We start from the raw sequence: 57,671 nt of genomic DNA on the forward strand, positions 1-57,671 counted from the left end.
CGGGAATGATCTGTTCCGCGACCGAACTGGGACTGCCGAAAGTGAACGACGGGATCCTTGTGCTTGATGAGAGTATCGGCGCACTCGAGCTCGGGAAGCCGCTCGCCGACTACCCGCTGATCAATGACGACCTGATCGAGATCGAACTGACGGCGAACCGCGGGGACTGTCTGAGTATCCGCGGGGTGGCCCGCGACCTCTGTGCGGCCCTGGACAAGAGCCTGAAACCCCGGGCCGCCGGCCGTGAGGACGAGAACCGCCTGGGCATTGGGCGTCTGCTGAAACTCGATGTTGAAGGCGATGTTACCGGAAGCGTCCGCTACCATGCGGTATCGGTCGAGTTCTTCGACGACTCACTGCTGATGACGTTGCGCCTGGCGATGATCGACGAGAGCCGCGCCAACGCCGTCGAAGGGTGTCTCGAGTACGCCATGCATACGACCGGCGTGATCCTGCGTGCCTACCCCGTGGACTTCTTCCGCGGCAATGACGAGAAGCTCGCCGAGATCGTCATCAAGCGCGAAGGCCACGGCCTCACCGCCGTCTACGGGCAGGAGTGCGCTTCGATCATCGGTATCCGCCAGGAAGATGCTTCCCGCCTGCAGGATGTCCGCGGCGTCATCGTCATCGAGGCGAGCTATATCGCCCCGGAGGTCATTTCGCAGAAGATGGCGGAGACGAAACTGCAAAGCGGGCCGCTTTACTACCGCACATCCCGGGGCAGCGAGCCGGAACTTTCCATCGGCAGCGACTTCCTTTTCAGCTGCATCGAGGCAAAGGGTGAAGGCAAGATCTACGGCGGCACCCTGGAGCATGCCGAAGTCTTCGAACCGAAGAATATCAGCATCGATATGGCCTACGTCAGCAGCATCGTCGGTACGGAAATAGACAAGAGCCGTGTGGCGAACATTCTCAAAAATCTCGGCTTTGATATTTCCAAATCGAGCGAGGAGCAGATCGTCGTCAGCGTACCGCGTTTCCGTCACGACATCGTCAACCGCCAGGATCTGATCGAAGAGATCGTCCGTATCGTCGGAATCGACAATATCCCGGCGAAACCGTTTGTCCTGACGGAAGCGGACCGGATCGACGATGACTACTTTACGTTCCGGAAAAAGCAGACCTACCGTCAGCGCGCGGCGCAGAGCGGCTTTTACGAGAGCGTTCACTTCGTCTTTAACGAGCGCGAGCAGCTTGACGCTCTTGGAATGGCGAGCGTCGCGAAGGAGCTCTCTCTGCTCAACCCGATCGCCGGGACACTCGATACCTTGCGTCCGACCCTGCTGGCAGGACTGCTCAATGCGGCCAGCAGCAATGCCAAGAACGGCCGCAAGCGCATTCCGCTCTTCGAGATCGGTTCGGTCTTCGATGTCCAGCGCCGCGAGTCGGTCAAAATCGCGCTTCTCTTTGCGGGAACCCTGAACGAGGACAGCCTCGATAACAGCGGAAAGCCGGAGAGTGTCAGTTTTGAGTCCTTCTCCAAACTGGCGGCGGACGTTCTGGGCGATTTCACCCTAAAGCCGGTTACGCCGACACACAAGATGGCCCACCCCTACCAGGCGGCAGCCGTCTACCAGAAGGGCCTCAAGATCGGGGAGATGTTCACCCTGCACCCGACGCTGCAGGCGGAGATGGACCTTCCGCGTACCGTAATGTTTGAAGGATCTTTTGATGCGCTCGCCTTTGAAAGGGTCGAAGCGAAGCCGTACTCCAAGTACCAGGCGTCACACCGCGACCTCAGCATCCTGATGCCGCAGGCCATGGCCTACGCGAAGGTGGCCGACGTCATCGAGGGAAGCCGCAGCGGCGAGATTATCCGCTTCTACCCCGTCGACCGCTATACGGACGAGACCCTGGGCGATCAGATGAGCCTGACGCTGCGTTTCGTGCTGCAGTCGCAGGAGAAGACCCTGGAAGAAGAGGAGATCACGGCGGCGATGGCAGGGATCCTTACCGCCCTCCAGAACGATCTCGGGGTAGCACTGCGATGAGCCGGGTCCGTATCGCGCCGGCGGGGACGTTTGCATTCCGCAGCGACAAGGTCGCGGCGGACAAATCGATCTCACACCGCAGCGCGATGTTCGCGACCCTCGCCGAGGGCACAAGCGTTATCAGGAACTTCCTGCGCGGGGAGGATACGATGAATACCCTGCGCATCGTGGAAGCGTTGGGGGCCGAGGTGGCGGATGACGGCGAGGTGATCACGATCGCCTCCCGCGGCATCAAAGAACCCGACGACATCCTCGACTGCGGCAATTCCGGCACGGGGATGCGGCTTTTCTGCGGGCTGCTCGCGTCGGCGGAGGGGCACTTCGTGTTGAGCGGGGACGAGTATCTCCGCCGCCGCCCGATGAAACGGGTAACGGCGCCGCTGCGCAGCATCGGCGCACAGCTCGACGGCCGCAACAACGGTGACCTGGCGCCGCTGAGCGTGCGCGGCGGTTCGCTGAAGGCTTTCGACTACAAAAGCCCTGTTGCCTCGGCGCAGGTCAAAAGCGCCATGATTCTCGCGGCGCTTCGGGCCGACGGTCCCTGCTATTTCGAAGAACCCGAACTCAGCCGAGACCATACCGAGCGGATGCTCAGCGGGATGGGAGCTTCGATCAAAACGGAGAATCTGCGAACGGAAGTGCAGCCGCTCGGCGGACTGCTGCAGCCCCTCGACATCCGGGTGCCTGCCGACCCGTCCAGCGCCTTCTTTTTTGCCGTCGCCGCGGCGATCACGCCCGGCAGCAGCGCCGTCATCGAGGGTGTCACCCTCAATCCGACCCGTATCGAGGCCTTCAAGGCGCTCGAACGCATGGGGGCGGATATACGCTACGAGGTGACCGACGAGCGGTATGAGCCCATCGGGAACATCGAGGTGCGCTACCGGCCGCTCAAGGCGGTCGTCGTCGAGGAGAACATCGCCTGGCTGATCGACGAACTGCCGGCACTGGCCGTCGCGATGGCGACGGCGGAGGGGACCAGCGAGGTCAAAAATGCCGAAGAGCTCCGGGTTAAGGAGAGCGACCGCATCAGTACGGTGATGACGAACCTGAAAAAATGCGGTATAGTCTGTGAAGAGTTTAACGACGGATACCGTATTACGGGCGGGGCGTTGCAGGCGGCCGCCGTCGACAGTTTCGGGGACCACCGCATCGCGATGAGTTTTATCGTTGCTGGTCTGCGCTGCGGGATGGAAGTCACGGATACCGACTGCATCCGGACCTCCTTCCCGAATTTTTTCGAACTGATCGGTACGATCGGGGAAGTGCAACATGAAGATTGAACTGGCAGAGAACTATGGCTTCTGTTTCGGCGTCAAACGGGCGATCAAGATCGCCGAGGAGAACCGCCAGTCGGCCACCTACGGTCCGCTGATCCATAACGCGAAGGAGATCGAGCGTCTCCAGAAGGATTTCCAGGTCGCACTGACGGAGAACCTGGACGATTTCAAAGCGGGCGACACGGCGGTCATCCGGACCCACGGCATTCCGAAGCAGGAGCTGGAGACGCTCTATGCGCGAGATGTCCATGTCGTCGACGCCACCTGCCCCTATGTGACCAAACCGCAGCAGATCTGCGAGGAGATGAGCGAGCAGGGGTACGACATCGTCATCTTCGGCGACGAGGCGCATCCGGAGATCCGCGGGGTCAAGAGCTACGCCACGGAAGGCGCTTATGTCGTCATGAGCGTCAAGGAGCTCGAACAGATCCGCTTCAAAGAGAAGATCGCCGTCGTGGCGCAGACGACGCGGAAAGTCGACGAGTTCCTCAAAATCGTCAATTACCTGATACCGCACTATAAAGAGGTAAGGGTCTTCAACACGATCTGCAACGCGACCTTCGAAAACCAGGACGCGGTGCGGGACCTCTCGAAACGGGCCGACGTGATGATCATCATCGGCGGGAAGAACTCCTCGAACACGAAGCAGCTGCACAGTATCGCCCAGGCGTACTGCCCCGACAGCTATCACATCGAAGGGCCCGACGACATCGACGACGCCTGGTTTGAAGGCAAAGCGTACTGCGGCATCAGCGCCGGCGCTTCGACACCGGATTGGATCATTGAACAGGTGATTGCGCGGATCAAAACGGGGTCGAAGAGCGCTTAACAGTTCCGGCGCGTTTCCGGAAGATGCTGCTTAGCGTAAAAAATCCGTCCTGCTGTAATCTTTCTGCTTCATAAAAGCTTTCTTTCGCTATACTCACGAGATTTTATTACGTAATAAGGGTACAGGTATGGCTTTCGATAACGAAGCATTTGAAGAGGAAAATTTCGCCGAGATGCTTGAGGCTTCTTTCCAGGAGCAAGAATCAAACCGCATCACCGAAGGTGAAATTGTCGCAATCCAGGAAGACGATAATCGCGCGCTCGTCGGAGTTGGAGAGAAACTGGAAGGTATCATCAGTCTTGATGAGATCAGGGATGAAGCAGGCGACCTGCTTTTCAACGTCGGTGACAAGATCACGGTTATGGTCACAGGACACTACAACGAGCGTCCGAAGATCTCCTACCGCAAGGTCCTCGAGCAGCAGAAGACGATGGAATTCGTCGAAGCGCACAAAGAGGATTTCGAAGATGTGATCATCGAAGGCATCGTGACCAAGAAGAACCGCGGCGGCTACGTGATCGAAGCGGACGGCGTCAGCTTCTTCATGCCGCGTTCACTCGCGGCGTTCAAAGAGAGCGACAATGTCATCGGTCGCAAAGTCAAGGCGCAGGTCATCAAGCTTGATCCGGAAGACAACTCCATCGTCGTCTCCCGCCGCAAACTCTTCAACGAAGAGCGCAAGCGCAAGAAAGAGATCATCGACCAGCTGATGGAAGAGGGTACGATTGTCGAAGGTGTCATCAAGAAGATCACCAGCTACGGTATGTTTGTAGACGTCGGCGGTGTCGACGGTCTGGTCCACTACAACGAGATCAGCTACAAAGGCCCGGTCAACCCGTCCAAGCTCTACAACGAAGGCGACAAAGTCAACGTCAAAGCGATCGCTTACGACAAAGACAAACGCCACCTCTCCCTCTCCATCAAAGCGGTCCAGCCGGATCCGTGGAAAGAGATCGAGGACGAACTCGAAGCGGGCGATACCATCACTGTCACCGTCAGCAACATCGAGCCGTACGGTGCGTTCGTTGACCTCGGAAACGATATCGAAGGTTTCCTCCATATCTCAGAGATCACCTGGGACAAAAACATTAAGAACCCGAAAGACTACCTGACCGTCGGCGACGACATTGACGTCGAGGTGATCGACGTTGATCCGGAGAAGCACAAGCTGCGCGTCTCCCTCAAGCGTCTCCTGCCGAAACCTTTCGACGAATTCGCGAAGAAATTCAAAGAGGGCGATATTGTGACCGGTACCGTCACATCCCTGACGGACTTCGGTGCGTTCGTCAAGATCGCCGGCGTCGAAGGCCTCCTGCACAACCAGGATACGACTTGGGAAAAAGGTGTCAAAGCCAAAGACCTCTTCAAGTCCGGTGACGAAGTCGAAGTCAAGATCGCGAAGATCAACCGCGACGACCAGAAGATCTCCCTCAACCGCAAGATGCTCGAAGAGAGCCCGGTTGAGAAGTTTGCCGCTTCCCACCGCGTCAACGACATCGTCAAAGGCAGCGTCCGTGACGTAAAAGACTTCGGTGTCTTCGTCTCCCTCAGCGACGGCGTCGATGCGCTGATCCGCAACGAAGACCTCGAACCGCTCAAAGCGGAAGAGCTCGAAAAAGGGCAGGAGATCGAAGCGGCAATCGTTGCGATCGATGCCAAGCGCGACCGTATCCGCCTCTCTGTCCGCAAACTCGACAGACTGCACGATCAGAAAATCCTCGACAAACTCAACGAAGAGGACGGTTCCAACAGCCTCGGCGACCTGATCAAAGACCAACTCAAAAAATAACCCCTTTCCGCACCGGCGGAGGGGCTTCCCAAATTTATCAGCAATGCCCTGCAGGGCAGGTACTTGTTGATAACATTTTCAATTTCACTTTAGGATTTTAAGATGGAAAAATACAAAGTAGTCGTGTGTGACCATATCCACGAAGCCGGGCTCGAGATGCTTCAGAACGATCCGCAGATCGATTACGTCTTTGCTGCCGATGTCGACAAAACGGCGCTGCTCGATGTCATCGCCGACGCCGACGTCGCGATCACACGCTCCTCTACCGACGTGGATGACAAGTTCATCGGTGCCGCCAAGCAGATGAAGGCGATCGTCCGCGCCGGTGTCGGTGTCGACAATGTCGATATCGACGGCTGTTCCAAAGAGGGGATCATCGTCATGAACGTCCCGACGGCCAATACGATCGCTGCCGTCGAGCTGACCATGGCCCATATGCTCTCCTGTATGCGTATGTTCCCCTACTCCCACGACCATCTTAAAAACCAGCGCATCTGGAAGCGCGAGAAATGGTACGGCTACGAGCTCAAAGGCAAGAAGCTCGGCATCATCGGTTTCGGTAACATCGGGAGCCGCGTCGGGGTACGCTGCAAGGCGTTCGAGATGGACGTCGTGGCTTACGACCCGTACATCCCGGCCTCCAAGGCGACAGACCTCGGCGTGAAATACACGGACAGCTTCGATGAGATCCTGGGCTGCGACATTATTACGATCCATACACCGAAGAACTCAGAGACAATCGACATCATCGGTGCCGATGAGATCGCGAAGATGAAAGACGGCGTCGTGCTCGTCAACTGTGCCCGCGGCGGCCTTTACAACGAGGAAGCGCTCTATGACGGTCTGAAATCCGGCAAGATCCGCTTCGCCGGTATCGACGTCTTCAAGAAAGAGCCGGCAACGGACCACCCGCTGCTCGACCTGGACAACATCGTCGTTTCCCCGCACCTCGGTGCGAACACCTTCGAATCCCAGTACAACATCGGTACGCAGGCGGCGCAGCAGGCGATTGAGGCAGCCAAGGGCATTGCCTTCCCGAATGCCTTCAACCTGCCGATCGACGAGACGAAGATCCCGGCATTCGTCAAACCGTTCCTGGAGCTCGGACAGAAGATCGGCTTTATGGCGAGCGAGCTCAACCGTGCACCGATCGTCTCCATCAAGGTCAGCGCACAGGGCGATATCGCCGAGTACCTCGATTCGCTGAGCACCTTCGTCACCGTCGGTACGCTGGCGGACAAGACGGGAGACACCATCAACTACGTCAACGCCTCTTTCATCGCCGAGCAGAAGGGGATCAAGATCGAGACCTCTGCCGAGCTCGACAGCAGCGCCTATAAAAACCTCATTTCCGTCAAACTGACGACGGACAAGCGTGTCGTCGATATCGACGCGACGATCTTCGAAGAGGGCGTCCAGCGTATCGTCGAGGTCAACGGTTTCGACCTCGATGTCGAGCCGAAGGGGAACTTTACCCTCTTCAAAAACACCGACGTCCCGGGCGTGATCGGCAAAGTGGGATCACTGCTGGCGCGTAACGGCGTCAACATCGGCGACTTCCGCCTGGGCCGCAACAGCAACGGCGAGGCCCTTGCAGTCATTATCACCGACACGCCGGTCAAAGACGCAGCACTTTCAGAGCTCTCCGCCCTTGAAGAGTGCATCAGCGTCGACACCGTCCGCCTCTAAAGAGACCATCGGAGCTTTCCGGTGTTCTCGCACTTCCCCGCAGGAACCCTCCCTTTTCTAGCCGAACTACAGGGCAATAACAGCAAGGCGTGGTTTGACGCCAACAAGATGCTCTACCATGAACTTGTGCTCGAACCCAGCCGTGCATTTGTCGAGGAGATGGGCGAACACCTCATGGCCCTCGTGCCGACGATCAATGCCGTACCGAAAGTCAACGGTTCGCTCTTCCGCATCTACCGCGACCAGCGTTTCCATTTCGACGAGCCGCCGCTGAAGGACCATATCGGCATCGTCTTCTGGCAGGGCGGCGGCAAGCGGATGCAGAGCAGCGCCTTTTACCTTCATTTCGATCCGCAAATGCTCCTGGTCGCAACGGGCCTGCGCCGCTTCAAGCCGGCCATGCTCTCCGCGTATCGTTCCTATCTGAAATCCGAGGAGCGTCGCAGGGAGCTGCAGGCAATCCTCGAACGTCTGACACAGAAGGGGTACAGGCTGCCGGAGAAACGTTACAAGCGTTTGCCGGCCGGTTTTGACGCATCAATGCCGCTGGCGGAGCTGGCCCTGTATAACTGCATGTATGCTTCTACGGAGACCAAGGCGGCGCTGATCACGTCCGAGATGCTCATTGACACGCTTTATGCCCATTACGAAGCGATGCTGCCGCTGCAGCAGTGGGTGTACGAGATGACGCTCTATGCGGAGCAGCAGGCGTGACGCTACCGATGCTTTCCGGGGACAAGCGACGGGTAGTCTATCCGGTTGCGCAGACGGTACTCCTTCGGACAGATGCCTTCATGGTTTTTGAAAAAACGCCCCAGTTGTGAGGGGCTTTCGAAGTTGAGGGCGTAGGCGATCTGTTTGATCGACATATTGCCGAAGCAGAGCAGGTACTGTATCTCCTTGATGATACGCAGGTGGATATAGGAGAGCGCGCTGCGGTGCAGGGTCGCTTTGACCGTTTCGCTGAGATGTTTCGGGGTGACGGCCATCATCTCGGCATAGGCTTTGACGCTCTTTTTGTTCCAGAAATGCTCTTCGATCAGGACGAGGAACTCCGCGCTGAGCTGTTCGGCCCTGGTGAGGTTCTGCGGAAGGCCGGCATTCTGCTTTTCGCGTTTAAGAATGAAGAGCAGCTGGGTGATCAGCATCTTGGCCATACTCCTGAAATCCTCTTTTTTCTGACGCAGTTCATAGCTAAGCTGTTCGTAAAGGGAGAGGACCTGGGCATAGCTCGCCGTATCGAGGACGACATCGTTCTGGTGAAGCCGGTGAAAGGCGAAGAGCGGATTGAGGGCTTCGGAGGAGAGGTTCTCCTCTTCAATGAACGCCTTGTCGAAAAGCAGCACATAGGTTTTCGACTCTTCCGAGATATCCCTGAACGCATAGATGGAGCCCGGACAGACCAGTTGCAGTGCCTGCGGTTGTATCGTGTAGTCAAAATGGTTGACACTGCGGATGGTCTCCCCTTTCAGCCGGAGAAAAAGGGCGTAATAGTCGAACCGCAGGGGAATACCGTGACTCGGAGCGATGTCATCGAGCAGTAAGACGACATCCTTCGCTTCGAAACCTTCGGCGTAAAAGTCCATGCCGAAGGAGGGATTGGGTTTGAAAAGGTACTTATAGGTATTGATCGTCTCTTCGATCGTGTATAGCGGAAGCGGCGCCCCCATTGTCTCACCTTTCGTCTTTTGCCTATTATAGTGACGCAATAACTATAGAAAAATCAAATAATCCGACCAATTGCACAGTTAAGCGAACATTGGCTCTTTCCAACGGATGGCGGTGCTGTTAAGATAGTGGGGTAGTACTGCAAAATTCATTTTGAGGCCGCCATGGCCTTTGATAAAAAGGATTCTCAATGTTATTACCGAACCGCAAAATGGCAGTGATGGTGTTGGCGTCCGTCGTGACAGGGCTTTTCTCGGGACTCTCCGCCGACGAGCCGGCACTGGCGTACAAGTACGATGATCAGCGGCTTCAGTGGGGGCCTTGCCCTGCTTTCCTCGGCGAGGCGTGCAAGATCGCCGTTTTGCATGGCGATCCGGCCAAGCCCCACACGGATGTTTTGTTCAAAGTCCCGGGGGATTACAAGATTCCGCACCACTGGCATACCTCGGCGGAGCGCATGATCCTCGTCTCGGGCAATATGACGGTCCAGTACGACAACCAGAAAGCCGAATTGATTGAAACCGGTATGTATGCTTTCGGACCAGAGAAGCATCCGCATGTCGCCTACTGCGAAAAAGGGGACCCCTGTGTGCTCTTTATCGCATTCAACGAACCCATTGACGCTTTCGAGATCATGAAACCCGCTGAATAAGAGGGAAGAGGGCGGTTATTTATTATGCCGCTGCCGCCACAGGCGCATCAGGGCGTTTTCGCCCAGCGGGTGCTTGTGCTTGACCCGAAAACTGTGGACCCACTCCCGGACGAAATCCTTCTGCAGGGTTGCGTTGATGGCGGCGGTGATGACCATGGCAATGAGGGCGCCGATAGTGGCAAAGAGCATATCCTTGTGCGCATCCCAGGCGTCGCCCTGGGTACCGAGATAGGCCATCCCCAGGTCGCCGCCGAAATAGACGGCCGCGCCCCATTCGACCAGTTCATAGAGCATGGAGCTGGCCATGGTGACGAGGAGGGGGAAAAAGTAGCCCCAGAACCCTTTGACGTCGACGACCCGCAGAAAGAACTCCCGCAGCGGGTAGGCAAGCAGCAGGCCGTAGAGAAAATGGACGACACGGTCGAAATTGTTACGCTCCCAGCCGAAGAGCCCGTTGAGCGAAATACCGAAGAGGGATTGTCCCCACGCCTCATAGGGCACTTCGGCATAGGTGTAGTGGGCGCCGACTTCGTGCAGGTAGAGGAAAAGAAAGATCAGCGTCAGCGAAATGCGCGAGAGGGGAAACGTTCTGAAGGTCGTGGCGAAAAAAAGCACGGCCAGCAGGACCAGTACGTTTTCGAGCAGCCAGTCATGACGGTCGCAGGGAGCGAATGCGAGAAAGATAAATTCCACTCCGAAGAGCACGGAGAGGAGGAGAAGGTAGCGGTTATGGGCGTAGCAGCACTCCTCTTCCTGTTGCATTCACGCTCCTGTCGCCTGGATCAGCTCTTCTTTTCAGCGGGCTTTTCGGCCGCGGCGTCCTTAACGGGCTTTGCCGCGGCTTCGGACGTTTTGCGATGGCTTTCGCCTTCAAAGATCCCTTTGGACTCGATCACCATCTCTTTTGAGGAGATGACCCCTCCGACGTAACCGTTCTCCTTGATCTCGACCCGATCGACGTCGAGGGTCCCTTCGATGCGGCCGCGCACGATGAGATGCGGTGCTTTGACTTCGCCGACGATCACACCGTTCTGTCCGACGGTGATGACCCCCTTGGAACGCATAGTCCCCTCCAGACGACCGTCAAAAAAGACGTCGCACTCCAGTGCTATTTCGCCTTTGAGTAAAGCGCCAGCTGTGATGATGGTGGTACTGGTGTTGGTGACGGGAGCTTTTGCAGGTGCTGATCCTGAGTTATTGTTGCTACCAAAGATTGCCATGGTACTTTTTTCTCCTTTTCAAAGATGGTGGCATAGTGTTCAAGATCCCACTTGATGAACCAGTAGGGATTGAGTTTGCGCTGGATAAATCGCACTTCGTAATGAAGGTGCGGTCCGTTGCTCATCCCGCTGTTGCCCGTATAGCCGATAACGTCGCCTCTTCTGACATACTGGCCGGATTTGACGCTGATCTTGTTGAGGTGGCCGAAATAGGTCTTGAAGCCGTAGTTGTTGTCGACGATGATCAGACGCCCGTAGCCGCTGCTGCTGTGCAGCCCTGCGTACTCGATGACGCCGTCTGCCGTGGCATGGATGGGGGTGTTCATCGGCGCGCGGAGGTCGCTGCCGGGATGGAACTCTTTGCGGTGGAGCGTGGGGTGGGTACGGTAGCCGAATTTGCTCGTAATGCCCCGGTATTCGACGGGGGAACCGTTGGGGATGTGCTGCAGCAGCGCCGCGCGCTGTACGGAGGTCATCTGGGCGATCTCAACGCGTTCAAGCAGGCTGCTCTCCGTTTCCGTATCGGGCGCCAGGCCGATCAGGCTTTCGATGCCGTCGAGGCGGTCGGAAACGGTGGTCAGCTCCTTCTGTTTCGCGGCCAGGTCCAGCTCGGCCGCGGTGATAGAGCTGCGCAGTTCGGCGTTGTGCGCTTCGAGCTGAAGCTTTTTCTCGTCGATATCGTTGAGGGAGGCGTTGAGGAAGACAATAAACGCGACCCCTGCGGCAATCAGTGTGACGAGGCCTGCTCCCGCGTACAGAAGGACTTTCTTGACGATATTGTGCAGGCTGTACTGCCGTACGCCGTCAATGTCGTGTATCGTGACAGTGAAGCGTGTATTCATCCTTCCGCGTCTCCTATGATACTGCCGAAACAGCCCTCTTTATTTTTATGTATGAAAATTAAATTATTATCTTTGTTTAACAAAATATTTATATGACATTATACCTTGATTTGATGCGGTATCGTTTCCGTAAAAACGGTACGATGTCATACTGAGATCAATATATAATATTTTTAAATACCGCGCTCATTTTACATTGCTAATCTTAAGAAAATTATAAAGCATTAAATTCATGTTTTTTAATATTTATTTTAAATAAAATTTGATAGAAGAATCCCCTCTGCTTCCCGAAAATCCTCAGGAAAGGTCTATATCGCTTTTCAGTTTTCTGCCGCCGGAGATTTCAAAAGTATGGCGTTCATAGAAGTTCAGTGTCCTGTCAAACTCCGGCAGGGGAGGCGTCGTCACCTCCAACCGCTTCCACCCTCTGGAGGCAGCGAAATCTTTAGCGCGCTTCAAGAGCGCCACACCTACTCCCATCGAACGGTAGGGGGGACGTACATAGAGTTCCGGAATCGTACCGTAGGCTCCTTCGGCGTAGAGGGCGTAACTTTCATAGAGTGAAATAAAACCGATCGCCTCTCCGGTTGCGGGGTCCTTGGCGAGGAAGACATAATAGACGCCTCTGGATAACAGCTCCGCAGCCCGGGTTTCCGTCTCATCCTGATGAAAGCGGAAGGCTTTGACGTTGATACGCTCCATGATCTCGTGAAGCAGTTCCCCGGTCATGACGGCGATGTCACGGGCATTTTCAGGTGTGGCGCAGATGATAGTGGGGTGCATGGGGTATGTCTCCTTGGGATCGGGCGTATCAGGCTTTTGCGAGCAAAACGCTGCCTGTACCTATCATGACGCTCCCGGCCGTGCGCTTCAGACGTTTTTGCGACTGCTCGCTTTTGAAAAGCATGCCGGTTCGCGCGGCGGAGAAAGCATAAAAGAGCATGACGGAGCCGAGAATCAAGGCAAGTGCAAGCGCGGTGAGCACAACGTCGACACTTTCCAGAGCATGCAGGTCGACGAAGGCGGGGAGAAAGCCCAGATAGAAAAGGATGACTTTTGGATTGCCCAGCGTGATGGAGAGGCCGCTCAGGAATCCGTACTTCTTGGACGCCGCGACGCGCATCTGTTTGGGCGGTGCACGCCACAACTGGACCCCCAGCCAGATGAGATAGGCGGCACCCGCATACTTGATCATGACAAAGAGGAGCGAAAAAACCTCGGCGATGGCCGCGAGGCCGTAGATAGCGGCCAAAAGAAAAACAAGATCGCCTGCAACGATCCCCGCGATGACGGGCAGGGTTGCGTTGAAGCCCGATGCCAGCGCTTTGGAAACCGTGATAAACGCCCCGGGACCGGGGGTAGCGGCCAGCAAGAACATGGCGACCGAAAAAGCCGCAAGGTCGTACAAGGTCATTGCTATCCTTTCTGCCCTTTAAATGCGTTTGTCATGCATTTTAGCACGGCGCGACGCCGAAACCGCTGCCGATGGCATTGCCGACGGCGTTGATCACCTCCGTCGTCACCCTGGCTTTGTTGAAGGCGATATCGCACAGGAAGGCGAAGACGACGAGCAGGTAGGCGAGAAAGCCGAAACCGGTGTAATCGTTATAGAGGATGGTATAGAACCAGTTCTGTTCCAGGAGGTAAAAATAGGAACAGACGGCACTCGACACCAGCAGAAGCATCCCGGGAAGGAACAGATGCGTGGTCGCCCGCGGTTTCAGGAATGAGACCAGGAAGAGCAGGAGAAATACGAGGGCGTTCACGCCGAGAAAGATCCGCACGTCCTTGGTGAGTTCGACGACGATCTGCATGTATTTCGCCTGCATAAAATCCGCCAGTTTCGCCTTGGCTGTTTCGGCATTGGCAATTTCAAAACGGATATAGCCCCTCAGGCGTTCTTCCCATTTTTCTCTGCATGCACAATCGAGATCGCGGACTTTGGAAAGCTGTTCGGCCATGAGGGCGGGCAGATCATGTCTGAGCATCTCCTTGTAAAGCGCCAGTTTGGCATCGGCCTGTTGCGTCAGCACCTGCGCCTTGCTCCCCAGCATCATTTCCAGTCTCCTCGATTTCGGCCATGCGATGGCGTCGATCTTTGCATCGGCTTCGCGCTGGAGTTTCCACTCAATGAACCCTTTGCCCGACTGCTCGATGGCCTGCGGGTCGGCAAACGTGAAAAAGAAAAGCGGCACAAAAAAAAGGACGCCCAGCAGTCCGAACCCCCGAAGCAGATATTTTTTCAAGACGCTTCCCCGTGTTTAATGTGAACCATGCGCCTCAGGCATCCACTCTGTCCCCGTGGCTTGGCGGTGTAGAGACCACTAAAAATTCCAAATCCAGCACGTGCTCGTTGTTCAGGGAGTGCGCAATCCCCGCGGGAATGTGAAAGCCTTCCCCGGGGGCCAGAAGGTATATTTCCCCGGAGACCTCAAGGGTGGCGATGCCGGAAAGTATATAGAAGAACTGCTCTGCACTGCTGTGGAGGTGACGGGTCTCCGATGCGCCCTGCGGCATGCGTTCGCGGATAACGTTGAGGTTGGCTGAAGCGGCCAGATGCCAACCGTCACAGTTCTCCCCCCATCCGTAATGATCGCTGTTTGTAATGGAAACGACGGGCAATGCAGCCTCCTTTATTGACGATAATGAACTGTTATGCACTGCCGGAAGGACCGGATAACCGTGCATAAAGTATTTATGCCTTCTTCGGAACCGACGGGGAATGCTTCATTTTCTTGTTCATCTCCGAAAGAGATGATTCAGTTGTCAGCTATGATATCTCATTTTTTGGATACTGTTCATACGAGCATTCACGCTCAGATCTGCTTCGCAGCTTCATCCGCTGCAGTATGCGGCCGATGCCTATCGCCATATCCCTTTTCGCTTCTGCTCTCTCAGAACAGCGAGAGCCTCTTCCCTGATGAGGCTGGGATTGACCTCGAGGATCTCTTTAGCGACGGGCTGCAGTTCAGGGACGTCGCCGACCTTCATCGCCTCCAGTGCCATGCGGACCTTGAAATGCAATTTGGCATTACTGGACAGGGACCATTTTGCGGACGCCGCGGTGAGGAACAGGTTGATATCCTGACGCTCGTCCAGGTGCTTCAGCAAAGCAATGATCGCATAGAGATATTCAAAGTCGCCGGTGGTGAAAAAGCAGGCCCAGTACATGTCGACTTTGGCGGGGGAGAGGGGTGCTGCATCCAGCAGCGCACTCGGCGATCGGCGCAAGGAGTGCATTAAGAGCGATTTGGCCGGTTCCCTGATGCCCTGTATTGTCTTCTCCCACTGCGCTTTCCGGGAAGCGTCATACATGGAAAAGAGCGAACTGAACGACATGAGCATCAGGGCTTTCGCATTTGGATTGGAGGCCATCTCGGAGGAGCCGAAAAAAGTAATGGCGCTGTCAATAAGCTCCGGTTGGGGATGGAGATAGAATGTATGAACGAAACCCTGGAATTCATTCATCGTTGTAATGTTTTCAAGCTTTTGGGTTGCGTGCACGGCGATGCTCAACAGAAGGACGAACGATAAAACAAGAAGCTTTTTCATGTCTACTCCTTTGTAGCCGACACTCTCCAGACGCTACAGCACTATAGCAGGACGAGCTTTGTCGTTGCCGTAAGGCGCCCAACAACTAACAGATAAGAACCATTGTACATGTTCAAACTTATTCCAACCAAAACTATTCATGTTAATTCTACCTGAATCGACTGTTTTGTGCATGGCTTGAGGAGAAACGAATGTACCATCCTTCGATGCGGATGACGGGGGAACCCACGTCTATGCAGGTTTTTGGGCGGGGTTGTGGAATGGATAGCGCAGAAGACATGGAAACAAAACGTGAGGACTCTCCCGATCGTTGCAAACGGCAACGGCATTGAAATATGGAATTTAAGCAAATCGAATAAACGGTAATATACAATATATGATGCTTAGAAACATAAAGTAAAAAGGAGGTGGATCAGATGATGAGAGTACTTATTGTGGCGATCTTTTTACTGACAGGAGGGATAACAATGGCATCGGAATTAACACAGGAAGAGCAGATCAGGCAGTTGGAGGACGAGACCAAGCTTTTAACGAAAAAATCGGCATTGGTACAAGCGCAAAAAGCATTGGCGGATGCCGAGGCGGAGATGGATTCTGCGCAACTTCAAAAGATCAAAGCGGCACTGAGCGAGTGGAAGCTGCCCGAGGGGAACAAGGGGACGGTGACGGTCTCGGATGGGAAGGATAACATGGCGCTGCTTCGGAGCAAGCGCCCGATGCTGGCGTTGATGGACGAGATTGCCGATACGCTGGTCGATCTCTGCCCTGAAGGAGCCGTTCTGGTCTCGGAGGCGGAACTGAAAAAGGCATATATGTCAGCGTACACGCTCCGTATGATCGACGAATCGATTGCGGCGCTGCAAAGCTTCAATGCGCAAGCGACGCAGCCCTCGCAGGGGGAATCCATGAAAATGCAGGGAATGGCCGCTGCGATATCGTTGCTTGGCGTCGTCCCGGAGGTCATCGAGAGTGTTTCCAAACTCTTTCGCGTTGACCGCTCCATCACGGTGTTCAATGATGAAGCGGAGGCGGAAACGATCCTGAAAAATCTGCTGGATTCAAAAGCGAAAAGCAGATTTGTGACCCATCCGGCAGCCGTGGGCGGCAGAGCCCAAAAGGAGGCAGAAGCACTGTTGGAAAAAAGAACCACTATGAGCCGCGAACTCGGCGCTGCCATGATAAACCTGGAACGCGCTAAAAAGACGTCGGAGGGCGATGGCGCCGTTTTGGCCATGATAGAGACGGACATTCAGCATGCCAAAGCACTGCTGGAGACCCTGAATAAGAGCGAGGAGTTCTGGAATCAGGTTGAGGGGCAGATGATCGCATCGTCGATCAAGGAGAAGGATCTTCTTTTTCTGAAAACGTCGGTCCAGACGCTCCAGGTTAAAGAGTCGCGTTGGTATGCGAGTGACAAGTTGTTTGCCGTCGGTGAAGTGCAGGTCCTTTACCGGCTGACAGACCCCGATGGGGCGGTGAAGAAGGCCGGTGTCATTTTGAAATCTTCCAGGGCGGAAAATCTGTGCCTCGATAGGCTGCAACCTGCTGACTGGTCGCGGCCGTAACGGGCAGTCTTCTGTCGGGAACTGTGATCAAAGGAACGCCTGTTTATGCAGGGTTCTAAACGCGGCGTTGAGGCCGTCATTTATTTGAATAGAGCGGTTCATCCACCTGCTCATGCCACGTTTCATCTAAAGGATGGAACGTCCGGAATATGCCTTGACATTTCCGTACGCGGGTCAGTCAGTATGAAAATTTTTCCCGGATGGTGTCGGCGATTTCCACCGGCGTTTTCAACTGTGCGAAACAGCTCTGTGTCCCGCAGAGCATGTAATTTTTGTTATGGGTGGCTTTGACGCGAACGTAGGGGTAGGTAACCTCGGCCAGGGAAGGGGCGGCGTCCGCCAGTTTGTCGGCATTGGCTTTGACAAGCAGGTCTTCGAAGCGGTAGCGGATCGCCTGGTTGAAGAGGTGGGGGTAGCTGATGGGCGCTTTCGCCAGGTTGGCGGAGTAGAACTGCAGGGTTGTGAAGGCGAATTGCCGGTAGCTGTCATCCTGGAGAATGCCGAGGCTCAGCAGCAGATCGACGATCACGCCGATGGAACCGGGGTAGAGCGCGTCTGCCGGGTCCGCCTCCGTCGTGAACGCCCCGCGGCTCAAATACCAGCGTCTGTTCTCATAGAAGATATCCAGCGCATGGTCGGCCATCCGCTGCGCCTGCATGAGCCAGACGTTGTCATAAGTCGCTTCATACGCTTTGATAAACGCGGTGCCGAGGTAGGCGTAATCTTCCAAAAAGGCGCCGACCTTCGGGGTGCTGTGAATGAGGCCCGAGTGAAAGAGCGCTCCCTGGGGCATCACAAAATCCATAAGCGCCTCCAGCGCATCGACGGCCTTTTGCGTGTAGATGGGGTCGGATTTCCCCAGCTCAAAGAGGCCGCGGATCATCATCGCGCTCCACGAGGTCTGGACTTTGCGGTCGATAAAGGGGTATTCGCGCGCTTCTCTCAGGGAGAGGAACACGTCCCGCACGGCATCGAACCACTCCGGTCGGTCAGCGGGCGACTCGAGCCAGACGATGTTGCGGCCCATGAAGTTGCCCTCTGGCGTCACATGCAAGGTGGCGAGGATCGTTTCCGTATCGTCCGCACTGAACCCGTGTTCGAGCAGTGCGGTTTTGGCCGTGTCGTAGTCAAACGTGTAGTAGATGCCCTGCTTGCCTTCGGTGTCGGCATCGCTGGCGGAGTAGAAGAGGCCGTCTTCTTGCATTTTCCCGGTCATAAAGTCGGCGACCTCTTTGGCAATGAGGGTATAGCTCGCGTCATTCAACATACGTCCGGCACGGGCATAAAGCTCGCAGTGCAACCCGTTGTCGAAGGTCATCTTCTCAAAACGTGGCACCAGCCAATCTACATCGGTACTGTAGCGGCAGAAGCCGCCGTCGATGAGGTCGTACATGCCGCCCCGGTGCATCGCCGATAGGGTCTGCGTCAACATCTTCTCGGCATCGGGATTGTTTTGCAGCAGCGAGATGTCCAGCAGCGCGTTGAGGGTGTAGATCTGAGGGAATTTCAGATCATTCGAAAAGCCGCCGCTGTTCGGCTCGAAAATGCGCAGCGCCTGTTTGACGAAGCGCTGGGTCAAAGTGGCATTGAGCTGTTTTACCTCGACGGCTTGCGAGGCGGGTTTGTCCAGATAGGCCTGGATCTCGTCAGCGCTTTTGAACAGGCTCTCATCTTTTTGCGCCACTTTGGTCGCAATGAGTTTAGAGAGCTCCGTGAAACCGATCTTCTCTCCGCGGGAGTCCGGCGTGATGTAGGTACCGGCAAAGATGGGCCGGTTGTCCGGCGTGCAGAAGACGGAAGTGGGCCATCCGCTCGGTTTGCGGTTCAACAGGTGGTGGACCTCCTGGTAATATTTGTCGATATCCGGGCGCTCTTCACGATCAACTTTGATGCAGATATAGTGTTCGTTCAGGATCGCGGCGATTGTTTCATTGCTGAACACGTCGTGCTCCATGGCGTGGCACCAGTGGCAGGTGCTGTAGCCTATAGAGATGAAAATAGGGCGTGCTTCCGTACGGGCGCGTTCGAACGCTTCGTCGCACCAGGGATACCAGTCTATGGGGTTGTCTTTGTGTTGCTGCAGATAGGGGGAGTCTTCGAGTTCAAGTCTGTTGGGCATGGGCTTCCGATCTGTTTTGGGAAAGGACTTTAACAAACGAGTTTATGTTTGTGTCGCGCGTATTGCGTATTGAGCGATAGTCCTTTACTTTTGTGCGATGTGCAAGTTCCGCTCTTTTGGTCTTAACGCCCTTTTTTTGATTCGACTACATATGTGTAAGACAATCATGCGTGCGATAAGTGATGTGTTTCTATGATCTCGGTAAATGCCGCTTGGAGCACTGCTTCGTCCGGGAGCTCACCGCGCGCTGCTTTGCCCCGAAGATCGTAGAGCTCAAAAAGACGTGCAACATCTTCTTGTTTTAATTCGAAGCCTTTTGCTTCGATTGACCGCAGAAGTCCTTCGCTGACAGCAATTTGGTGTTCTTTATTTGCCACTGTCCACGCTTCACCCATGTACCAGTAGACAACCATGTCAGTGACCGGATAATGTCCTTTTTTGATGTAGGTGTAGTCGTTAAAATATCGTTCCAGTCTATCCAATTGCATCAGCATCCTCCTGGCTCACATAACAGGAGGTGTGCAAAAGTCAGTCTATGCGTTAGAAAAAGGGCAAAAATAGGGACAAGCCTGACGGCATGATATTAGACGATGTACTTCCCGGTCCACTTGTGGATCTCTTCCACGCTCATCGCCCTGCTTCTGCGGTTGATCTCATACCCGTTTTTAAAGAGAATGAGTGTCGGGACGGAGCGGATGTTATAACGTGATGCAAGTAAATTTTGCACATCGGTATCGACTTTGAGGAAACGGGCCTTCATCGGCAGGGCTGTGGCCGCCTCTTCGAATGCCGGGGCCATCGTGCGGCAGGGACCGCACCAGGGCGCCCAGAAATCGACTACTACCACGATGTCGCTGTTCCAGATATGTTTGATAAATGCCGCTTCGTCCACGCCGACCGGTTTCGTCTCCAGCAGCGAAGCCCTGCAGTGAGTGCAGTCGGCTTCGCTGTAGTGCTCCTGTATAGGAATGGTGTTGATCTCGCCGCAATGGGGACAGACCATTTTTTGTGTATCCATGACGTTATGCCTTCTGTGTCTCGATTTCTTTCTGCTTCTCCCTTGCAAGTTTCAAACTATGAAAGATGAAACAGTACATCTGGGATTGCCAAGGCTTTGTCTTTGAATACGCGTGTAATAAAGTTCGACTTCTGAACATAGCGTCCAGGTGCGATAGGATCGGGCTAAGGTTCAAAAGGAGCCAACAAATTACCCTTGGGGCAATTTATTGGCTCCTCTGATTTGTTAGGGCTATGTTCGAATATATTTAAGTGGACATGGTAAATGTCATTATTTAATTCTAGTACTGGCTCATATTCCCGTACCAAGTAAGGCTTGTGGGATATTTCCAAATTAAAGTTGTCCAGCCATTGTATAGTTGGTCTTTCATGCACTTGTGAATGCCAAACTTGCCAACGATTTCCCAATTTATCGGTGCCTTTTTGAGCTTGGAGAGTCAAATAATAGATAGGGAATGTATTTGTTTCAGTAGAAATACCCCGTTCAAGAACAGCAATTACAATTCCATTGGGGCTAGGGTGTTTGCTGACAACTGACACGTCAAGATCCTTCTTGACTTTTCCTGCCAATATCAAGTATATACTCATTCCAAGTAAAGAGACAACTCCGATCAGTGCCAAAATATTTTTGGTAAATCTCCATGCTTGCATGTGCATTCTAACGCTTGTACACACCAATAAGAAACCTGCGTGAAGGTTTCTTATTGGTGGTGCCGTGATTGGTTAGATCTTTAACGTTCATCGAAGCTCACCCATACATATTTTTCTAATACAGTTTGAACAGATTTTATATCCACTTTTTTTCCTGCCTGAATTGTGCCGACAACCTTCCCAGAGTTTTCTTCGAGGATAGGTATTTTGGTACTTGATATAACTTTATTTTTGAATGAAACTTGAAGGCCTTTCATGACTGGTACTTTTGTTTTTATTTCTCTAGTTTCATATCGGATAGATGGGGGCTGCTCTCGAACTAAAACAGCTTTTGTAGCTAATGCTGATTGGTTTGCCGTAGGTAACGTATCTACGTCTTTATGTTCTAAATTGAAATTTTTACTAGACCATACCCACTCACCATTTTCATTTTTCCCCCCTTCTCCGTAAAGAGCAAATCCATGTAGCTTTGGAGTCTCACTTATGACTTTGAAGTTTTTATGCTTGTTGGTCTTGATTTGTTTCAATAGTAAGTTGAACTTTTCTTCGTAAGCCGCTGAAACTTCGGCAATTTTTTGATCCATTTTTGCATTGGCCTGAGACCGGGCTTCTACCATCAGTTCTTCAAGTCTAGCATCAACTTGTGTTTCTACGTCTCTCTGCAATTCAGGAATGACGCTTTTAGCAATAGCTTCGGCAACCTTCGTGCCCCCAATATCGACAATTTCCTTGTAACTTTGGTAGCCTATGGCACCTAAGAGTAATGCAACAAAAAGACTAAAATATTTAGCAGTAGTAGATAGCTTCTCTTTTGCAGCTAGATAGACTCGTTGTGCTAGAACATTTTCTACCTCAGGTAAAATCTGGTCAATTTTTGTTTCAATTGATTTGAGGCGAACATCTATTTTTGATGTATTTTTTTCATCCATAAAAACTCTCCTTATTAAACCAAACGTTTAAAATAAGCAATCAAAAGGTCGTCCGCGGGTTTTTGATTGGGTTTCTCTATTGTTCTTATCTACCAATAAACAGATTCAAAAACATGTAAGAATCACAAGAAATTTTTTGTCCGTATTTAGAACTTGCTATGTATTTATAGGCTTTAGTACTAATTCACCATTCTCTACAGTTCGAGTTGGAATCTTATGTCGATCTATATCTCCTGAAATGGTTGAAGCTAAATCTTGAGCAAACGTAGTATCACCAATATGCCATGAGTGGGGAAAACTTCCATAATAATCTATACCTTGGGTGAGTGCATCTTCATCAAGTTGATAAAAGTATGGCCCACAATTAACATTAACAGCTTTTTCAGACGCGTCGTTTGGTAAACCAACCCGACCTACTCTAGGAGCCAGCCCAATTCGTTTTGTATTGGAGAGCTTTAATACAGAGTCATACGGATTTTGGTAGTTCGTTAAGCGCACACAATGGCGGTACAGAGATTTTGATTTACTATCATTTTTATTCAAGGAACGACTGGATATATCTCCGCCAATAAATGCAATCTGGCTTACTGTCCAAGGACGATTCTTTATTGAAGTTTTTTCATCTGCATCTGCAAAAGCGTGTCGGATGACATAAGCACCTGTTGAATGTCCAAGTAAATGCACATTTATTTCACATCCTGCTAGCTGCTGTGATGAAAATAGACTGATACAGTCATCCCTTAACCTCCTAGCAGTGTCCTTCGCATCATCACGATCTTCTAAATAATTCAAGCCTGATTGTGCACTTGGCCAATCGTAACTAATCACAGCACCTTGATAGCCTGCACTTCTTAAGTCTTCAGCAAGTTTTCTATGTCTTTTAAGGACTATTTCTTGACTATTGTTGTAGCCGTGAATAAATACTAAGATGTCACCGGTGGGATTTCCTGAAAATTCATTTTTCCCAGTTTCTGCCTGTGCCAGTACTGTAGAAACCCATTCACGACGTGCAATAGCGTGAGATGGTATTGGATATTCATTACTTGGTACTTTTAGAAACATAGTAGGACCAGGCTCATTACCAAAAATTTGAGCACCGTTTAAGGTTTTCTTATTTCGAACACAAACAATAAAGTCATACATTACAATCTCCTTTATGTAAATTAATAACTATTTTTTTGTTGCTAATAATGTCATCTTGCTGGAATGCCTATTGTTGTCAAGAACCCTTGTGTGTTAGACCAGTGGGTTTTTGATCGCAATTTTAAACAAATTGAAATATATCTTTCAATACTATTATTTTTTTCTTAAAATAATTTTATTTAATGAATCTTTGTATTTTGAGAGATGGACAATTTGTCTATCTCTCAATTAGAAGTATGCATATTTAACACTATGTCTTGTGTATTGGAGGATGGCTAATTTGTCAAAGAAGAAGCTTCGAAGCTCTCGCGACACAAAAGGCGTTTAGTACGTCTATTGGAGTATTGAGAGAAATGCCTGTTTATACAGATTTTTGAGAGTGGTATTGAGCCCGTTGGCATTAAACATGACGAGTTCGCGGTAGTAGCGTTGCAGCCGTTCGGTTGCGAGGACGGAGCTGCCGCCTTTGAGGATCATGCCGGTGGTGACTATGCGCTGGACGAGTTCAAAAAGTTCGACGCGGAGTGTGTCGAGTTCCGCGCCGTCTTTCGAGTCGAGGAAGGCGTCTTTCACCGTTTCCAGAGCCGCTTTGGCTTTGCGCCGGACCTCCTCGTCCTCCAGGGCATCCACGGCGCCGAGGCCGATGCCGTAGAGGGCATAGTGGATCGTTTTGGAGACGGATTTGTTCTTTGTGTAGGTGCCGAGGGGGTGTGAAGCAACGATGTGTTCCTGCGGCACTTCGTACTCGTCCAGGACGATATCGACGGTATGCATTGCGTTGCCGACGAACGTTTCGGTCGGGGTGCCCAGGGTGAAGCCCTTGCGGGGTTCGAAGGGGATCATTGCCTGCAGCTCCCGCCCTTCGCAGTGGAAACCGACGACGAGGGTGTCAAAGATGCCGTAGCCGCTGGCCCATGTCAGGCGGCCGCTCAGGCGGTAGGTGCCGTCCTGCTTCGTGGCGGAAACCACCGTAACAGGGGCGCGCAGGTGGTTGATGGCGATCCCGCAGCGTCTGTTCAGGTAGGTTTCCATCAGCGCAAAACGGTTGGCGTGCATGATCTTGTTCGCCGCGAGGATCTGGATGGCCAGAAAGGCGAGGCTGCCGGAGCGGGGGGCAAGCGTGGTGAAGAGGCGGAATTTCATCTCATCGTGCAACTCGGGGGAGTAGCGGTGAAAGGCAAAGACGCCCGCATCATAGATAAGGTCGAAGGCGCTTTTCAACGCGGCCGTTTCGCTGTCAAGACGGTAGAGCGGCAGGGTGTCGAGCTGTGCCGCCGTCGCGTCGAGCTGTCGGGCGTAATGGGTCTCGTCGTATGGAAGAATGGCGGACTCCTTGGGCGGCCGAGGGCCGAGAAATGGTGTTGGCGGTCTAGGCCTCTTCGGCGGGATCGATCTTTTTGTAGGCGATGACGCGGAAAGGCTCGAAGCCCAGCTTTTCCCAGGTTGCCTGCGCGGCGAGGTTCGACGCCATATAGCTCAGTTCAATGATGTCAATGGCCATGGAGCCGAACCAGGCCTGAAGCTGTTCGTACATCCGCACGCAGTGGTCCGCCCGCCGAAAACGCGCATCGACATAACAGAGCCCGATCCAGCCGACGAGTCCCAGCCCGGAAGCACTGAGGTGCGACGGGGCGATTTTGCCCATGATGCAGCCGATCTCCTCCCGGGCGTTTTGCAGGATGAAGGTCCGCGCTTTGCGTTCGTCGAGGTACTCCAGCAGGTACGTCTCCATCTCCTCGACGCTCAGCGCACCGAACCCCTTGCAGTAGGGGTCTTTTCCCTGTGCCATCAGATAAAGAAAGGTCTTGTGGAGTGCTTCCGTGAGGAAGGGCAGGTCCTCTTCCGTCGCCCGGCGCAGTTCGATAGCCATAGCACCCCTTTGGTTCGTCTGCAGGTATTTTACTCTGTCGGCGGTTCAAATACACTGTGCACACGGCGCTCTAATACCCCGGAAGCCCGGGGATTCGGCCGGTCTGCAGGGAGTGTAAGTGGGATGTAAGTATGAATTGGTGAATCGATGAGGTGTGCTGTCAGCACACCCCGGGTCAGGTGAATGCCGGCGGCACGGGGAAACGTGCATCCATGCGCCCCTGGTTGGTGGCCAGCAGGCCGGCGAGGGAGGCGATGCCGTGGTCGATGAAGTCGATCGGATCGAGGGGGCTCGTGTGCGCGGTGTCTTCAAAACCGGTCAATTCGGTAAACGTCAGGTCGATGCCCTGGTTCATGATGTCGCCCGGGATTTTCGGCGCATTGTGGCCGCTGGGGATATCAAAGGCCAAGAGGCTGTGAATGATTTCGTGCGACATGATGCTCCCGAGCAGGCGGCCCAGCAACGTGGTGGCAAAGCTTTCCAGGTCCGCCGTCATGGTTTGGTTCTGGATCTGGATGAGCAGCGCCTGGACTTCGATGCTGATCTCGTGCGAGTTTGAATCGTCCAGTGCTCCCGGGTAGATGTCGATGGTCTCGTTGAGAACGGCAGCGCCTGCCGGTGTATGGGTGACCCCCGGTGTCCCGGCATAGATTGCCGGCGGTTCGTTGTGAATCTTCAGCGTCGTCACATGGTTCGCGGGAAGATGGGCGGGCACTGTCTCGCTGAACGGGCCGACGCGCCAGATCGTGCGGACGTTCGACGTTTTCAGCAGATAGTCGCACACCTCTTTCGCCTCCTGCAGTACCTCGTTCTTCTTGGCGTCCAGTTTGAACTGCGCAAGGAAGTCGTCAAAGGGCGTCGGCGACGCAATGGCATCTTCGTCGATGGTGACAAACTGGGGAATGCAGAGCGTCAGTTTCTGGCTGGCCACGGCGCTCCCCGCGCTGTCGCGGACGCTAAAGTCAAGCTCCTGCAGCCCCGGCTTCTTGCCGCGAACGATGGTCCGCAGGCTGTTCTGCGCGTCGATGTCCATTGCATCGACATCGGGGCGCGTCCAGCGGTGCGAGCCGCCTGAAGGGGCGTTGTTGATCTGTGCTGCGACTTCAATGACGCCGCTTTTATCATCCCTGGAGGGGAAGAACGCCCTTGAATCGGGACTGCTCTGCGGGGTCGGTAAAACGATCGCCGTCTTTGTCGAAAATTCCAATTCGGCCGCCGCGTCCTGGGGGCGGGCATCCACTTCGATCTGCTCGCCCGACGGACGGTTGACCTTGACAGAAGCTTTGTTGTCCCCGGCGCTCTTCGCCAGATCCTTGACCTCGTCCACCGTCGTGCCCTCTGCCTCTTTCTTTGTCGGTTCACCGACCATGGAGCTGAGCGCGCTGTAGGAGAGGCCGTTCGCCTGCGTATCGGAGATCTGGTTTTTCTTCTTGGCGTCGTCGATGGTCTGCAGGGTTTTGCCGATATCTTTTTTCATTGCCGTCTGTTTTTTCAGATCCGCCGCCATACCCGCCAGGTCGGTAACGCTTTTCGAGGTGGTCTCGAGGGCTTTGATGGCGTTGGCCTGGGTGCCGGCGAGACCGGTCATGTCTTTGAAGGCGTCGCTCTTGCCCAGCAGTTCGAAGGCGGCGCCCAGTCCGGTCGGGTCCGGGGCGTTCGGCGCGGTCTGCATATTGATGATGCTCGACGGGAGATCCTTGACCTGCAGACTGCCCACATCCGACTGGCGGCTGGCGGTGGAGACAGGGGAGATCGGTGTCGGCGTCGTTCCGCACGGCTCGTCCTTGAAGCGCCAGTGCCGCGTATCGTCGATCGGTTCGCAGCTGTTGCATTTGCCCATGACGGATTCGGCGTAGACGCCTTTGGTCGGAACGCTGATGCGGAACGGGTCGGGTTTCGTCGCGGTCTTGTAATGGCCGATCAGGTCCTCGACATTCCTGAAGACGGGGTCGAGCCTCTCCCCCGGGACGACCTTGAGCACCAGGTTGTTCCCGACGACGCCCATCACTTTGTTCTCGACGACGCTGGCAACGCTCTTGTTGCCGGAGTTGGGGGCGATGTAGCCGTCGAGCAGGCCGAAGAGGCGGCTGGCATCCAGGCTCGTCCAGATGACCTTGTGCGACAGTTCCAGATGTTCGTTCAGGTGGCTGACCAGCGCCGCGGCAGCTTTGCGGTCCTCTTTGCGCGGGTCTCTCAGTTCCCTGTCCGTCAGCGGTGTATAGAGCAGCGCGGCATCGGTCACCACTTCAATCGTGGGGTCGAACCAGACGCCGCTGACCTTGACGATGTTGATGATGTCGTTGTTGACGCGGCCGTTTCGGACGATGTAGCTGCTCATGTGGTTGGTCCGGTAGTGCAGATAGGCCGTACGCAGAATGATCTTTGACGAGGCGTGCACGGTCGTATTGGCCCGGAAACGGAGGTGCTGGATCTGGCGGCGCGTCACGGTCGGGATCTCCTTGCTGGCGATGTTCACCTGCAGCGCGACCCCTTTGCGGTAGTTCGACATCAGGGTGTAGTCCAGGTCCAGACGCACGTCGTTGCCGTTCTCGTCGATCCCGTAGATGTCGATGGTATCGATGAATTTGCGGACGATCTCCGGTGCGTAGTCCGCTTCGAAAATGGCGTCTTTTTCCGCTTCGGTCAGCGGGACCTCTTTGTCGTAGGTGAATTTCAGGACGTAGGGGTACCAGAGGAACCACTCCTTGAGCTCAACGGTCTCCGTGATGGTCTTCGTCTGCTCCTCGATCTGGCTGATATAGGGGCGTTTCAGTTCGAAGGAGATGGAGAAGTGGCCCGAAAAGTTCTGAATAATCTCGTCGGCATAACTCCCCTCCGGCAGGTCGGAGTCGGCGTAGCTGTTCGCCATGCGTTCGATGGCGTCGAATCCGCGGCGCAGCTGCGTACCGTAGACCGCTCTGCGGAGCGTGTCTTTCCAGCGCAGGATCTTCGCGTGGTCGAAATCCGACATCGGCAGGGGAACGAAGAGGCACTCCTGCACATCCGCAAGCTCCTGTTCGATGGCGTAGTGCTTCAGCACTTCGAAATACTCCACGGTCATGGCGTGGCAGTGGTTGTTGTTTTTGACGACCTCGGTCTGTACGGTCATCGTCTCGTTCTGGCCGACGGTCTGCACGACCGTACTGCGCTGGCTGCGGAGCGACGAGGCCGACTGGGAGATGTTGTCCTGCAGACGGTTCAGCGTGCTGCCGGAGAGGTTCCTGGCCGAATCCTGGTTGGCCGTCGAGCGCGACGAGGCGCCGGAGTGGGAGACCCCGCCGAAGAGGCCGCCGATTCCCCCGACGATCCCGCCGCCTATGCCTGCGCTCGTGCTGCTGGTCTTGTTGGTGGAGCTGGCGCTGATGTTCTCCTGGAAACTCGAATTGATGATTTCACTGATGTCTCTGTCGCGGGAGAGGTCCGCCGTGAGCGACTCGGCGACCGTTTGCGCCTCCGTGCGTGATGCACGCTCCTCACGGTCCCAGTCGATGATGGCGATCTGTTTCTCCTGGCAGGGGGCCAGCGGCAGGCTGTAGAGCAGGTCGCCGAGGGAGTAGCCGTCCGCTTTCCACTTCTGCTTGAAATGGAGGATATGCCCGTGGGCGATCGTCGTGTTCTCGTACACCGTCGGCGTCTCGTCCCAGTCGATGCTCGTCTCCACGGTCAGCTCCCTGCGGCCGGGATGGTTCAGAATGTAGGCCGCTTCCAGCGCCTCGATCCGGGTGATGGCCGCGTAGATCTGCCGCTTGAGGGTAGAGAGGGCGCTCTTGGTGCTGTGGTAGTGTTCGACAAAATAGTCATCCTCTAGGGAGATCAGGAGGTTGGAGCCCGTCGTATAGAAGGTGTGGAAACGTTCCAGCAGGCTGAGGAAGGCGGAGATGCTGGTCACGTAGGTATCGTAATTGTCGCGGATCGAGAGAATTTCGCCCAGGGTGAAGACCGTCTTGTTGCGGAGGGTCTCCTTGATCTGCTCGAACTGCTGCATGATGCAGAGGATCCCCATCGTATCGGTTTCGCGGGTGGGGCAGGGTTCGAAGGTATAGAACCCCTTCTGGTCCACTTCGGCCAGCTCGGAGACGAGGCGCCTGAAGTAGCCGAGCAGCTCCTCCTGGTCCTGGGACTCCTTGGTCTGGGTATCGATGCTCCCGATCAGTTTTTCGGCGCGTTTTTGCATGACGGTGATCAGACCCGCGTCAACGAAGGGGTGTTTGACCAGCGCCTGGAAATCTTTGATGTAGTCGCGTATCTGGTTGGGGAGGGCGTTCCCGGCGAACAGGGTGCTGTTTTCCGCGTCGGCGTAGGTTTTGATGTGCCCCAGCAGGGAGGAGACCGTGGCGCGGTTCAGCGCGTCTTCGGAGGCGAGGGATTCGCAGTATGTCTCCGCTTCCCGGGCCCCTTTTTTGCCGCAGTACGCGGCTGCGAGTTCGCGGTGAAGCTCCTGCAGCGCCGTTTTGCGGCGCGCCTGTTCGGCGAGGATTTTCAGCAGGGCGCTGAAATCCAGTTTGAATGAGGTCAGGTTCGCGGAACTGAATTTAAGCTGCCCGACGGCGGTCTCCATCTTCAGGTGATAGACGGGTACGGTGGTGAACTGGGCCGTGCCGCTGCTGAAAGAGCGCATCATGACCGGCTCCGCCACGGCGGCGGGCTGCTCCGTCGTCATCGCCTGCGCCGTCTTCTCGTCGTCGACCGTATAGGCGTTCAGGGAGAGCGTCTTCATGGAACTGTTCATGCGGCTGAAGACGCCGAAAAGTGTCTCCGAAATGTCGAGCAGCTCCGTTTTGAGCTTTTTGCTCTCTTTTGCGGTGATCGTCAGCCCTCTGATCTCGGGCTCGGTCGTCCGGACGGTATGGTAGAAACTGTACTCCTCGAGGGTGCGGTTCGGGATCGTAAAGTCGACGCATTTGCCTCCAAGGTCCTGGGAGAAGGAGGGGTTGCCGATCATTTCGGCCGTCTCCGGAAGCGTCGGAGTGCTTCCGGTGTCTCCGACGCCTTCGGGAAGTAAAGAGAGGTCGGCGACGAGCAGGATGTTCTTGGGGATGATCTGCTTGTTCTCCTGCGTCGAGAGGGTGACGGGAATAGGGGTCTCCTCCAGGCCGGCGACGATGCCGTACGCCTGGGCATAGTCCTCGCTGCCGACACGGGCGAAGAAACTCCCGTCCTTGTTGGTCCAGACCGAAAAGAGCGGATGGAAGCCTTCGCTCCCCGGGTCGGCGTCAGGGTCCGTCGTCACCATGAGGACGACGGAGAGACCCGCAGCGCTGCGCTCGCCGGAAATGTCCACCAGCATGCCCGAAACGAGCCGGGAGTCGTCCGTGATAGGATTGGAGTCGCCGAAGGTGATGACCTTGGGGTCGACACCGATTTCCATCGGCTGCGTGTCATCTTCGGCGCTTGCGTCCGTATTGGACGCGTTGAGGCTGCCGTAACTGTAGATCTGCGAGCCGAGCAGTTCGCCGTCGGGCGCGTAGACTTCTACGGTGACGGATTGGCTGGCCAGCAGCTCCTGTTGGGGCAGGAAGAAACGGAAAGCGCCGTTGGGCTGGACATCGACACGGTCTTTGCTGTAGGTCGAATGGCCGCCGATCTCCTGAATATAGCTTACCTTCAGAAAGTGTCCAAGGTATTGGTCTGTGACGTCGGTGTCATCTGTCGGTTTCAAGATGCCGTTGATACTTACTCTGCTCATGCCGTATCCTTTAGAGTGAACAGTCGGGGGAATCTGACGCTGGTTCAGATAGGGGTTGACGGTTGCTTCCGCGTTTCAGAAAAATTCTTTTTTGTCGACATCCCAATAGCGCGTCAAAAAAACAGTGCATCGCCGGCAGGCATCTATCAAAACGGTACAAAAAAGCAGACACGATCAAGTTAACAGTAAAAAACTTAAATAACAATTATTTAACTTAAAATAGATTTTTTTCGTTTTCTCGGGGGATGGCAACGCCGACGGAATGCGGACCGTTCCGCGTCGTTCGGGAGAGGTGGCGGGTCGTTTCTCTTTCGGGCGCGGAGTGGGTTATGCGCGGGAGGAGAGCAGGGCAAAGAGCATGCCCAGAGAGAGACAGAGAGGAGAAAAGTATTTTGTGTCGTACGCCGCAAAATCCGTGGCGTTGATTTTTTTAAAAAATCCAACGGCATTGAAGTCGCCGACAGCCCGCAGAATGAACAGTATTGAGAGTACCCAGCCTGCAGTGAGAAGCGGTTTTGCAGGGGAGGCATCGACGTAAAGCGCGTAGGCCACAAAGGCACACCCGAACAACAAAAGCGCGACGGCAAAGGTGAGGAGGCGGCCGGGGTTGAGAAGGCGTTTGCCGTCCTTCGTCGGCAGCGCCCTGTTCAGGCCTGCTTCCCCGCCAAAGGCCCAGTAGATATGGAACAGAGCCGTTACGATCAGAAGCGTGATGGCGGCAAGGACGATAAGCGTCATTTTGGTTTTTTCGGCGCGTTGGGTTTCTGCTTCATAACCCGGATGCTGGCCTTCACCAGCTTTTCGACCAGCGCCTTCGGTATGGCTTTGTCTACCGGGAAACTGATGATGGATTTGGTCGTCGCGTAATTTTCAAGCTCCTCTTGATGCTCTTCAAGCACCGGAGGCCGCACATGCAAGCGGACATGGGGACGCTTGTAGCTGAACCAGGCGAACATGCCATGATAGTCATACCCCTCATAAAGATAACCGGGCATTTCAAAGTAACTGACGGTTTCCGTGGCATCCGGCGCGGCGGCCTCTATAATGCCGCGGATCTCGTGTAAACGATCGCGTACCTCCTGCGGGTATTTTTCGATGTATGCGTCAACGCCTCCGGGGACGATCTCGGGGGATCTGCTATTTGCCTTTCGTGCCATAGGGCACCTCCAAACGTCTGGGTAAAGTGCTGTTGGCACTGAGGCGTGCCAACACCTGTTCTGATGGTTCCATCATAATCAAATAGTTCAAACCGGCCAAGAGCGATGAGAAAAAGCAGACGTGGAAAGGCGTGGCATCAAAAGCCCGGGGGCTTTTGGGCGGCGGGTGCGATATTGAGGCTTACGGCTCGTAGACGGAGACGGCTTTGCGCTCTTTGAACCCGAAGTGGCGCTCGAGGTCGGCGTTGTGCAGCAGCACCGGTACGACCATCAACGACGCGACGACGGCGGCGATGGTGCCGAAAATGAGTGCGACGCCCAAGCCGCCGAAAACGGCATCGCTGGCGAGCAGCGTCGAGGCGAGGATGATCGCCGTCGCCGTCAGGAAGATCGGCTTGGCGCGGGTGGCAGCGGCATAGGCGAGCGCTTCGGTTTTATGCATCCCTTTTTCACTCATCAGCGACTTGGTGAAGTCGATGAGCAGCAGCGAGTTGCGCGAGCTGATCCCGATCAGGGCGATGAAGCCGATCAGCGACGTCGCCGTCAGGAAGAAGGTGTCGGCGCTGAAGAGGTCCATAATGAAGTGACCCACGATGACCCCGATGATGGAGAGGAAGCTTCCCAGAAGGACAATGCCGCTGAGCGTAAAGCTCTTGTAGTAGACGACCATCAGCAAGAATATGAGCACGAGCGCGGCGATGAAGGCCCCGCCCAGGTCCCGGAAGGTGTCAAGGGTAACTTCCATCTCGCCGTCCCAGTGAAGCTCGTAATGGCTCCCCGTATTTTTGTCGGTGAGGGAGAGGTCGAAGAGGCCGCTCTTCTCGATGTCGTACTGCTCGGAGAGGGTGTCGAGGATCATATGGCGCGCGTCCATCAGCGGGTAGACCTGGGAGACCATGTCCGTTTCGGCCACGACGTTGACCATCTGGTGCAGGTCCTTGCTCATGATCATCGGGTTGGCGCGGGTCGGGATGATGTCGACGACCTCGGTCAGCGGCACGAGCAGGCCGTTGCTATTCATCAGGCGCAGCCCGGAAAGCTTCTGTTCGAGGGCGCGTTTGTCCTTGCGGCTGAAGACCTTCGATTCCGGGCTCAGGGTCAGGAAGATCGGGATCTGTTCGTTGATCGTTTCGCTGTTCTTGACGGCGATGTCCATCCCCTCGAACGCGAGGTAGATGATGTCGTTGACCTGCTTGATGGAGAGGCCCGAACGGGTGATCTTCGTGCTGTTGACCTTGAGGTCGAAACGGTCGTAGAGCTCGTCGGCCATGACGTCGATGTCGACGAGACCCGCCGTCTGGTGGAAGATGGCGGCGACTTTGCCGGCAAGCTCGCGGATACCCGCGGCGTCGCGTCCGTAGATCTCGGCGACAATGGCGGCCAGGGTCGGCGGTCCCGCCGGCGGTTCGACGAACTTGATGTTCGTGCCTACTACGATGGGCTGGCACGCCTCCTGGATCACCGGGCGGATGCGCTGGACCATCATGTAGGAGGGCTCGCCGCGGTCATGCTTCTTGGTCAGGTTGACGACGATCTCGGAGACGTTCTCCGAATTTTTAAAGTGGCTTCCCTTGATGAGGCCCGCGAAGTCAAGAGGCGAACCCATGCCGAGGAAGGTCTCCGTGTCGAGCACCTCCTGCTCCTGCTGGATATAAGAGGTGACGCACTGGCTGACGGCGTCGGTCTGGCGGATGGAGGAGCCGTTGGGCAGGTCGACGTAGATACTGAAGGTGTCGTTGTTCTTGCCCGGAAGCATCTTCGCCTTGACGATCTCGGTCGGTGCGATCATCAGCACGGAGAGGATGAAGGCAACGAGTGTCGCGATCAGGATTATCTTCTTCTGGGCTCTGCTCTGCAGTAGCGCCGTAATGAAGCTTTCGAACTTCTGGAAGATCATTTATGGCCTCCTTCATGTTTCGCATGGTCGGGACGGTGCATCATCCGCTTGGCGAAGTAGGGGGTAAAGATATAGGCGACGAAGAGCGACGCGATCAGCGCCACCGGAACGTTGGCCGGAATAGGTTTCATAAACTGGCCCATCATGCCGCCGACAAAGGCCATCGGGACCATGGTGAGGATGATGGCGAAGGTGGCGATGTTCGTCGGGGGCCCGATCTCGTCGGTCGCTTCGACGAGCAGGTCGTCTTTGGGCATGTCCGCCGACTCCACCGAGTGGAAGTGCCGGTGGATGTTCTCGATGACGATGATCGCCGCATCCACGAGGAGCCCCAGTGAGAGCAGGAAGGCAAAGAGGGTGATCCGGTTGATCGTCTGCCCGGTGATATAGGCGATAAAGAGAGTGATCGCCAGGATGGCCGGGACGGTAAAGGTGACGATGAGCGATTCGCGCCAGCCCAGGACAAAGACGAGCAGAATCGCGATGATGACGATGGAGATGATGAGGTGGAAGACCAGCTCGTTGACCGCTTCATTGGCGCGCTCGCCGTCGTTGCGGGTGATGGAGTATTTGATGCCCGCCTTTTCGAGCATAGGCTTGAAGTTTTCAAGGGCCTCTTTAACCTCGTCGGCGATGACAACGGCATTGGTGCCTTTGAGTTTGGAGATCGTCAGGGTGACCTGCTCCTGCGCGGGGGTGAAGGTGTCGCCGTCGCGGGCGCTGATAGCGGCGGAACGGAAGTTCTGGATGTCGTAGCCGTCTTCGACCTTGGCGACGTCACGGAGGTGAATGGGCGCCCCCATGTACTGGGCGACGATGATGTCCTCGACATCCCGGACGCTTTCGATGGCGTTCTTGATGCCCATGATGACGATCTCACCCTCTGTGGTACGGTTCTTGACGGCCGGCACGTTGTAGGCGAGGGCCTGGACCGCCTGGGTGATCTGCTCCAGCGAGAGGTTGTAGCCGGAGAGTTTGTTCAGGTCGACGAGGATGTTGTACTGGTGCTTATGCCCCCCTTTGAGCGCCGTGACGGCGACGTTGGGCAGGCCGTTGATGGCGTGCTGGAGGTTCTTGACCGCATCGTAGAGCCGGGTGTCGTCCATCTTGGAGGGATCCTTGGCGTAGAAGGCCACGGAGACGATGGGGATGTCGACGTCGATGTCGAGGGGTTTGATGACCGGCTGCATCGCGTTTTCGGGGAAGATGTCGGCGTTCTGCATGATCTTGTCGTAGACCTTCAGATTCGAATCCTCTTTCTCCTCGCCGATGTAGAAAGCGGCGTTGACGATGCCGACGTTGTCCATGGCCATCCCCATGATGTGCTCGATGCCGAGCACCTCTTTCATCTTGCGCTCCAGCGGACGGACGATGACGTTTTCGACCTCTTTGGCCGTGGCGCCGGGCAGGGCGATGATGACGGTCGAACCGCTGACGACCATCTGGGGGTTCTCTTCGCGGGGCATGATCATCAGCGAGAGGTAGCCGATGGCAAGCAGCGTGATCCCCAGGATCATCGTCAGCGGGCTGTTGATGAAGTAGCGGGCAAGCTTACCCGCGTAATCCTTGGGCGTATAGGGTTTGTGTGCGTGCATCTGCGCTCCTTACGGGATCGTGACCGTGGCGTACATGCCCGGGTAGATCGGGGCCTTTGAGCTCGTTTTGAAGGCGACCTTGACGCGGAAGGTGTGCGTCATCGGGTTGGAACTCGGGATGATGGCGCTGACGGTGCCCGTCGTCAGCAGCCCGACAGAGGGAACCTCGACGGCGACCTTGGTACCGTAGGGGACTTTGGAAAGGTCGCTCTCAGCAACCTCGATGGCGATCTTGAGGTCGCTGAGGTCCGCCAGGACGAAAGCGGGCATCCCCGGCATCGCCATCTCGCCGACTTTGATGTTCTTGGCGATGATGACGCCGTCGTTGGGCGCTTTGATGCGGAGGTAGTTGTACTGGTTGTAGACTTCGGAGAGCTGTGCCTTCGCCTGCGCGACCTGCTTTTTGCTGATGTCGACCATGTCTTCCATGTTCTTGGCGGCCAGTTCGAGGTTCTCGACCTCGTACTGGCTGACCATGTTTTTCTCCAGCAGGCGTTTGTAGCGGGCCAGGTTGAGCCGGACGTTGCTCAGCTGGTTCTGGTTCATCTGCAGGGCGAGTTCGGCCTGGGAGATGCCCAGTTCGACCCGCGCTTTGGCGCTGTCGACCTCTTTGGAGTCGATACGGTAGAGCAGCTGCCCCTTTTTGACGCGTTCGCCCTCGGAGGCGCCGACCTCGGTGACAAAGCCCATGTAGCGGCTGGTGATCATCTTCTGGTTATCCGAGATGACGCTCCCGGCGACGGTGAGGCCGTCGGCGGCGAGCGCGGCCGCGGCTAGCATAAAAGAGAGAAGCAGTTTTTTCATTGTGTGACTCCGTTGGCAAGTTTTTCAAGGGCGAACACCCGTTCGGTCCGTTTGTTTTTGACTTCCAGCAGGGCAAGGACCTTCTCAAGCTGCTGGGACTGTTTGATAACGACGTCGCTCATGGAAGCGAGCTGCTCGCGGTAGCGCGCCTCGTAGCTGGTGTAGATCTCCTTGGCGAGGGCCAGCTCTTTGGAGAGGGCGTCGATTTCGTAGTCAAGCGATTTGATCTCGGTATGGATCTTGTCGACCTGCAGCGCGATCCCTTTTTTCGCCAGGTCGATCTGCGTCTTGGTCTTGAGGGTCTCGATGCGGGCCTCTTCGTATGCGGCGTAGTCGCTGCCGCCGGCGAAGAGGTTCCACTTGAGCTGGACGCCGACGGTGTAAGAGCCTTTGTCGGCGGCATAATGCTCGAAACTGTCGGCGGCGGTCTGGACATCGGCCTGGAAGCCGACCATCGGCAGGTAGTCAGAAAGGGCGACGTCCTGCATGCTTTCGCGGATCTGCAGACCCGTTTTGGCCCGCTGAACGTCGATGTTGGCGGCGATGACGTCCGCCGTCTCTAGCGGCGGCAACGGGACGTCGGAATCGGGAAGGGCAATGGTGCTGACGGGCTGGTCGAGGAGGAAGCTGAGGTAGTGGTAGAGCAGCTTTTCGTTCGCTTCCATCTGGTGGATGGAGCGCGCCACGTTGGACTTTTTCGCCTGGACTTCAAGCAGGTCCGTCTGTTTGGCATACCCCTCCTGGATCATTGACTGCGTCATCGCTTCGAGGGTGCCGATGTTGTCGTAGATCGTTTTCAGGTTCGAGAGCGCCTCATCAAGCAGGCGCATGTCGTAGTAGGCCTTGCGGGTCTCGTAGATCTTTTCATTGAGCAGTTTTGTTCTGTCGAGGCGTTTGAGGCGTTCCATCCCCTCGGCCGCTTCGACATAAGCGCTGATCTTGCCGCCGACATAAAGGGGCAGGGTGTACTGCAGTTTGCTCTGGAAGAAGTTGCGGTCGCCTGGGTAGTTCAGCGCTTCCGGCGGCTGGGTATAGAGGGCATCGCAGGCCGTCAGGTCGCCGCCCTGACAGGCGGCGGAATTGGCCATGAACTCTGCAGCGCCGAAATCGCCGAAATTCGCTTCGCGGCCGGTCAGTTTGAAGCCGAAGACATTGCCCGCATCATCGGAGCGGGAGATGTTCTGGATAAAATCCAGAGAGCCCCAGTGCTGCCCCCCGGCCTGTGAAGCACGTTCACGCGCACTCTGCACGTCATAGGTTGCCGCTTTGATCTCGAGGTTTTGGGCCTTCAGCAGGTCGATGGCCTCGTCCAGGGCCAGGGCGCCGTTTTGGGCCGTCGCAGCGCCGAGGCTGAGTGCCGTTGCGCAGAGCAGGGTCGCCAGTTTCATGATTGCTCTCTCCTTGTGTTGTTGCGAATGTTACAAAAAAGTTATAAAAATTATGAGGATGAATTATACACCATACGATCTTAATCAATGTAAACACGCCAGCACGCCCCGGCACGGTTTTTTCATTAAGAGCATAGGAAAATCTTATCACAATATTCACAAGCTTTCCACTGAATAGGGGTGTTTACATGCCCGTTACCACATTTTTACCCTATTTAAGCTACACTTGCAGCATCTTACGGAAACGCCCCTGTAGGCGGTGTATCAGAGGAGTACGGGTGAGTCTCAAAGAGAATATCTCGATGGTTAAGGAAGAGCTGAGCACGGAGGAACAGTTCTTCGAACAGGCAGTCAAGACCGAACGGTTCGTCAAAAAGTACAAGAAACCGCTGATCGCGGCGGTAGCGGCGGTGGCCCTCGCCGTCGTCGGCACGGCGGCGTATGACGCCTATGACGCTTCCAAACGCGACGCGGCAAATGCCGCCTACCTGACCCTGCAGTCCGACCCGACCAATGCGGCGGCAAAAGAGACGCTCAAGGCGAACGCGCCGCAGCTTTTTGACGCATGGAAAATGTCCGTGGCGATCAAAAGCGGCGACGTCAAAGTCCTCCAGGCGCTGACGTCGTCCCCGGCGTCCGAAGTTGCCGACGTCAGCAGCTACGAAGCAGCGGCGATCGCCAAAGACGCCAAAGCGCTGGGCAGCTACAGCTACCGCCAGGGCGGTGTTTACAAAGAGATGGCCCTGATCGACGAAGCCGTGCTCCTGATGCAGGAGGGCAAAACGGATGAGGCGCACCGCCGTCTGCAGATGATCGGGGAGCAGTCCCCGCTCGCACCACTGGCGGAAGCGCTTTCGCACTACGGCGTGAAATGATCAAGCAGGCTTCTCTCTTCCTCGTCGGCGCACTGCTGGCCTTTTCGGGCTGCAGCAACAAAGAGTACTATACGCCGGAGCAGACCGTCAACGACTGGCCGGTCTGCAAAACACCGAACCATTCGGCAGAAGCCATTGTCGGCGAACGTCCGAAGGTGGAGCAGATCCCGACCTGGCCGACCTGTCAGCGCACCGGGGTCTACCTGGTCTCCAAAGGGGCGCAGGGCGCCGTGGGACGCCAAGGCATGGTCGTCGAAAAAAGCGGCGTCAGCGGCTTCAAGATCCCCGACGGGGAGCGTTTCCTCGGCCAGAGCGGCGGATGGTTCCTCTCGACGGGAATAGACGGGAACGTGACGCTGCGGCGCAGTGAGACGAATGAAACGAAACGGCTGGCACTGGAAAAGACGGTCGCCGCCGCCGCGGTGGAGGGGGACTACCTCGCCGTACTCTTTTCCAGCAACGATATCGGGATCTACCGCCTCTCCACGGGCAAGAGCTACTACAAGCTGCCGGGAACGCCGGCGACGGCAGTGGATGTCCGCATCTCCAATCCCTACTTCCTCGGGAACCTTGTCGTTTTCCCGACGCTTGACGGCCGCCTGGTCGTCGTCAACTACGAGGAGAAGGAGCTTCTGCGCTCGACGGTGGTCAGCACAGAAACCTATTTCGACAACGTCTTCTATTTCAAAGTCATCGGTGACACGATGGTGGCGGCTACCCCGAACCGTCTTTTCAGCCTGAGTGACAAAGAGCGGCGTGAGAAGCTCGACCTCCGCGACGTCGTCTTCGATGCCTCGGGGATCTGGGCGGCAACGAAAGAGGGGGAAGTGCTCCACCTCACCCCGGCACTGCAGCCGGTGGCCAAGCAGAAGTTCCCTTTTGCGCATTTTCTCGGGATGATCGTGGGCAAAGAGAAGCTCTACCTGCTCGAGAAAGAGGGCTACCTGATCGTCATGGATAAAGCGATGACGCAGACGGAGGTCTACAATATCGCCCTGGACGACGGGATCAACTTTACCGGGGAGAAAGCCTTCTACGTGCGCGACAAGATCATTACCGTCGAAGAGTAGCGCGGCGTGTCCGGTCCGCTCGAAGCCTTTATCGAATACATCACCGTTACAAAGGCCCTGAGCAAGCGGACGGTCGAGGCGTACCGCTCGGACCTCGAACAGCTCGAGCGTGCGGCAGAGCGTCCGCTGCTCTCCTTGGAGACCGCCGACGTGCTGAAACTGCTCGGCGGGATCGCGAACAAACGCACCCTCAACCGCAAACTCTCCTCGCTCAACGCCTTTTTCGCCTTTTGTCATTCGCGCCGCTTTACGGCGGAGTCGGAACGCTTCGCCCTCGCCAAGATTCCCAAACTGCTGCCGAAGTTCCTCAGTTTCGATGCGATCGAACGGGGTGTGTCAGCGATCGGGACGGAAAAATGGACCGACCTCCGGGACCGGGCGCTGATCATGTTCCTCTATGCGACGGGGGTGCGCATCAGCGAAGCGCTCGCCGTCGAGCGGAGCGATTTCGAGGGGGAGTGGCTTCGGGTACGGCACGGCAAGGGGGAGAAAGAGCGTCTCGTCCCCGTCGCCGAGGCTGCACGGCGTATGATCGAGCGCTATCTCGACGCGGTGCCCTTTGAGCGCAACCAGCTCTGGCTGAACCACCGGGGGCGGGTGCTTAGCCGCGTCTCCGCGTACAAGATCACCCAAAAATACCTCGGGATCTCTCCGCATGTCCTGCGCCACTCCTACGCGACGGCGCTGATCATCGGCGGAGCGGACCTGCGGGTCGTCCAGGAGCTGCTGGGGCACGCCTCGCTGCTGACGACGCAGGTCTATACCCATGTGCAGAAGCAGAACCTCAAAGAGACCGTACAGCGCTACCACCCCTACAGCAACGGCTAAAGGTCAAGCCGACCCCCCGCGGATGTCTCAACGGACGGGGAAATCGAAATAGCGGTCGGGATAGGGCTCGCTTTCCAGCGTAAAGTGCCACCACTCCTCCCGCAACGGCCGGAAACCGGCGCGCGTCATGATGCGCTGCAACAGCAGACGGTTCGCGCGCTGCTGCGCCGTGACCGCCATACTGTCGGGCCACGACTCGGGTCCGAAGAAATCGAAGCCCGTTCCCATGTCCAGCTCCTGACCGCTTTCCCGGTCGACCAGTGTCAGGTCGACCGTGCTGCCGCGCGAGTGCCCCGACCGCGCCGCAATATACCCCGCTTTGAAGAGCACGCTTTTGTCGACACGGGGGTAGTAGGCAGCCTTCATCTTCGTATCGTCGAGATCCTTCGCCCAGCGTACGAAATGATCGACGGCGCGCTGGGGACGGTAGGCATCGAAGACCTTGAGGCCGAGTCCGAAGGGCGCGAGGGCGGCTTCCGCCTGCTTCAACGCCGCCGCCGCCGGACGTGTCAGGTAGCAGCGCGGCGCTTCGTAGCCGTCAACGGGCCGACCGACAAAGTTGTTGCTGCCGAAATAGCGCGCCTCGATGCGGAGGGAGGGAACGGCTGCTTTGAGATCGACGAAGTCGGGCGGTACCGCTTCGGCGGCGGCACCGAGGCAAAACAGCAGCAGGGAGAAAAGGAGTGAACGCATCGCAAAAACCTTTTTCGGGGCATTATAGCACTCCGGGAAAGATCGGCATGTTTTAATCATAAATTCTAATATCAAAAATATGTGATTTCCTAAGAACGCTGGGCATAAAATGAAAGAGAGCTTTTGCATGAAGGAGACGTGATGAAGTGGATAAAAAACGGAAGCTTTCGGGGCGCGGTCTGCTGTGCTGCTCTGCTGCTGACAGGGCTCGCCCTTGTGGCATCGGAGAAGACCGACATGTTGGAACAGGGGCGTTACGTCGCGGTGATGATGGGGTGCAACGACTGCCATACGCCGAATTATCTGATGCGCGAGGGGAACGTCCCCGAGAAGCTCTGGCTGACGGGGAGTGCATTTGGATGGCGCGGTTCCTGGGGGACGACCTACCCGACGAACCTGCGCAACCGGCTGAGCCAGATGACGGAGGATAAGTGGGTGGCGTTCGCAAAAAACCTCAAAGCGCGTCCCCCCATGCCCTGGTTCAACCTTAACCAGATGAAAGAGCGGGATTTACGGGCTTTTTACCGCTATGTACGGCATCTGGGGGCGGCCGGAAGCGAGGCCCCGGCATACGTTCCGCCGAGTGCGGAACCGCATCCCCCCTACGCGACATTCCCGCCGCCGCCTCCCGCACAATAGGAGTGAATAATTTTTGGAAAGAAATATGCATTATCCCTTGCGGAAAATTATCGGGAATACGTTCTGTCTACCCGGTTCCGAAATTCAAATGCAAGAGGGTCGTAATGTCTCAGAAAGTGCAAGTCAAAATCGAAGGTCTCCCGGAGGGAGCTATCAGTGCCGAAACAATGCAGAAAAAGATCATGAAGAACATCGTTGCCGAGATCAAATCTGCCAATATGGACGGGCTGAACCCCTTCGACCTCGATATTGACGCAGGTCTGGATGTCGCCGTTGAGATGACGCCGGGCGCCTGACGTTCGTCAATGCTGCCGCTGCTCTCCCGCGGCGGCGGATGCTTTTATGATCGCTTCCGTAATTCTAAAACTGACCGAAACGTGCAATCTCGACTGCACCTACTGTTATATGTTCAATTCCGAAGACAAGACCTACACGCGTGTCCCGAAGTTCATGCCCCTCGAGACAGGCCTGAAGGCGCTTGATCGTATCGCCGATTATCTCGGAGAGCATCCCGAGCGGCGCATACGCCTGGTCCTGCACGGCGGTGAACCCTCGTTGTGGCCGGAAGCCTCCATGACCCCTTTTCTGGCAGCAGCCGGTGCGCTGCGGCGGGAGACGAAGCGGCTGGGCATCGGCCTGCAGACGAATCTCTACGACTACGATGCGGCGCTGCTCAAACGGATCGCGGCAGCGGGCGGTTCCATCGGGGTAAGCCTGGACGGGCCGGCAGCCTATAACGACCGGCGCCGCGTGACAAAAGGAGGCGGCGGCAGCTACGCGCGGGTCGCGGAGAACCTGAAACGGCTGGAATCAGACGGGCTGCTCCCCTTTTTCGGCGGGGTCCTGAGCGTGGCGGACCCCGACATCCCGCCCGCGGACTATTTAGCCTGGATCAAGACGCTGCCGAAAAAGCGGGTGAGCGTACTTTGGCCCATCCACTACAACTACGACGCGCCGCCGAATCGGGATTACGGGGCGTGGTACGCCGAGCTTTTCCGGTTGTGGGCCGAGGCGGACGACCCTTCGATTGATATCCGCATCTTCCGCGACGCGATCAAGCGCATGCTGGGCTCTTCACACCACGGCGATGGTGTCGGGGGCGAAAGGCTCAACAGCGTCATCGTCAACAGCGACGGGCAGTATGAACGCCATGACTACCTGCGCTACTTTGCCGACGGCGCGGTACGGACGGACTTCAACGTCCGCGAGCACGGGCTGGAGACGGCTGCGCAGGATCCGGTCATCCGCCGCTGCGCCGATCTGCGCGAAACGCTGCCGCCGGAGTGCGTCGCCTGCGGACACTACGAGGTCTGCGGCGGGGGCTTCGTTGCGAACCGCCTCGGCGGGGAGGGCGTGGATTTTTCGCGCAAATCGGTGATGTGCGGGGATCACCAGCGCTTCTTTGACACGGTCCGTTCCTACCTCGGCTGAGCGGGGCAGAGGGTCCGTTTTAGTAGTGTATAATGGGTGACGTTCGATTTACGCTCAAAGGAGTCATCATGAAAGCAGTGATGAGTGTTCTGCTGGTTGCCGCCGCATGGCTGCATGCCGGAAATTTTACGCTGACAAGCAGCGATCTTCAGGGACAGCTGACCATGAAGGAGGTCTTTAACGGCTTCGGGTGCAGCGGTGAAAACGTTTCGCCGGCGCTGCAGTGGGCGAACGCGCCCAAGGAGACGAAGAGTTTTGCCGTGACCGTGTATGATCCGGATGCGCCGACGGGCAGCGGCTGGTGGCACTGGGTCGTCTTCAACCTGCCCGCAACGGTGACCGCTCTGCCTTCCGGTGCCGGGAACGGTGCCAAAGGCCTGATGCCCAAAGCAGCCGTACAGAGCATGACGAGCTTCGGACAGGCGGGCTTCGGCGGAGCCTGCCCTCCGGTCGGTGACCGTCCGCACCGCTATGTCTTCACCGTTTACGCCCTCGATGTCGCGGCCCTCGACCTGGACGTCTCGGCAATGCCGGCGCTGGTGGGGTACATGCTCAACGCCCATGCCATTGCAAAGGCGTCACTGATGGCGTACTACGGCCGCTAGCATGGGACGCGGCGCGCTCCTTGCGTGGACCGTGATCTTTGCCGGGACTCTGCTCTGGTCCGGAATCGCACCGAAAGACCGCCTGACCTGGGTGCTCGAAGTCGCCCCCGCGGTCATCGGTTTTGTCGTCCTGGCCGTGACCTACCGCCGTTTCCCCCTGACGCCGCTGCTCTACTGGCTGATCCTGCTCCACAGCATCATATTAATGATCGGCGGCCACTACACCTATGCCGAAGTGCCGTTTTTCGACGGGTTGCTTGAGAGCAGCCGCAACAACTACGACAAGGTCGGCCATTTTGCCCAGGGGTTCGTACCGGCGCTGATCGCGCGGGAAGTGACGATCCGCCTGGATGTGATCCGCGGGGAGGGGTGGCGCTTCTTTTTCATCGTCAGCTTCTGCCTGGGGCTCAGCGCCTTTTACGAGCTCATCGAATGGTGGGTCGCGCTGCTCAGCGAGGAGGCCGCAGAGGCGTTCTTGGGGACACAGGGGTATGTCTGGGATACGCAGTCGGATATGGGGTACGCCCTGTTCGGCGCCCTCGCCGCGCTCCTGATGCTGCGCCGATGGCATGACCGGCAATTGCGCCAGCATGCCCCTGTCAGGGGAAGGGAGTGAATGATGGTCGACGCTGCACGGTTGCATACGCAGGTTTTCAACTCCATTGATGAGCAGATCGCGGTCATCGACCGCAGCGGAACGATTATCGACGTTAATGCCGCCTGGAAGGCTTTCGGAGCGGCAAACGGGATCATCGAAACGTTTGCTTGCGTCGGAAGTAACTATCTTCAGGTTGTGGAGGCGTCGGTTCTTTCCGGCGATGCCCTGGCCGTTGAGGTCTCGGCGGGCATCCTGGATGTCCTTCAGGGAGAGCGGGCCGATTTCAGGTATGAGTACCCCTGCCACAGTCCGGAGAAGAAGCGCTGGTTCATGATGCACGTCAAGCCACTGGAAGGAAGTGGAAACGCGATCTTCGTCATCACGCATCACGACATTACGCAGCGGCACCTGGCGGAGGAACACGCGGCCTTCCTCTCCCGGCATGACCCGTTGACGGGCCTGGCGAACCGCCGGCACTTTAACGAATTCGTTCAGGAAGCGCTCCAGCGGGGTGCACGGAACGGCGCTTCCGTGACCTTGCTGGAATTGGATCTGGATAATTTCAAATCGTTCAATGATGCGCTCGGCCATCCTGCGGGAGATGACTGTCTGGTCAAAGTGGCCGAAGTACTGCATGAACATACCCGCAGAGCGGACGACCTGGCGGCGCGTTTGGGCGGGGACGAATTTGCCGTCGTTTTAGGTGGGAACGACATGGAAATACACCAGGAGACTGCCGCGTCGATTCGCAGGGAAATCGAGGCGCTCGGGCTTGCGTTCGACGCCGGAAAACGACGGGTGACGACAAGCATCGGCGGTGTTTCCTCGCTTCCGGGACCTGGAGAAAAGGTCGAGACGCTGCTCGCCGCAGCGGACAGGATGCTCTACCGCGCCAAGGCGCAGGGTCGCAACCGCGTGGTCTTCGAACCGTTGCCGCAGGGATCTTCAGGGGAGTGACACTGCCCGGCATCGATTCGTGCGCTATAATTGCACTATGAAAATGCTCCACTACGAAGAGACACGCACCATGTTCAAACCCATCATCGACCGCCTCAATGCCAAAGGACTGATCTACAAAAACCTTGATGAGGTCCAGCCGAAGGCACTGGGGATCCGCAACCGTATCCGTCTCTTCAGTGCGACGGACCGCCAGGGGTATTACACGGCGATCTTCGTCGTCGCCCAGAAGAGCCGGGTCGTGATGAAAGACGTGGAGAAACTCGACGTCATCCTGCGCAAGCTGGAACTGTACGCGGACCACGCGTTCAAACACCGGGTCCTGATGATCGACGCGCCGCTCTGTTCCAAGGCCGAAGCCGCCTTTAGACAACAAGGCTGGAAACTTATTTAATGCTACGCTGCAGGAGCAAAGCCCCTGCAACTACGTTGACACTGTGTTCGTGTTGTCCTCGGGCTAAACGCCCTGCGGAATTACGCTACGCTAAATCGGCAGCGGGCCCTTGCGCCCTTGGCGCTTTATTCGCCCCATTAAGTTAAGGTGGAATCTAACAATGCTTTTATGTGATATCGGCAACACCTCTTTCCACTTCTACGACGATACGCAGGGGCGTGATTACCGGGAAGATGCCGCTGCATTCGATCCCGCCGGCGTGACGCTCCCCGTCTACTACATCAACGTCAATGCCTCGCTCCAGTCCCGTTTGGAGATGCTGGAGAACTGGACCGACCTGCGCCCCTGTATCAATTGGCATGACTACTATGCGACGATGGGCATCGACCGTGTTGCAGCCTGTGAAGCGGTGGAAGAGGGGGTCATTGTCGATGCCGGCAGCGCTATCACGGTCGACGTTGTGCGCGGCGGGCGTTTTCAGGGGGGATTCATCTACCCGGGGGTGTCGGCGCTCGCGGAGACCTACCACCGCATCTCTCCGCGCCTGGACAGCTCATTCAATTTTGATATGCAATTGGATAAAATGCCGAAAAATACGCGGGATGCGATCAGTTACGGTGCCCTGGGCCTTTTGGCCAAAGAGGTGTCCGGTTACGGCCTGCCGGTCTACCTCACCGGCGGGGACGCATCTCTGCTCATGCCGCTGTTCAGCACGCCGAACTATGAGCCGCTGCTGCTGTTCTCGGGCATGAAAAAGATCATTCAAAAGGCTGGACTATGTTGACCGTCGCGCTGCCGAAGGGCAGAATCGCCAAAGAGACCCTCGAGATTTTCGAGACGATTTTCGGAGAGACGTTCGCTTTCGACGACCGCAAGCTGATTCTCGATACGCCGAACTTCCGTTTTCTGCTGGTACGCAACCAGGACGTGGCGACTTATGTCTACCACCAGGCGGCCGATATCGGCGTCGTGGGGCTTGATACCCTCGAAGAACAGGGGCTCGACGTGATTCGCCTGCTGGACCTTGGCCGCGGCTACTGCCGCGTCGCTATCGGGATGAAGCAGGGCGAGAAGCTCGACCTCACCAAGCCGGAGATCAAGGTCGCGACGAAGATGGTCAACATCACTAAACGCTACTTCGCCGAGCGCGCCGTCGCCGCCGACGTCATCAAGCTCTACGGCTCCATCGAACTCGCCCCGCTGGTCGGGCTGGCGGATATGATCGTCGATATCGTCGAGACGGGAACGACGATGAAACAGAACGGCCTGGAGGTCGTCGAGGAGATCATGGAGTCGACGACGCACCTGATCGCCAACAAAAACAGCTACTTTGAGAAAAAAGCGGAGATCCTCGACATCTACGAAAAGATCAACAAGGTCGTCAGTGAGTCTTGACCTCTACGCGAAGGCCGAACACCTCCTCGGCATAGAGGAGTCGACCGAACGGCTGCACGATCTTTACCTGAATACCCTGCAAAACTACCCGGCAAAATCGCTGCTTGATATCGGCTGCGGCCGCGGTGCTTTGATGCAGAAAGCGCAGGAGATGGGCCTGGCATGCACGGGCATCGACCAGAGCGAAGTGATGGTGGAGGCCGCCGCGGCCAAAGGGCTTGATGTGTCGCGCAAGGGGATCTGCGAAGTCGAAGGGAGCTACGACGCCGCCGTTGCCGTTTTCGATGTGCTCAATTTCCTCGACAAGGACGGGCTTTTCGTTTTCCTTCAGTGCGTGGCGCAGCGGCTCAACCCGGGCGGGGTCTTCATCGCCGACATCAATACCCTTCACGGCTTCACGGATGTCGCGGAAGGGACGATGACGAACGAGGACGAGGAGCACTTCCTGGCCGTCGACGCCTATTTCGAAGCCGAAGAGCTGCATACGCAGTTCACCCTCTTTACGAAAACGTCGCCGGAGTGCTACGCCAAGGAGCAGTCGGAGATCGTGCAGTGGTTCCACCCCCTCAAACGGTTCCGAAACGTCCCGAACCTCAAACTGACCCACTACAAGAATATCTCGCTCTACGATACGAACGACAAGATGCTGCTGGTATTTAAAGCGCTTTAAAATATCCGTTCGTGAAAACGGCGCTGTAATGTTATACTCTAGGCATGAAAAAGCCGGGGCCCGTTTACCTTTTTTTTCTCTTCCTCTTAGCGGTGTCCCTGTCGGCACAGGTGGAACCGCCCGCCTTTCCCTCCGTCTTTGACGGTCCCGTTCCCGAATGCAACTGCAGCGCACTGGTGAATGAGGTTAATGTGCATCGCGCGCTCAACGTGACGGACTGGAAGATGTATCTGCTGGAGGAACAGGGGTGGTTCGAGAGCAGCATGGAGTATATCGACGCATTTCATGCGGATGTGACGCAGAAGGTGCATGTCTTTTCGGCCAATGCCGATCAGAAGTTGTCCAGCTGGGGCGGGCGCGAAACGAAAAAAAAACGCCGAAGGGTTCCCCGGGACGGCAATGCCAGTGAAGGGCTCTCAGACTACTTTGACGAGCTCTTCCATGACGACACCTATTTGTACAAGGGAGAAAGGAGCTATCTGATCCTGCGCGGCGGGGCCGAGTACAACAAGGAGGAGGGGTGGAAGTTTCTCAACAACATCCGCTTCGCGATGAAACTGCCCCATACCCAGGAGCAGCTGCAGATCTTTGTCGGTGACCCGCTGGCGGACAAGGACAAGGATGTCATCTCCGAAAACGGCCAGATCAACGAAACGACGGGGGTGGGGGCGCGCTATTTCCTGCCGGATTTTCTGCGGGACGTCAAAGCGAGCGTTTCCGCCGGTTTCCGGGGCTTGACCAATCCCTTCACGCAGGGGCGCATCGAATACCGCATGAACTTCTATGACTGGCTGATCCGGCCGGTACAGTATGTGGATTACTCCGTCAAGAGACTGTTTTACGAAGAGACCGACCTCTATTTCGACCGTCGTATCTCCAAAGAGGAGCTGGTGCGTCTGCAGCTGCAGCGCTCAACCGAGACGGAAAGAGAGGGCATGGCGTACATGACGTCGCTCTCCTATTTTAACAGTCTCGGCTTCAGGGCGGGATTCCGTACTTTTGTGTCGGCGTCGGGGCGGACGGTGGTTGACAACCCCCAGAGCGCCGACACGAACGTCACCACAGTCGAAATGACCCCGGGCATCTACAGGTACAGCATCGGTCTCGGCTGGAAACAGGCGTTTGCGCGGCGATGGATCTTTTACGAGATCATCCCCCGCATCGACTACGACATGCAGTACGACTGGCAGCCGAATTACGTCTGCCAGTTCTGGCTGGAGCTCTATTTCGGCGATACCTGAGCCAACAGTTTTTTCATCAGTTCGATGTGGTAGCTCTCCTGGAAGTTGATAAAGTCGAAAAAGGCGGAGAGCTCCTCATCCCTGACCGCTTCGGCGAGGGAGCGGCACTGTTCTTTGGCATTCTCCTCCTCGGCGATGCCGTTGCGGATAAAGGCATCGAGATCGTCGATCTTGTAGGTCCGTTCATCCAGGGGACGGGGCAGGGCGAGGATCCCCATCTGCGCCATCATGTTCCCGAAGGACTTCAGGTGGAACTGCGACTCGTCGATCAGGTCCTGGTAGATGTCGCGCTCGAGCAGGTTGCCGCTTTCGTTCTGCATATAGGCGTAGATGAGGATCAGCTCGTACTCTTTGTAGGACTCCTCGAACAAAAAGAGGGTCAGCGCGTCGGTCTGGGGCTGGTCGAGGGATTTGCCCGGCAGGGTGCGGTGGCGGTCGAAGGCGGTCACGGGGGCGTTGGTGTCGGGACGTTCCTGCAGGGCCTCCAGTCTTGCGATGAGGTATTCGTCGTCGGTAACCATGCGTGACGAGAGCACTGAAGCCGGGTAGAGGGCCATGGTCGCCTCGACGGCCCCAGTGAGGGCTTTCAACGCTTCAAACGTGTCGGCGGGTCGACCAAGGTCGACGTCGCGGTCGTAGGTGTATGCGGTTCCCTTTTCCGCCAGGGCGCGCGCGATCCAGCGCAGATGCCGGAAGGCGATCTGGGCATGGTCGTAGAGCTCGGACTTGACCGCCTCGTCTTCGAGCATGAAGGAGGTAAAGAGGATTTTAAGCCAGAGGGCGTGTTTATGCCCGAAAACGTCCGCTGTCACTTCGTCTCCTCCGTGGCGCAGCTGCTGGCAATGGGGAGCCGGTGCAGCTCCTCCTCCCCGCCCTGAGACCGGTGTGACAGGTTCTGCAGGGCGGCGTTGAACGCCGTCAGAACGAGCTCCGAGCAGGCCCGCTGCTTTTCGGGGGCGTCGGCGACCTTCTCCTCCATCTTGTGCATGATCGCGGTGGCTTCGTCGATGCCCGCGCCTTTGACCATTTCGGTAAAGACGGAACCGAGCACGACCGTGTCCTGACAGCCGTTGGTCGCAAAGGCGATCTCGTTGACCCCAGCGGTGTCCTTGCCCAGGTACAGGATGACATACTCGCCGCTTCGTTCGTCGTAGCCTATGCCGACCCCGCCCGGGTCATCCAGTTTGCCGTAGTTTTTCGGCGCCATCATATGTTCGATGATCTCGTCGCTCAGTTCCATTTCCACCCCTCTGTGTACTTCTTGTGATATTATTCTAACCTTAATATGCTTGAAGGAGCGCACTGAGCGCTACCGCTGCGAAGGAGATGCCCTGAGTCGCCGCAAACCCGTCAAAGATAACGGTTTTACCGCCAAAGATTTTCTTGTCACGACCCCCGAAGAGATGCAGCGCCGCGGCTGGGAACAGCTTGATGTCATCCTCGTCAGCGGGGACGCCTATATTGATTCGCCCTTTATCGGCGTGGCGATGGTGGGGCGCATTCTTGAGCGCGAAGGGTACCGTGTCGGCATCATCGGCCAGCCGGACATCGAGAGCGCCGAAGAGATCAGCCGCCTCGGGGAGCCCCGGCTCTTCTGGGGGGTGAGCGGCGGAAGCGTCGACTCGATGGTCTCCAACTATACGGCGACGAAGAAGTTCCGCAACAGCGACGACTATACTCCCGGCGGCAAAAACAACAAGCGTCCCGACCGCGCGACCCTGGTCTATACGAACCTGATCCGCCGCCATTTCAAACATACGGCACCGATCGTTCTGGGCGGAATCGAAGCGAGCCTGCGCCGCATCACCCACTACGACTACTGGAGCAACAAGCTGCGCAAACCGATCCTCTTTGACGCCAAGGCGGACTATCTCATTTACGGGATGGGGGAGATCGCCCTGCTGGACCTGACGCATGCTCTGGAAAAGGGCGAAAGTCCGACGACGGTACGCGGGGTCTGTCATATCTCCAAAACGCCGGAGCCCGATTACATTCAGCTCCCTTCCCACGCCGAGTGTCTGAAGGAGAAGGAGCGCTACATCGATATGTTCCAGTACTTCTACGACAACAACGACCCCATCTCCGCCAAGGGGCTCTGCGAGGAGGTCGACGGCCGCTACCTGATCCAGAATCCGCCCTGCGACTACCTCAGCGAGCCGGAGATGGACGGCCTCTCCGCCATGCCCTTTACGCGGGAGCTGCACCCCTATCACAGGCAAGAGGGTGAGGTGAAGTGCCTGGAGACGATCAAATTCTCCATCATGACCCACCAGGGGTGCTGGGGCGAATGCAACTTCTGCGCCATCGGCGTGCACCAGGGGCGCACCATCCGTACCCGCTCGGAGGCCTCCATCGTCGGCGAGGCAAAGGCCTTTACCGCGTACAATGATTTCAAGGGGATCATCTCCGACGTCGGGGGGCCGACGGCGAACATGTACGGCTACGAGTGTAACAAAAAGCTCAAACTCGGCACCTGTGACCACCAGCGCTGCGTCGATTCGCGCCACCTCTGCTCCTCCATGAAGGTGGACCATTCGCGCAACATCAACCTGCTGCGCCAGGTGCGGGCTGTGCCGGGGATCAAGAAGGCCTTTGTCGCTTCGGGCATCCGCTACGACCTGATCAACGAGGACAAACAACACGGCTACGACTACCTGAAAGAGCTGGTACGCCACCATATTTCCGGGCAGATGAAGGTGGCACCGGAGCACACACAGCAGCACGTTCTCGACCTGATGGGCAAGCCGGGCAAGCAGACGCTGATCGATTTTAAAAAGCTTTATGATAAACTAAACGCAGATGAGGGAAAAAAGCAGTTTTTGACGTACTATCTTATTGCAGCACACCCGGGCTGTACGGAAGCGGACATGCATGAGCTGAAGCGCTTCACGTCCGAAGAGCTCAAGATGAATCCGGAACAGGCGCAGGTGTTTACGCCGACGCCGGGGACGTGGTCATCGGTGATGTATTATACGGAGATGGATCCGGAGACCCGGAAAAAGATCTTTGTCGAAAAAGATACGCGCCGCAAAGAGAAGCAAAAAGAGATCGTCGTTAAAAAACAGCAGTTCAGGAGCGGTTTCGCCAGTTAAAGGAGCAGACAATTGGCACTGTTTGGAAAGCTATTTAAGAAAAAAGAGCCCTCGAGGCCGGAAGTTGTCCCGGTCGAGGCGGTCGAATTGCAAGACGCCCCGTTCAACCTCAACGATACGTTGCGCGATGTCGCGAATATCCTCTCCCTTGATGCGCAGGAGAAGCGCATCTCCATCGTTTACCGGATGAAAAAGAATGTCCCTTCCGCGGTCATCGGAGACCGCTACAAGCTTTCCCGTCTACTGAGCGACATCATCGGGAATGCGATCGATTTTACCGATAAGCGCGAAGATGTCGTCGTCCAGATCAGCCGGAACGAAAGCAATGACGAGGCGCTGGAGCTCCATTTCGAGGTGATCGATTACGGGGTCGGGATGGACGAGACGATCGTCGAAGAGAACCTGATGCCGATGCTGACCAGCGACACCCCGGCCGCGGCGTTTGAGATCCGCGGCAGCGGGCTGCAGCGCGCCCGTGACATCGTGCACGCGATGCAGGGCAGCATCCGTCTGAGCAGCCGGCCGAAGAAAGGGACGCGAGTCAATTTCCATCTGCTCCTTTCCGCCGAAAACCTCAAGGAAAAACGCCACTACCGTCTGCCGAATAAAGAAGGCGTCGGGCGCAAGACCCTGGTCGTCGACAACGATATCGGCAGTGCGAAGGCCGTGGTGCCGATGCTGGAATACTTCCGTCACGACGTGAGCGTCGGCAATGTGGCGGACCTGGCCTTCATGGAGTCGTACGATATCGTCATGGTCTCCTCCGAATACTGGAGCGACGAACTCTATGCGGATATCCAGAAGCTGGGGGACGCATGCCCGAAGATCGTGATGATCGAAAGTATGATCAACCACCAGGAGGTCGAGGAGCGCGCCCTCGAGTACGTCGACTGGCTCATCTATAAGCCCTTCACCCAGCAGTTCGTCTTCGAGATGCTGGTGGCGCTCTACTCCGATGCGCTGAGCACGGCTCCAGAGGAGCCGGAGGCCGCGGCGCCGGAAACACCTGCCGTCGAGGAGGCCGTCAAGGAAGAGGCGCGCCCCGAGCCGCACGTTCCGGAAGAGGTCGCTCCGGCAGCCGATACGGCAAAAGCGAAAGCCGTTTCAGCGGTGGAGGCCTTCCTCAACGGGACGGTCATGGCCGGCGAGCAGAATGAGCGCAGCGTCTATTGCAAATCTGCCCACCAGTTTTTTGTGGCGGCGGACGGATTGGCCCACTGCGGCAATGACTATACGGCCTTTGTCGAAAAACTCAAAGAGGCGATCTGGAAGTATGTCAAGGCCGACCGCGTGATCATGGGGATGATCGGGCAGGGGCAGCTCGGGGAGGCGGCGGAGTACTGCGTCAAGATGAAGCAGTCCCTTGCCGAACTCGGTGTGTATAAACTCGCCTGCCTCGCCGATCTGCTTGAGGCGGCGTGCCGGGAGCGGAATGCGGAGGAGATAGAGGCATTGACGAATGCCATCGGATTTATTCTCAAACAGACGATTTCGTCCCTCGATCAGTTCATCGAACAGTCGAAATACAAAATCCGTTAGGGGGTGGCGGATGCAATATTATAAACTGATCATAACCGCGCTTGTCGCCATGGCGTCATTGGCATTGATGGCGGCGGAACCCTATATGAATATTGTGGTTGCCGCGGGCAACAGCAAAGCGGAGATGGACATCTATGTCCATACCCTGAAGCGGAAATTTGCCGAAGATCCCGCCATCGCCGAAGCACAGGCCAAAGAGCATTTCGAGGTTGTCAGTCGACGGTCGGGGCGTCACTACATCACCAGTGTCGAGCCGCTCCGCGACAGCGAGGTCGTCTCCAGGGTGCTGGAAAAGGTACAGCGTTCTTTCCCGGACGCCTATGTCTATACCCACCGCGGCGATGAAGTGCCTGCAGCCGAACCCGAGCCGAAGGTAGAGGTGAAAACGATCTATGTTCCCGCCGAACCGGAGATCAAAACAGTCTATATCCCTGCCGCACCGGAGGTCAAAACCATCTATGTCGACAGGCCTTCGAAAGGGATCCCGTCCGAAAAGATCCTGATTGCGCTGGTGATCCTCGGAGCGCTCTTGCTGCTGCTGATCCTTTTCGCCCTCTATCAGAAGCAGAAGCTGTCAAAAATAAGCCGCGTACTCAAAAAAGAGCACGAAGAGCTCGAGCAGATGCTCGAGCACCAAGAAGATATCATGGTCAACGTCGGCGAGAAGATCCGGCAGCCGGCCAAGGAGATCAACACCAGCAGCGAGAAGATCCTTCAGACGCAGCTCGACCCGGAACAGAGCCGTGAACTGGAGAAGATCAAGCATTCCGATGAACTGCTCCTGGACATCACGAATGACCTGATCGACTTCCTGAACCTCAAGTCCGACAAGGTCAAGCTGCGGCATGAACTGTTCAATATCAACAACGTTCTCGACGAGATGGCAGGTACGGTCAGTAGCCGTGCACGGGGCCGCGGGGTCGAATTCATCTTCGACATCGAGAAGGGCGTACCGGCCAAGTTCATCGGGGATTCGCTGCGCCTGGGGCAGGTGCTTACCAACCTGATGAGCAACGCTATGAAGTTCACCGAAGCCGGGGAGGTGAAGCTCCATATCCGGCGTCTGCCGGACAAGGGCGGGAAGGTGATGCTGGAGTTTATCATCTCCGACACGGGCATCGGTATTGATCCGAAACGTTTCAATGATATCTTCGAACCCTTCTCCTCAGCCAACGATCTCAAAGAGACGGGCCTGGGGCTCTACATCTCCCGTGCGCTGATTGGGATGATGGGCGGTGCCATCGAGATCAAAAGCGTCATAAGCAAAGGGAGCGATTTCATTCTGACGATCCCGCTGGAAGTGCCGGACGTCAACGAAAAACGCCACTACCGTCTCCCGGCCAAGGCCTTCACGGGACACAGTTTCGTGATCGTCGAGGTGCAGCCGACGGCGGCGGATGCGCTCAAAAAGATGCTGGAGTACTTTAAAAACGACGTCAGTGTCCGATCGCTGGGGGCGATCAGAAACAAGAGTGATATTCTCTTTGAGAGCGAGGTCGTTATCATCGCCGAAGACGCCTTTACGCCGGACGTCCAGGCCCTGATAAAGCGGGTCAAGAGCGAAACGGACAACAAGGTCGTTCTGGCGGGAAGCATGATGAACGAGCCCCACGACGTCTCGGGACTCAAATCCCTGATTGATGCACGCATCATGAAGCCGCTGAACCTTCAGCGTATCTACGACCTGATCGTTGACCTGTTCGAAGACAGTATCAAAGAGGTCGATACCGAGGGCGTGACGCCGCGGCACACGTCGCCCAAAGCGATCACCGAGCAGCACTATGAGGATGTCCCGGAAACGCCGAATATCACGAAGCAGAGCTTCAGTGCCTTTGCGGGGGCGTCGGTACTGATTGTCGAAGACAACCTGATCAACCAGAAGGTGCTGCTGAGCCTCTTCAACGGCAGCGGCATCCGGGTCACCATGGCCAGCGACGGCGTCGAAGCCCTTGAAGCGGTGCAGGACCCGAAAAACCGTTTCGACCTCGTGCTGATGGATATTAACATGCCGGTCATGGACGGCTACGAAGCGACGCGCCACATCCGTTCGGACGCGCAGTACGACGATATGCCGATCGTCTCGCTGACCGGTCTGGGACTGCCCGAGGAGATCGCGAAGATGTACGCGCTCGGGATGAACGCGCATCTGACCAAGCCGGTGCAGGTCGGGCGGCTCTATACAGTGTTCAGCCGCTTTGTCAAGGCGGTCGCTCCGGCCGCCAAGACGCCGGCCCGCACGGCAACGTCGCCGCTGAAGGGGACCACCTTCGCCAATACGGAAGTACTCGCGGCCAAGGACGGTCTGATGCGCGCCAGCGGCGATGCGGAGCTTTACGGCGAGATCCTCGAGGAGTACGTCACGCTGTACGCCAGTGCGGACCAGACGCTGGAAGTCTTTATCAAGACGGGGAACTTCGATGCCGCCAAGAAACTGGCGCACGATATCAAAGGCGTCAGCGCCAATATCGGCGCGACCCACATGGTACAGGTCAGCGAGGCCCTCAATGTCGGCCTGTCGCGTAACCTGGAGAACAGTAAACTGCTCGCGCTCAAAAGCGATTTCGACCGCCACCTGCATGATGTATTGAAAGAGGCGAGAAAGTACCTGCCGTAACGGCGGATTTAGTAATCATTCCCTACAATTACCGCATGAGAATAGATAAATTTCTGAATGCGGTCAATATCACGAAGCGCCGCACCGTGGCGCAGGATATGCTCGCAAACGGGGTCGTCAGCATCAACGGCCAGAGTGTCAAGGCGAGCAAAAACGTCGCGGTGGGGGACATCATCGCCATTGCCTACCTCAAGGGGGAGAAGCGCTACGAAGTGCTGCAGATCCCGACGACGAAATCCACACCCAAATCGATGCAAAGCGAATACGTAAAGGAACTGAATTGACCTACAGCGAAGCCCAAGCCGCGTTTGAACGCCTTTTCCGGCATGAGATGGACGATGCGCAGATGCGCGACTTCCTGCTCTCGATGAAACTGGATGAAACGATGCCGGTCGAGGCGCTGGCCGCCGCGGCATCCGTGATGCGCGCCAATGCCGTTGCGCTGCCCGTGGACGAAGCGCTGCGTCCGGAGTTGATCGACATCGTCGGCACGGGTGGTGATAAGATCGGCAGTTTCAATATCTCCTCGACCGTAGCGATCCTCTGCGCCTCGATGGGTTCCTACGTTGCCAAGCACGGCAGCCGCTCCGTCACCTCGAAATCGGGCAGTGCCGATATGTTCGAAGCCCTGGGGGTCAGGCTCGATCTTGGCATCGAACAGACCGCGCGTCTGCTCGAGGAGACGGGCTTTACCTTCATGTTCGCCCAGAATCACCACCCGGCGATGAAGTTCATCATGCCGGTACGCAAAAGCATCCCCGAAAAGACGATCTTCAACGTCTTGGGCCCGCTGACCAATCCCGCCGGCGTCAGGAAGATTATGCTCGGCGTCTTCGATAAAAGCTTCGTGCCGAAAATTGCGGAAGCGCTGAAGATCAACGACGTGACATCGGCGATCGTCGTCAGTTCAAAGGAACGGATGGACGAGATCAGCATCTCCGACATCACCTACGCGGCCCGTGTCGATGATAAAGGGATCACCGAATACGAGATCGATCCCGCCCTCTACGGCATTCCGCGCCAGCCCCTTGAAGCAATTGTCGGGGGCGATGCCGTTGCGAATGCCACGATTTTGCAGAACATCTTCGAAAACCGTGCGACGGAAGCGCAGCGCGATATCGTGCGGATCAACGCGGCCAATGCCTTTATCGTCGACGGAAAGGCACGGGATATCCAGGAGGGGCTCGAGATGGCCGACGAGGCGCTGCTGGGAGGCCGGGCCAAGGCCAAGCTGGCGCAGATCATCGAGGTCTCGTCAAAACTGTGAGACAGCTCAAATGCGGCCGGGAGGATCTGGACCGGGTGGTCGGCGCCATGATGGATGCGCTGCCCCGGGGCGGCGTCGTGGTCCTGCAGGGCGACCTCGCCAGCGGCAAGACGACGCTGACCCAGGCCGCGGCACGCCATCTCAATATCGACGAACCGGTCACCTCGCCGACCTTTTCGCTGCAGCAGTGCTACGGCGACCAGATGTTCCACTACGACATCTATAACCACGGTATCGAGCATTTTCTCGCCCTGGGGCTTCTTGAAGAGCTGGAAAAGCCGGGATACCATTTCATCGAATGGGGGGATGAAACTCTCATAGAGATGCTGAAGATAGCGGAGATTCCCGCCGTCGTCATTGAAATCGAAAAGTGCGCTCCCGACGCACGCTGTTACAAGGTGTACCATGCATAAACTGAGCGCCCAGGAGTTGG

Annotated in this window: 56 protein-coding genes (2 of these 56 only partly in view); 29 read left to right on the forward strand and 27 right to left on the reverse strand. The window is 56.4% G+C overall.

Translation table 11 applies throughout. The features are described 5' to 3' along the window. The 6 genes from pheT to WCY31_RS04675 all read left to right on the forward strand — a co-directional run. Positions 1-1,991, forward strand: the 3' portion of a protein-coding gene (gene pheT / locus WCY31_RS04650; protein ID WP_345973366.1) for a phenylalanine--tRNA ligase subunit beta. Its footprint begins 343 nt before the window's first position; the window shows 1,991 of its 2,334 coding nt (coding positions 344-2,334); its start codon lies off the left edge, out of view; its stop codon occupies positions 1,989-1,991. Next, positions 1,988-3,271: a 3-phosphoshikimate 1-carboxyvinyltransferase gene (gene aroA / locus WCY31_RS04655; RefSeq protein ID WP_345973367.1), complete on the forward strand. Its 1,284-nt coding sequence runs from the start codon at positions 1,988-1,990 to the stop codon at positions 3,269-3,271. Before pheT ends, aroA begins: the two co-directional genes overlap by 4 nt. Then, positions 3,261-4,097 (forward strand): 4-hydroxy-3-methylbut-2-enyl diphosphate reductase, encoded by an 837-nt coding sequence (locus tag WCY31_RS04660; protein ID WP_345973368.1) that lies wholly within the window; start codon positions 3,261-3,263, stop codon positions 4,095-4,097. The genes aroA and WCY31_RS04660 overlap by 11 nt, the downstream gene beginning before the upstream one ends. 127 nt (positions 4,098-4,224) lie before the next feature. Beyond that, positions 4,225-5,886, forward strand: coding sequence for a 30S ribosomal protein S1 (locus tag WCY31_RS04665; protein ID WP_345971102.1), 1,662 nt, complete (start codon positions 4,225-4,227; stop codon positions 5,884-5,886). Positions 5,887-5,988: 102 nt separating this feature from the next. Continuing rightward, positions 5,989-7,575: a phosphoglycerate dehydrogenase gene (gene serA / locus WCY31_RS04670; RefSeq protein WP_345973370.1), complete on the forward strand. Its 1,587-nt coding sequence runs from the start codon at positions 5,989-5,991 to the stop codon at positions 7,573-7,575. Between the two features lie 21 nt (positions 7,576-7,596). Then, positions 7,597-8,289 (forward strand): DUF2461 domain-containing protein, encoded by a 693-nt coding sequence (locus tag WCY31_RS04675; RefSeq protein WP_345973371.1) that lies wholly within the window; start codon positions 7,597-7,599, stop codon positions 8,287-8,289. 2 nt (positions 8,290-8,291) lie between these two features. On the opposite strand, the gene WCY31_RS04680 is transcribed toward WCY31_RS04675, so the two are convergent. After that, the gene (locus tag WCY31_RS04680) at positions 8,292-9,245 is read right to left on the reverse strand and encodes an AraC family transcriptional regulator (protein ID WP_345971105.1); all 954 of its coding nucleotides are present in this window, start codon (positions 9,243-9,245) and stop codon (positions 8,292-8,294) included. Positions 9,246-9,433: 188 nt separating this feature from the next. On the opposite strand from WCY31_RS04680, the gene WCY31_RS04685 reads away from it, so the two are divergent. Then, positions 9,434-9,895, forward strand: coding sequence for a cupin domain-containing protein (locus tag WCY31_RS04685; protein ID WP_345971107.1), 462 nt, complete (start codon positions 9,434-9,436; stop codon positions 9,893-9,895). A gap of 15 nt (positions 9,896-9,910) precedes the next feature. On the opposite strand, the gene WCY31_RS04690 is transcribed toward WCY31_RS04685, so the two are convergent. From WCY31_RS04690 to WCY31_RS04725, 8 genes are all read right to left on the reverse strand, one after another. Further along, positions 9,911-10,657 carry a DUF2238 domain-containing protein gene (locus WCY31_RS04690; protein WP_345973372.1) on the reverse strand — a complete coding sequence of 249 codons (747 nt, stop codon included), beginning with the start codon at positions 10,655-10,657 and terminating at the stop codon, positions 9,911-9,913. 20 nt (positions 10,658-10,677) lie between these two features. Beyond that, on the reverse strand, positions 10,678-11,040 hold the full coding sequence (locus WCY31_RS04695; RefSeq protein WP_345973754.1) for a polymer-forming cytoskeletal protein: 363 nt from the start codon (positions 11,038-11,040) through the stop codon (positions 10,678-10,680). Beyond that, positions 11,004-11,957, reverse strand: coding sequence for a M23 family metallopeptidase (locus tag WCY31_RS04700; protein ID WP_345973373.1), 954 nt, complete (start codon positions 11,955-11,957; stop codon positions 11,004-11,006). The genes WCY31_RS04695 and WCY31_RS04700 overlap by 37 nt, the downstream gene beginning before the upstream one ends. Before the next feature lie 297 nt (positions 11,958-12,254). Beyond that, positions 12,255-12,740 (reverse strand): GNAT family N-acetyltransferase, encoded by a 486-nt coding sequence (locus WCY31_RS04705; protein WP_345973374.1) that lies wholly within the window; start codon positions 12,738-12,740, stop codon positions 12,255-12,257. A gap of 28 nt (positions 12,741-12,768) precedes the next feature. After that, positions 12,769-13,371 (reverse strand): LysE family translocator, encoded by a 603-nt coding sequence (locus WCY31_RS04710; RefSeq protein ID WP_345973375.1) that lies wholly within the window; start codon positions 13,369-13,371, stop codon positions 12,769-12,771. A gap of 40 nt (positions 13,372-13,411) precedes the next feature. Continuing rightward, entirely contained in the window at positions 13,412-14,203 is a 792-nt protein-coding gene (locus tag WCY31_RS04715; RefSeq protein WP_345973377.1) for a hypothetical protein, read from the reverse strand. A 34-nt stretch (positions 14,204-14,237) separates the two neighbouring features. Next, entirely contained in the window at positions 14,238-14,579 is a 342-nt protein-coding gene (locus WCY31_RS04720) for a cupin domain-containing protein (RefSeq protein ID WP_345973378.1), read from the reverse strand. Positions 14,580-14,819: 240 nt separating this feature from the next. Continuing rightward, positions 14,820-15,509, reverse strand: a complete 690-nt coding sequence (locus tag WCY31_RS04725; RefSeq protein WP_345973380.1) for a hypothetical protein — start codon at positions 15,507-15,509, stop codon at positions 14,820-14,822. A 416-nt stretch (positions 15,510-15,925) separates the two neighbouring features. Here WCY31_RS04725 and WCY31_RS04730 point away from each other — a divergent pair, with 416 nt between their 5' ends. Beyond that, positions 15,926-17,074, forward strand: a complete 1,149-nt coding sequence (locus tag WCY31_RS04730; protein ID WP_345973381.1) for a hypothetical protein — start codon at positions 15,926-15,928, stop codon at positions 17,072-17,074. Positions 17,075-17,252: 178 nt separating this feature from the next. Here the strand turns inward: WCY31_RS04730 and WCY31_RS04735 are convergent, their stop codons facing one another. The 15 genes from WCY31_RS04735 to WCY31_RS04805 form a co-directional block, all read right to left on the reverse strand. Next, positions 17,253-19,193, reverse strand: a complete 1,941-nt coding sequence (locus WCY31_RS04735) for a thioredoxin domain-containing protein (protein ID WP_345973383.1) — start codon at positions 19,191-19,193, stop codon at positions 17,253-17,255. Positions 19,194-19,357: 164 nt separating this feature from the next. After that, positions 19,358-19,681 (reverse strand): hypothetical protein, encoded by a 324-nt coding sequence (locus WCY31_RS04740; protein ID WP_345973385.1) that lies wholly within the window; start codon positions 19,679-19,681, stop codon positions 19,358-19,360. Between the two features lie 95 nt (positions 19,682-19,776). Beyond that, a complete protein-coding gene (gene trxC / locus WCY31_RS04745) occupies positions 19,777-20,211 on the reverse strand; it encodes a thioredoxin TrxC (protein ID WP_345973387.1) in 435 nt (144 codons plus the stop codon). A 164-nt stretch (positions 20,212-20,375) separates the two neighbouring features. Then, positions 20,376-20,861, reverse strand: a complete 486-nt coding sequence (locus WCY31_RS04750; RefSeq protein ID WP_345973388.1) for a hypothetical protein — start codon at positions 20,859-20,861, stop codon at positions 20,376-20,378. Positions 20,862-20,941: 80 nt separating this feature from the next. Next, positions 20,942-21,790, reverse strand: a complete 849-nt coding sequence (locus WCY31_RS04755; protein ID WP_345973389.1) for a hypothetical protein — start codon at positions 21,788-21,790, stop codon at positions 20,942-20,944. 156 nt (positions 21,791-21,946) lie between these two features. Beyond that, positions 21,947-22,933 (reverse strand): alpha/beta fold hydrolase, encoded by a 987-nt coding sequence (locus WCY31_RS04760; RefSeq protein ID WP_345973390.1) that lies wholly within the window; start codon positions 22,931-22,933, stop codon positions 21,947-21,949. 333 nt (positions 22,934-23,266) lie between these two features. Further along, the gene (locus WCY31_RS04765; protein WP_345973391.1) at positions 23,267-24,154 is read right to left on the reverse strand and encodes a hypothetical protein; all 888 of its coding nucleotides are present in this window, start codon (positions 24,152-24,154) and stop codon (positions 23,267-23,269) included. Between the two features lie 148 nt (positions 24,155-24,302). Further along, positions 24,303-24,803, reverse strand: coding sequence for a GNAT family N-acetyltransferase (locus tag WCY31_RS04770; protein WP_345973392.1), 501 nt, complete (start codon positions 24,801-24,803; stop codon positions 24,303-24,305). A 175-nt stretch (positions 24,804-24,978) separates the two neighbouring features. Further along, positions 24,979-30,489: a hypothetical protein gene (locus tag WCY31_RS04775; RefSeq protein ID WP_345973393.1), complete on the reverse strand. Its 5,511-nt coding sequence runs from the start codon at positions 30,487-30,489 to the stop codon at positions 24,979-24,981. A 327-nt stretch (positions 30,490-30,816) separates the two neighbouring features. Next, on the reverse strand, positions 30,817-31,227 hold the full coding sequence (locus WCY31_RS04780; RefSeq protein WP_345973394.1) for a DUF3995 domain-containing protein: 411 nt from the start codon (positions 31,225-31,227) through the stop codon (positions 30,817-30,819). Next, complete coding sequence (locus WCY31_RS04785) at positions 31,224-31,646, reverse strand: iron chaperone (RefSeq protein WP_231020933.1); 423 nt, start codon at positions 31,644-31,646, stop codon at positions 31,224-31,226. Before WCY31_RS04785 ends, WCY31_RS04780 begins: the two co-directional genes overlap by 4 nt. Positions 31,647-31,827: 181 nt before the next feature. After that, a complete protein-coding gene (locus WCY31_RS04790; RefSeq protein WP_345973756.1) occupies positions 31,828-33,540 on the reverse strand; it encodes an efflux RND transporter permease subunit in 1,713 nt (570 codons plus the stop codon). Then, positions 33,540-35,138 carry an efflux RND transporter permease subunit gene (locus WCY31_RS04795; RefSeq protein WP_345973395.1) on the reverse strand — a complete coding sequence of 533 codons (1,599 nt, stop codon included), beginning with the start codon at positions 35,136-35,138 and terminating at the stop codon, positions 33,540-33,542. The genes WCY31_RS04790 and WCY31_RS04795 overlap by 1 nt, the downstream gene beginning before the upstream one ends. Positions 35,139-35,147: 9 nt before the next feature. Further along, positions 35,148-35,942: an efflux RND transporter periplasmic adaptor subunit gene (locus WCY31_RS04800; RefSeq protein WP_231020934.1), complete on the reverse strand. Its 795-nt coding sequence runs from the start codon at positions 35,940-35,942 to the stop codon at positions 35,148-35,150. Continuing rightward, positions 35,939-37,330 carry a TolC family protein gene (locus WCY31_RS04805; RefSeq protein WP_345973396.1) on the reverse strand — a complete coding sequence of 464 codons (1,392 nt, stop codon included), beginning with the start codon at positions 37,328-37,330 and terminating at the stop codon, positions 35,939-35,941. The genes WCY31_RS04800 and WCY31_RS04805 overlap by 4 nt, the downstream gene beginning before the upstream one ends. Positions 37,331-37,608: 278 nt before the next feature. On the opposite strand from WCY31_RS04805, the gene WCY31_RS04810 reads away from it, so the two are divergent. The 3 genes from WCY31_RS04810 to WCY31_RS04820 are packed head-to-tail and all read left to right on the forward strand — an operon-like array spanning position 37,609 to position 40,103. Then, a complete protein-coding gene (locus tag WCY31_RS04810; protein ID WP_231020936.1) occupies positions 37,609-38,205 on the forward strand; it encodes a hypothetical protein in 597 nt (198 codons plus the stop codon). Then, a complete protein-coding gene (locus WCY31_RS04815) occupies positions 38,202-39,275 on the forward strand; it encodes a hypothetical protein (RefSeq protein WP_231020937.1) in 1,074 nt (357 codons plus the stop codon). The genes WCY31_RS04810 and WCY31_RS04815 overlap by 4 nt, the downstream gene beginning before the upstream one ends. A 6-nt stretch (positions 39,276-39,281) precedes the next feature. Further along, the gene (locus tag WCY31_RS04820) at positions 39,282-40,103 is read left to right on the forward strand and encodes a tyrosine-type recombinase/integrase (protein WP_231020938.1); all 822 of its coding nucleotides are present in this window, start codon (positions 39,282-39,284) and stop codon (positions 40,101-40,103) included. A 27-nt stretch (positions 40,104-40,130) separates the two neighbouring features. Here the strand turns inward: WCY31_RS04820 and WCY31_RS04825 are convergent, their stop codons facing one another. Beyond that, positions 40,131-40,796, reverse strand: coding sequence for a M15 family metallopeptidase (locus WCY31_RS04825; protein ID WP_345973397.1), 666 nt, complete (start codon positions 40,794-40,796; stop codon positions 40,131-40,133). A 141-nt stretch (positions 40,797-40,937) separates the two neighbouring features. Between WCY31_RS04825 and WCY31_RS04830 the strand changes: the two genes are divergently transcribed. The 11 genes from WCY31_RS04830 to WCY31_RS04880 all read left to right on the forward strand — a co-directional run bounded on the left by WCY31_RS04830 (position 40,938) and on the right by WCY31_RS04880 (position 48,726). Further along, complete coding sequence (locus WCY31_RS04830; protein WP_345973399.1) at positions 40,938-41,435, forward strand: hypothetical protein; 498 nt, start codon at positions 40,938-40,940, stop codon at positions 41,433-41,435. A gap of 104 nt (positions 41,436-41,539) precedes the next feature. Continuing rightward, a complete protein-coding gene (locus WCY31_RS04835; RefSeq protein WP_345971140.1) occupies positions 41,540-41,731 on the forward strand; it encodes a hypothetical protein in 192 nt (63 codons plus the stop codon). 46 nt (positions 41,732-41,777) lie between these two features. Further along, the gene (locus tag WCY31_RS04840) at positions 41,778-42,866 is read left to right on the forward strand and encodes a radical SAM protein (protein WP_345973400.1); all 1,089 of its coding nucleotides are present in this window, start codon (positions 41,778-41,780) and stop codon (positions 42,864-42,866) included. A gap of 68 nt (positions 42,867-42,934) precedes the next feature. Beyond that, positions 42,935-43,471: a YbhB/YbcL family Raf kinase inhibitor-like protein gene (locus WCY31_RS04845; protein ID WP_345973401.1), complete on the forward strand. Its 537-nt coding sequence runs from the start codon at positions 42,935-42,937 to the stop codon at positions 43,469-43,471. A gap of 1 nt (position 43,472) precedes the next feature. Further along, a complete protein-coding gene (locus WCY31_RS04850; protein WP_345973402.1) occupies positions 43,473-44,087 on the forward strand; it encodes a DUF2238 domain-containing protein in 615 nt (204 codons plus the stop codon). Then, complete coding sequence (locus WCY31_RS04855) at positions 44,088-45,026, forward strand: sensor domain-containing diguanylate cyclase (RefSeq protein WP_345973403.1); 939 nt, start codon at positions 44,088-44,090, stop codon at positions 45,024-45,026. A 37-nt stretch (positions 45,027-45,063) separates the two neighbouring features. Further along, positions 45,064-45,420, forward strand: a complete 357-nt coding sequence (locus WCY31_RS04860) for a hypothetical protein (protein ID WP_345973405.1) — start codon at positions 45,064-45,066, stop codon at positions 45,418-45,420. Positions 45,421-45,580: 160 nt separating this feature from the next. Beyond that, positions 45,581-46,204 (forward strand): type III pantothenate kinase, encoded by a 624-nt coding sequence (locus tag WCY31_RS04865; protein ID WP_345973407.1) that lies wholly within the window; start codon positions 45,581-45,583, stop codon positions 46,202-46,204. Further along, positions 46,198-46,815, forward strand: coding sequence for an ATP phosphoribosyltransferase (gene hisG / locus WCY31_RS04870; protein ID WP_231020948.1), 618 nt, complete (start codon positions 46,198-46,200; stop codon positions 46,813-46,815). Before WCY31_RS04865 ends, hisG begins: the two co-directional genes overlap by 7 nt. Beyond that, complete coding sequence (locus WCY31_RS04875) at positions 46,805-47,485, forward strand: class I SAM-dependent methyltransferase (RefSeq protein ID WP_345973408.1); 681 nt, start codon at positions 46,805-46,807, stop codon at positions 47,483-47,485. The genes hisG and WCY31_RS04875 overlap by 11 nt, the downstream gene beginning before the upstream one ends. Before the next feature lie 44 nt (positions 47,486-47,529). After that, complete coding sequence (locus tag WCY31_RS04880) at positions 47,530-48,726, forward strand: hypothetical protein (protein WP_345973410.1); 1,197 nt, start codon at positions 47,530-47,532, stop codon at positions 48,724-48,726. Here WCY31_RS04880 and WCY31_RS04885 read toward each other — a convergent pair. Together WCY31_RS04885 and WCY31_RS04890 are read right to left on the reverse strand one after the other, a co-directional pair. After that, a complete protein-coding gene (locus WCY31_RS04885; RefSeq protein WP_345973411.1) occupies positions 48,708-49,538 on the reverse strand; it encodes an iron-binding protein in 831 nt (276 codons plus the stop codon). The genes WCY31_RS04880 and WCY31_RS04885 overlap by 19 nt on opposite strands. Beyond that, complete coding sequence (locus WCY31_RS04890) at positions 49,535-49,966, reverse strand: iron-sulfur cluster assembly scaffold protein (protein ID WP_345971156.1); 432 nt, start codon at positions 49,964-49,966, stop codon at positions 49,535-49,537. Before WCY31_RS04890 ends, WCY31_RS04885 begins: the two co-directional genes overlap by 4 nt. Before the next feature lie 163 nt (positions 49,967-50,129). Here WCY31_RS04890 and WCY31_RS04895 point away from each other — a divergent pair, with 163 nt between their 5' ends. The 7 genes in view from WCY31_RS04895 to lptB are tightly spaced (at most 35 nt apart) and all read left to right on the forward strand, a layout consistent with a single transcriptional unit that may run on beyond the window. Further along, entirely contained in the window at positions 50,130-51,818 is a 1,689-nt protein-coding gene (locus tag WCY31_RS04895) for a YgiQ family radical SAM protein (protein WP_428837501.1), read from the forward strand. Between the two features lie 12 nt (positions 51,819-51,830). After that, positions 51,831-53,357, forward strand: coding sequence for a sensor histidine kinase (locus WCY31_RS04900; protein ID WP_345971158.1), 1,527 nt, complete (start codon positions 51,831-51,833; stop codon positions 53,355-53,357). 10 nt (positions 53,358-53,367) lie between these two features. Then, the gene (locus WCY31_RS04905) at positions 53,368-55,971 is read left to right on the forward strand and encodes an ATP-binding protein (RefSeq protein ID WP_345973412.1); all 2,604 of its coding nucleotides are present in this window, start codon (positions 53,368-53,370) and stop codon (positions 55,969-55,971) included. 35 nt (positions 55,972-56,006) lie between these two features. Then, positions 56,007-56,255, forward strand: coding sequence for an RNA-binding S4 domain-containing protein (locus WCY31_RS04910; protein WP_345971162.1), 249 nt, complete (start codon positions 56,007-56,009; stop codon positions 56,253-56,255). Beyond that, a complete protein-coding gene (gene trpD / locus WCY31_RS04915) occupies positions 56,252-57,238 on the forward strand; it encodes an anthranilate phosphoribosyltransferase (RefSeq protein ID WP_345973413.1) in 987 nt (328 codons plus the stop codon). Before WCY31_RS04910 ends, trpD begins: the two co-directional genes overlap by 4 nt. Next, positions 57,235-57,651 (forward strand): tRNA (adenosine(37)-N6)-threonylcarbamoyltransferase complex ATPase subunit type 1 TsaE, encoded by a 417-nt coding sequence (gene tsaE / locus WCY31_RS04920; protein WP_345973415.1) that lies wholly within the window; start codon positions 57,235-57,237, stop codon positions 57,649-57,651. Before trpD ends, tsaE begins: the two co-directional genes overlap by 4 nt. Further along, positions 57,644-57,671 carry the start of an LPS export ABC transporter ATP-binding protein gene (gene lptB / locus WCY31_RS04925; RefSeq protein WP_345973417.1) on the forward strand. The gene runs 695 nt beyond the window's last position, so the window shows 28 of its 723 coding nt (coding positions 1-28); its start codon is at positions 57,644-57,646; its stop codon lies off the right edge, out of view. The genes tsaE and lptB overlap by 8 nt, the downstream gene beginning before the upstream one ends.

It is taken from the genome of Sulfurimonas sp. HSL3-1, assembly GCF_039645995.1.
Taxonomy (GTDB): domain Bacteria; phylum Campylobacterota; class Campylobacteria; order Campylobacterales; family Sulfurimonadaceae; genus Thiomicrolovo; species Thiomicrolovo diazotrophicus.

Bases quoted from the DNA above. Each gene is read 5' to 3' on its own strand.
- aroA (WP_345973367.1), top strand. From the start codon at position 1,988: ATGAGCCGGGTCCGTATCGCGCCGGCGGGGACGTTTGCATTCCGCAGC.
- WCY31_RS04660 (WP_345973368.1), top strand. From the start codon at position 3,261: ATGAAGATTGAACTGGCAGAGAACTATGGCTTCTGTTTCGGCGTCAAA.
- WCY31_RS04665 (WP_345971102.1), top strand. From the start codon at position 4,225: ATGGCTTTCGATAACGAAGCATTTGAAGAGGAAAATTTCGCCGAGATG.
- serA (WP_345973370.1), top strand. From the start codon at position 5,989: ATGGAAAAATACAAAGTAGTCGTGTGTGACCATATCCACGAAGCCGGG.
- WCY31_RS04680 (WP_345971105.1), bottom strand. From the start codon at position 9,245: ATGGGGGCGCCGCTTCCGCTATACACGATCGAAGAGACGATCAATACC.
- WCY31_RS04685 (WP_345971107.1), top strand. From the start codon at position 9,434: ATGTTATTACCGAACCGCAAAATGGCAGTGATGGTGTTGGCGTCCGTC.
- WCY31_RS04690 (WP_345973372.1), bottom strand. From the start codon at position 10,657: ATGCAACAGGAAGAGGAGTGCTGCTACGCCCATAACCGCTACCTTCTC.
- WCY31_RS04700 (WP_345973373.1), bottom strand. From the start codon at position 11,957: ATGAATACACGCTTCACTGTCACGATACACGACATTGACGGCGTACGG.
- WCY31_RS04705 (WP_345973374.1), bottom strand. From the start codon at position 12,740: ATGCACCCCACTATCATCTGCGCCACACCTGAAAATGCCCGTGACATC.
- WCY31_RS04710 (WP_345973375.1), bottom strand. From the start codon at position 13,371: ATGACCTTGTACGACCTTGCGGCTTTTTCGGTCGCCATGTTCTTGCTG.
- WCY31_RS04725 (WP_345973380.1), bottom strand. From the start codon at position 15,509: ATGAAAAAGCTTCTTGTTTTATCGTTCGTCCTTCTGTTGAGCATCGCC.
- WCY31_RS04730 (WP_345973381.1), top strand. From the start codon at position 15,926: ATGATGAGAGTACTTATTGTGGCGATCTTTTTACTGACAGGAGGGATA.
- WCY31_RS04735 (WP_345973383.1), bottom strand. From the start codon at position 19,193: ATGCCCAACAGACTTGAACTCGAAGACTCCCCCTATCTGCAGCAACAC.
- WCY31_RS04740 (WP_345973385.1), bottom strand. From the start codon at position 19,681: ATGCAATTGGATAGACTGGAACGATATTTTAACGACTACACCTACATC.
- trxC (WP_345973387.1), bottom strand. From the start codon at position 20,211: ATGGATACACAAAAAATGGTCTGTCCCCATTGCGGCGAGATCAACACC.
- WCY31_RS04750 (WP_345973388.1), bottom strand. From the start codon at position 20,861: ATGCAAGCATGGAGATTTACCAAAAATATTTTGGCACTGATCGGAGTT.
- WCY31_RS04755 (WP_345973389.1), bottom strand. From the start codon at position 21,790: ATGGATGAAAAAAATACATCAAAAATAGATGTTCGCCTCAAATCAATT.
- WCY31_RS04760 (WP_345973390.1), bottom strand. From the start codon at position 22,933: ATGTATGACTTTATTGTTTGTGTTCGAAATAAGAAAACCTTAAACGGT.
- WCY31_RS04770 (WP_345973392.1), bottom strand. From the start codon at position 24,803: ATGGCTATCGAACTGCGCCGGGCGACGGAAGAGGACCTGCCCTTCCTC.
- WCY31_RS04775 (WP_345973393.1), bottom strand. From the start codon at position 30,489: ATGAGCAGAGTAAGTATCAACGGCATCTTGAAACCGACAGATGACACC.
- WCY31_RS04780 (WP_345973394.1), bottom strand. From the start codon at position 31,227: ATGACGCTTATCGTCCTTGCCGCCATCACGCTTCTGATCGTAACGGCT.
- WCY31_RS04785 (WP_231020933.1), bottom strand. From the start codon at position 31,646: ATGGCACGAAAGGCAAATAGCAGATCCCCCGAGATCGTCCCCGGAGGC.
- WCY31_RS04795 (WP_345973395.1), bottom strand. From the start codon at position 35,138: ATGCACGCACACAAACCCTATACGCCCAAGGATTACGCGGGTAAGCTT.
- WCY31_RS04800 (WP_231020934.1), bottom strand. From the start codon at position 35,942: ATGAAAAAACTGCTTCTCTCTTTTATGCTAGCCGCGGCCGCGCTCGCC.
- WCY31_RS04805 (WP_345973396.1), bottom strand. From the start codon at position 37,330: ATGAAACTGGCGACCCTGCTCTGCGCAACGGCACTCAGCCTCGGCGCT.
- WCY31_RS04815 (WP_231020937.1), top strand. From the start codon at position 38,202: ATGATCAAGCAGGCTTCTCTCTTCCTCGTCGGCGCACTGCTGGCCTTT.
- WCY31_RS04825 (WP_345973397.1), bottom strand. From the start codon at position 40,796: ATGCGTTCACTCCTTTTCTCCCTGCTGCTGTTTTGCCTCGGTGCCGCC.
- WCY31_RS04830 (WP_345973399.1), top strand. From the start codon at position 40,938: ATGAAGTGGATAAAAAACGGAAGCTTTCGGGGCGCGGTCTGCTGTGCT.
- WCY31_RS04835 (WP_345971140.1), top strand. From the start codon at position 41,540: ATGTCTCAGAAAGTGCAAGTCAAAATCGAAGGTCTCCCGGAGGGAGCT.
- WCY31_RS04840 (WP_345973400.1), top strand. From the start codon at position 41,778: ATGATCGCTTCCGTAATTCTAAAACTGACCGAAACGTGCAATCTCGAC.
- WCY31_RS04845 (WP_345973401.1), top strand. From the start codon at position 42,935: ATGAAAGCAGTGATGAGTGTTCTGCTGGTTGCCGCCGCATGGCTGCAT.
- WCY31_RS04850 (WP_345973402.1), top strand. From the start codon at position 43,473: ATGGGACGCGGCGCGCTCCTTGCGTGGACCGTGATCTTTGCCGGGACT.
- WCY31_RS04855 (WP_345973403.1), top strand. From the start codon at position 44,088: ATGATGGTCGACGCTGCACGGTTGCATACGCAGGTTTTCAACTCCATT.
- WCY31_RS04860 (WP_345973405.1), top strand. From the start codon at position 45,064: ATGAAAATGCTCCACTACGAAGAGACACGCACCATGTTCAAACCCATC.
- WCY31_RS04865 (WP_345973407.1), top strand. From the start codon at position 45,581: ATGCTTTTATGTGATATCGGCAACACCTCTTTCCACTTCTACGACGAT.
- hisG (WP_231020948.1), top strand. From the start codon at position 46,198: ATGTTGACCGTCGCGCTGCCGAAGGGCAGAATCGCCAAAGAGACCCTC.
- WCY31_RS04880 (WP_345973410.1), top strand. From the start codon at position 47,530: ATGAAAAAGCCGGGGCCCGTTTACCTTTTTTTTCTCTTCCTCTTAGCG.
- WCY31_RS04890 (WP_345971156.1), bottom strand. From the start codon at position 49,966: ATGGAACTGAGCGACGAGATCATCGAACATATGATGGCGCCGAAAAAC.
- WCY31_RS04895 (WP_428837501.1), top strand. From the start codon at position 50,130: ATGCAGCGCCGCGGCTGGGAACAGCTTGATGTCATCCTCGTCAGCGGG.
- WCY31_RS04905 (WP_345973412.1), top strand. From the start codon at position 53,368: ATGCAATATTATAAACTGATCATAACCGCGCTTGTCGCCATGGCGTCA.
- WCY31_RS04910 (WP_345971162.1), top strand. From the start codon at position 56,007: ATGAGAATAGATAAATTTCTGAATGCGGTCAATATCACGAAGCGCCGC.